Here is a 53712-nt window from a genome sequence, read left to right as displayed (position 1 = left end):
TCCCCGAGACGCCGCTGGTCGCGATGGTCCCGATCGGCCTCAACGCCAAGCAGTCGCACGTCGCGTCGGCCGACGGTGGCAACGCCATCGGCGCCATCATGTGCCGCCTGGGCACCGACCTCGCCGACCCCGCCGACCGGCTGGCCGAGATCAGCCGCTCGATGAGCACCGGCAAGGACGCCCTGTCGAGCATGACCCCGCTGCAGATCGTCGCGATGAGCGCGCTCGGTCAGGCCCCCGCGATCCTGCCGCCGCTGCTGCGGCTGCAGGGGATCGTGCGGTCGCCGTACAACCTGATCATCAGCAACGTGCCCGGCCCGCGCACCACCCATTACTGGAACGGCGCCAAGCTGGTCGGCACCTACCCGTTGTCGATCCCGATCAACGGCATGGCGCTCAACATCACCTGCACGTCGTACGACCAGAAGATGGGCTTCGGGCTGACCGGCTGCCGTCGTACCGTCCCGCACCTGCAGCGGCTGCTCGGCCACCTCGACGCCGAGGTCGCGGCGCTGGAGAAGGCGGTCGGGGTCTAGGGTCCGGCGCTCTGCTCCGGCCGTCGCGAGCGTCGTGTCCGGGAGTGCCTGGCAAGGCGGAGGAGGGAGACATGACGGAGTCATGGCGACCGACGACAACGAAGTCCAGGCGCCCCGGAGTCGACGCGCAGTAGGTCGGAGCTGAGCGCCGGACCCTCAGCAGGCGGTGCCGCGGTCCACGGAGAGCACTGCTCCCGTGACCGAGGCCGCGGCGTCCGAGCCGAGGTAGGCGATCGCGTCGGCGATGTCGCGCGGCGGCATGAAGCCGTAGCGGCCGCCGGCGGTCTCGCTGAGCAGGCCCCAGTCGAGCTGGGAGTCGGCGTGCTCGGCGGCCGCGGTCATCGGCAGGTCGGTCTCGACGCCGCCGGGGCAGATCGTGTTGACCCGGATCCCGTCGGCGGCCAGCTCGAGGGCCAGCGACTTCATCAGCATGATGACGCCGCTCTTGGAGGCGCAGTACGCCGCCTGGTAGGGCTGTGCGCGCAGCCCGGCGATCGACGCGATGGTGACGATGTTCCCCCGGCTGGCGCGCAGATGGGGCAGCGCCGCCTGGCTCATCAGCATCGGCCCGGTCAGGTTGACCCCGAGGTGGCGCTGCCAGACGTCGAGCTCCAGGTCCTCGAAGCGGCGGAACTGGTCGATGCCCGCCACGTTCACGAGTACGTCGAGCCCGCCCAACCGGTCCACCGCGGTGGCCATCGCCGTCGTCACCGAGCCGGCGTCGCTCACGTCGCAGGCGACGACGTCCTCACCGCCGCGGAGGTCGACGCCGACGACCTGCGCACCCTCCTCGGCCAGCAGCTCGACCGTCGCCCGGCCGACGCCACCCGCCGCGCCGGTCACCAGTGCCCGCTTGCCCTCGAAACGTCTCGTCACGGCGGCATCGTGTCAGCGCCCGACGCCACCTGCCGGGGTCGACGCACTCAGCGGGACGTCGTCGTCGACCCACTCCAGGAGGTCGCCGGGCTGGCAGTCGAGCACCCGGCACATCGCCTCCAGCGTGCTGAACCGGACCGCCTTGGCCCGGCCGTTCTTCAGCACGGCGACGTTGGCGGGGGTGAGCCCGACCTGCTCGGCGAAGTCGCCGACCGACAGCTTGCGCCGGGCCAGTTGGACGTCGATGCGCACGACGATCGCCATCAGATCACCGCCTCCAGCTCCAGTCGCAGGTCGGTGGCCTGGTGCAGCAGCGCCCGCATCACCACCAGGACCAGGGTCACCACGCCGCCCACGAGACCGACGCCGATGAGCAGGATGGGGGTGCCGGGGTCGTCGGCCTGCGCGATCGCCCAGGCCGCGCCGGCGGCGTACAGCAGCCAGGCCGCGGCGATCGCGCCGACGATCCCGTCGACCCACGCGAACGCCTCGGCGCTGAAGATCCGGTCGGCGTGGGCGAGGGTCAGCAGCCGCCAGGTGCAGACGACCACGACCTGCAGCGCGAGCACCTCGAGGACGAAGAACGCCGTCAGCGGCCAACGCAGGTGGGCCAGGTCCGGCTCCTCCTGCGCGAGGTGGGCGAACTGGCCCGGGATGCTCACGAGCTGACCGAAGACCAGGCCGACGAGGAGCAGGACCAGCAGCACCCGGAGCGGGAGGACGACGCGATCGAGCAGCTTCATCCATCGAATGTCGCTCGAGAACTATCGAATGTCAATAGATTTCGGATCGTGCGAACCTGAGGACCGACCGACCGCGTAGGAGAGGTGTGACGAGACGCGAGCGACGTGAACGCGAGTTCACCGACTTCTTCACGGCGCACGCCCCGGGCCTGCGGCGTACGGCGTACCTGGTCGTCCGGGACTGGCACCTCGCCGAGGACCTGACCCAGCAGGCGATGGCCAAGCTGTACGGCGCGTGGTCGCGGACCCAGGAGCCGACCCGGCTGGCCTACGCCCGACGGATCGTGGTCAACGAGTGCCTCAGCCACCTGCGGCGCCGCCGCCCCGAGACCGCCGTCGAGACGGTCCCGGACCGGGCGCACGCGGGACCGACCGACCACCCGCTGGACCTGGGCCGGACGCTCGGGCTGCTGCCGCCGCGGCAGCGGGCCATCGTCGCGCTGCGCTTCCTCGACGACCTGTCGGTCGACGAGGTCGCGCGCCTGCTCGACATCGCCGACGGGACGGTCAAGAGCCAGACCGCCCGCGCACTCGACACCCTGCGACGGCACCTGCCCGACCTGGTCGCCACCATCCCCGAGGAGCCCCGATGACCCACGACGACCTCTCCACCCTGCTGCGCGACCACGTCGCCCACGACGAGCCGCCGGCGCCCCTGCCCACCCGCTCGATCAGCGCAGGCCGGCGCCGGATCCGCACCCGCCGGCTGCTCGCCACCGGCGGCACCGTCGCCGCGCTCGCCCTAACCGGCGCGGTCGCCGTACCCCTCGTCAGCGGGGACGACGAGCCCGGCCGCGGGTCGGGGATCGACCCGGCGTCCGCCGCCGCCCTCGCGGCGTACGACGTCGAGCGGATGCCGGAGCTGATGGACGACCACGTCCGCGCCGTCCTGGAGCGCAGCGTGCCCGACCTGGGTGCCTGGACTTTCTCGGCGCTCGACGCCAACAGCACGGACCTGCCGGAGCGCTACTGGGAGAAGGCCAGCGATCTGTCGGTCACCTACGGCGGTCCGGAGCACCAGTGGGACGTCTCGATCAGCCACGCCCGCAGCGAGGCCGAGGGCGACCCGGAGCGCTACTGCCGCGAGGGGCTCGACGACGGCACCTTCCTGGAGTGTGCGGTCGACCGCACCGCCGACGGCGACGTGGTGGTCAGCAACCTGTGGGCGCTGCGTCCGATGCGCGGCGGGGCCTCGAAGGTCGTGAACGCGTCCCGTCTCGACGCCGCCCGCCTCGAGACGCTCTCCTTCGAGCGCCGGGTCAAGGTGATCAAGTCGGAGACCCTGATCACCTACGCGTCCGAGAAGGTGCGGGCCACCGACCGGGACCCGGCGACGGCCGTCTTCGCGACGTCGTACGACGACCTGGCGGAGATCGGGACCGACCCCGAGCTGGTGATGCCGGTCCCGCCGCGGGGCGAGAACGGCTGCCCCACCTGGACGTGGAGCCGCCCGGGCGAGTCGGTCAGCTGCGAGTGACCTCGAGGGTCGCGGGGGTCCGGGCGCCGGTGCGCTCGGCCCCCACGCCCGCGGCCACGACGAAGCCGATCCCGACCACGGCGAGCACGTCGGGCACCTGGTCGAGCAGCGCCAGCCCGACCAGCAGCGCGAACGCCGGCTCCAGGCTCATCAGGGTCCCGAACGCGGTCGTGGTGAGCCGGCGCAGCGCGAGCATCTCGAGCGCGAACGGCACCACCGGCAGCAGCACGGCCAGCCCGAGACCGACGAGGACCAGCTCCGGGGTGAGGTCGGGGATCACCGTGTGACCGACGGCCACGGTCGCCACCAGACCGGCGACCGGCATCGAGATCGCGAGCCCGGTGAGGCCGGGCAGCCGGTCGCCGACGTGCTGGGTGAGCAGGATGTACGCCGCCCAGCACACGGCGGCCCCGAGCGCGCAGGCGACGCCGACCGGGTCCGCACCGCCGGCCCACGGCTGGGTCAGCAGGAGTACGCCGACCGCCGCGAGCACCGGCCAGGTCCGCACCGAGCCCCGGCCCCGCGCCACGGCGACACCGAGCGGCCCCAGGAACTCCAACGCGCTCGCCGTACCGAGGGGCAGCCGGGCCACCGCGGCCATGAAGAGCAGGGTGATCGCGGCCGTCACGACGCCGAGCAGCGCGGCCGGCACCACGGTCTCCCGGGTCAGCACGGAGCGTCGCGGTCGGACCACCAGCAGGACGATGACCCCGGCCCAGGCCAGCCGCAGGAAGGCCGCGCCCTCCGCACCGATGTCGTCGATCAGCCCGACAGAGACCGCCAGGCCCAGCTGCACGCACAGCATCGACGCGGTGGCCATCAGGGCGCCCGTGCGGGCCTGGGTCCTCATGCCGACCAGTGAAGCCGCTCGACACCGTTCGGGTCCACGTGACAATCGTGGACATACCGTTCATGATCCTGCGATGGATGTCCGGCGCCTGCACCTCCTGCTCGAGCTGTCCCGGCTCGGGTCGATGCGCGAGGTCGCCGAGACCCACGGGCTCACCACCTCGACGGTCTCGCAGCAGGTCGCGGCCCTGGCCCGGGAGGCCGGCACCGCCCTGGTCGAGCCCGAGGGCCGCCGGGTCCGGCTGACCCCGGCCGGGCGGCGGCTCGCCGAGCACGCCGTCACGATCCTGGCCGCCGTCGACGCCGCCCGGCTCGACCTCGACCCCGACGCGGAGCCCGCCGGGACCCTGCGGGTCGCCGGGTTCGCCTCCGCCGTACGGCGCTCGCTGCTCCCCGCGATGGCCGACCTCGCGACGTCGTACCCGCGGGTGGAGGTGATGGTCCACGAGTACGAGCCCCTGGAGGCCTTCGCGCTGCTCGCCCGCGACGACCTCGACCTGGCGCTGACCTACGACTACGACCTCGCGCCCGCGTCCCTGCGCGACGACCTCGTCGCCACCGAGCTGTGGACGCTGCGCTGGGGCCTCGGCGTACCGGCCGGCGAGCCGCGCGGCCCGTTCGCGTCGTACGCCGACCGCGACTGGATCGTGAACTCCCGCAACACCGCCGACGAGGAGGTGCTGCGGACCCTGGCCTCGATGGCCGGCTTCGTCCCGCGCGTCGTGCACCGCATCGACAGCCTGGAGCTGGTCGACGACCTCATCGTCTCCGGGCACGGCGTCGGCCTGCTCCCCCACGGCCGCGCGTCGCGACGCGGCGTGCGCGTGCTGCCCCTCACCGACCCGCCCGTGCTGCTCCGCGCGTACGCCGTCACCCGCCGCGGGCGGGACCGCTGGCCGCCGCTACGGGCGCTCCTGGAGCGGCTCTCCACGCCGACCCGTCACTCAAGTACCGGGATCGACGGCGTGTCGGACGGCGATTGACGGGTCAGCGGAGGGGGTGGGCTCAGGGCGCGAGCTCCTGGTAGCCGCCGCCGACCGTGTCCGCGACCGCCTGCAGCCGGGCCCGGGTGATGTCGGCGACCGTGGCGTAGCCGGCGAGCTGGGCGTTGGAGCCGGTCCGGGTCGGCTCGGCCGAGTTCACGCTGGTGCAGCGACGGGTGCCGCCGTCGGCGGCGTTCTGGAGGGCGACCGCGTGACCCGTCGTACCGCTCCCGGCGAAGAAGTCGAGCACCCGGGCGTCGTCGGGCATGGTGCCGAGCAGGCGGCGGATCAGGCCGGTCGGCTTGGGCGACTCGAAGACGTGGCCGACGATCTCCTTCAGCTCGGCGACGGCGGTGTCGGTCGAGCCGACCTCCGCGGCGAGCCAGATCGTGGTGAGCTTCTTGCGTCGCCCGCCGGTCTCGTCGCGGTGCAGCCAGTCGCGCTGGAAGACGTCGACCCGCTCGCCCTCCCGGCCCTTGATCCGGCGGCAGACCAGGTCGTCGGGGCGCTCGTCGATCCGCGGTCGGCTCCAGCGCCACACGGCCGCCGTACCGTCCCCGAACACCGGCGTGATCTCGACCGCGGCGCCGAACGGCGCCGTCCGTACCTCGCCGGTCTCGGGGTCGCCCCAGACGCTGAAGTGGAGCGTGCGGGCCGTGACCGGGTTGAACTTCTTGTTGGTGTTGCGCAGCGGCAGGTGGCGGAACCGGCGGCCGTCAGGCGTCTCCAGCGGGAAGTCGCGCTCGTCGACCGTCTCCGAGCTGCTCGCGTCCAGGACGCAGCGCCGGGCGTCCCGGGCGTAGACGAGAAGGTACTCGTGGCTCGTCGCGAACCCCCTCCCGAGCTGCCGGCCCTTGGCGTTGAGGTTGACGACCACCTGGGCCAGCCGCTGCTCCTCGCCGTACAGCTCGTCCATGAGCAGGCGCAGGTGCGCCGCCTCGTTGTCGTCGATGCTGACCGCGATCGCGCCCGTCGGCGCCAGCAGCTCCCGGGCGGCCTCCAGCCGCGGGCGCATCATCGCGACCCAGGCCTGGTGGCGGTCGGTCGTCCCATCCCCGCGGATGTCGTCGCGGTAGGCGAAGTCGTTGCCCGTGTTGTAGGGCGGGTCGATGTAGACCAGGTCGTACGGCGCCGCGTCGCCCGTGATCGTCGCCAGCCGTGGCAGGACGTCGAGGTTGTCCCCCTCCACGAACGTGTTCCACGGGTCGGCCACGCGCTGAGGTTAGTAGCCGACGAGCGTGGGACTGGCCGTTCTCACCTGGAGAGCGACCGGCGCGCCGGTCATCGTCACCGTGCCGACCACCGGCTCCCAGGGCCCGCCGTTGACCCGGAAGTCCGCGCTGTACGTCGTGTCCACCCTCGGCCCGACCCGCCCGGCGCGCGCGTACTCGTGGGTGACGTCGAGTGCCGGGTACGCCGCCCCCGGCGTCGTCGTGCGCGTCACGGTCCCGTCGCCGAAGGACCAGCCGAACCCGCTGGGGCGGATCCGCAGGTCGACCCGCTGGCCGACCAGGGTCACCGACCGCTCGAACGGCGCGGCCTCGGTGTAGAAGTTGGTCGCGAAGTTGACCAGGGTCTCGCCGCCCGGGGGTTGGACGACCAGCGTCGACGCCGGCAGGGGGATGCGCTTGAAGGCTCTCGCGACCATGGCGTTGGTGATCTGTGCGGGCTCAGCTGGATTGTCAGGGCACACAGAAGCGGAATAGAGCGATTCGCCGGTCACAGTTTGGTACCACTGCTGGGTCATCTGGGTGCCATCCGGACAGAGGCTTGGAACTACGCACAGCGCGTTTCCACCCAGTTCGCAGACTGGAGAACTCTTCCATTCTCCTTCAGGGAGCGCGGATCCCGCGGACCCCGTCGTACCTTGGTGTCCGCCGTACCCCTGACTTCCGGACGTCAGGTATCCGCCGGCGGCGGAGGAAGCATCGCCGTCGGCCAAAGCGCTTTCAACGTTCACCCCCAGGAACAGCACGATGGCGCTGGTGAGTGCCTGTACCGCGATCCAGGATCGACTCACTGATCCACGTCCCAGCGAGAGACCTTCAGGCCACCATCTGCATTAAGTAGGACGAGCCTGACCCTCGAGTTGCCAGCGGGAAAGCTCCCGTTGAGTTCGTCCGCGCCGCTGACTCGCTGAGGCGTGGTAGTTACGTCTGCAACTACCTCGAAGAGCCGTTGCCCGCCGGCGCCCAACGGAGTCACCCGGACAGGACCTACGTCGTACTTCCCGCCTTCAATGAGGCCACCGCGCTGGTAAACGTCAGCGATCCACTTCGCGCCCGATGCGCAAGTCTGGCAACTGCCCAACGCCAGGCCCTCGAGCGCTTGAACATCTCCGGTCGTCTGCGCGTAGTTGACCATCGCCCAGAAATGCCGCACGAACGCCTCAGCCGCCGCCGCGTCCTCCCCCTCCGCCTCAGCCGGCATCGTCGGCTCGACCGGGCCGGAGGGCGTCGGCGAGGGCGTGGGCGTGCTCGCGACCGACGAGCTGTCGGTGGGCGAGATCTTCGGCTCCGGGTCGTCGTCGCCGGAGCAGCCGGCGAGCAGCACGAGGCCCACGGCCAGGGCGGCGGGCAACAGTCGTCCCATGTCGAGTCCTTCCCGAGTGCACAGCGTCCAGACCCGAGACGCCAACCCGGAAACTACCCACATCCACCCGCGCCACGCACCGCCGAAAGTGAAGTCTGTGGAGAGGCGAGCGGGACTCCGGACGTCATGCGGACCGAGTCCTGCAGCGCCCGTTCCGCATGCCGTCCCGCGCGACGTCGTGTGGCGGGAACGGGCGGCGGGCTAGGCACGCCCGTGGAGAATGGGGTGGTGGGCTTCGCGGAACGACGTGCGCAGCGTCGATGGCGGCGCGAGATGGAGCGACGCCTGCGCGAGCTCGACCGGCTCGACGAGCAGTTCGGGCTCGGCGAGCACCAGGTGCACCGGCCGGTCGGCGCGCCGATCCCGCTGCCGCGGGGCCGGCGGGCGCGGAAGGTGCGTCGCGAGCGGAAGGCCCGCGGTCCCGTCGTACCCGGGCTGCTGATCGTCGGCCTCATCATGGCCGGGGTCTTCCTGGTCAACCCGTCCGACTCCGGGCGACGACTGCGCGAGCTGGTCGGGTTCGACGGCCGGCTGGGCGAGCTGGTGGGCGTGCCGGACGGCGACGGGGAGTACGCCTTCGCGACCACGCAGCCGGGCGACCCCGACGAGCCGGTGAGCTGGAACCCCTGCCGCCCGATCCGGTACGTCGTCAACCCCGCTGGTGCCCCGGACAACTGGGAGGACCTCCTCGCCGGGTCGATCACCGCGATCTCCGACGCGACCGGGTTCCAGTTCGAGGACACCGGCACCTCCGACGAGCGCGACTTCGACGACCGCATCGACGGGCTGAACCGGCCCCAGCCGGTGCTGATCGGCTGGGCCGACGAGGAGGAGGTGCCGCGGCTCGCCGGCAACGTGGCCGGCCTCGGCGGGAGCACCTACCTGGAGCGCCAGCGGCACCGCACCTACGTCACCGGCGCGATCACCCTCGACAGCGAGCTGTTCGCGGAGCTCGCCGAGGAGCGGAACGGCGACGCCCTGATGCAGGCGATCATCACCCACGAGCTCGGGCACGTCGTGGGCCTCGACCACGTCGACGACGACAACGAGCTGATGTACGCCGACAACGTCGGCCAGACCGAGCTCGGCCCGGGCGACCTGGAGGGGCTAGCCCGGCTCGGGTCCGTCGACTGCGCCTGACCGACGGGCCCACCCGGAGGCGCCTCCCCGGCCCGCCCCGTGCGTCCCTTAATCTTTCCGGGGTGACCACGCGCCGACTGACCCTGACCGCCGGCCTTCTCGGGTGCGCGCTGGCCGTCTCCGGACCGGCCTTCGCCGACCCGACGGTCTCCGCCGACGGCTACCCGCAGCACTCATCCGACGGCGTCCGCGGCCCGATCGCGCCGGCCGTCCCGACGTACGCCCGCACCGTCGAGCGGCGCAGTGCCGTGACGGGATGGCGGGTGGCGCCGGGCGTCCGCTACCAGACCTGGGCCGAGCGGGACGCCCGCGGCCGGATCCGGGCGCACCTGCTGCGCATCAAGTACCGGACGCCGGGGCTGCGCCTCAACTACGCCACGCCCGGTCGGGTCGCCCGCACCGAGACGGTGCGGGGGATGCTGGCCCGCCAGGCCGTCGCCGGGATCAACGGCGACTTCTTCGACATCAGCGACTCCGGCGCGCCGTTCGGGATCGGCGCCGGGCGGGCGAGCGGCCTGCTGCACGGCCCGAGCGACGCCTGGAGCGCGGGCTTCACCGTCACCAAGGCCGGCGCGCCGTCCGTCGGGCCGATCCAGGTGCGGGCGCGGATCCGCCAGCACCCTGCCTGGACCGTCTCGGGCTTCAACTCCCCCACCGTCGCCGACGGCACCATCGGGGTCTACAGCTCGCGCTGGGGCACCACCCCCGGGTACGGCGTCACCGACGGCGTGAAGAGCCGGATCGTCCAGGTCCGGGTCAAGAACGGGAAGGTCGTCTCGAAGCGGGTCCGGCTCCGGGCCGGCCACCGGATCGACGGCTTCCTGCTCATCGGACGGGGGGCCGGCGCCCAGGCGCTGCGGCAGCTGAAGATCGGCGACCCCATCAGCGTCGCGAAGGGCGTGACCGAGCACCCCGGCGTGGCCATCACCAGCAACAGCTTCCTGGTGCAGGACGGCGCGATCACGGTGACCGACGACGCCCAGATGCACCCCCGCTCCGCGATCGGCATCGACCGCGACACCCACCAGATCCTGATGCTGGTCGTCGACGGACGGTCGAAGTACAGCCGCGGCTACACGATGGTCGAGCTGGCGGACGAGATGGTCCGGCTCGGGGCCGACAGTGCGCTCAACCTCGACGGCGGCGGGTCGTCCACGCTCGTCGCGCGCAAGCCCGGCGGGGCCAAGCCGGTCGTCAACAAGCCGTCCGACGGCCGTCCGCGCAAGGTCGCCAACGGCATCCAGGTGCTCTACTCGAAGCCCTGACCTACTCCTCGACGAGCACCAGCGCCACCGTCGTCACGACGGCGAGGCACTGCACCGACGGGCTCTCCTTCTCCACCCGGGGGCGGACCAGCACGTCGTCTCCGTCCCGGGTCACGACCACCGCGGTCGGGGGCGTGCACTCGAGGGAGACGACGGCGCCGTAGAGCGCCTGCCCCTCGGGTACGTCGACCGCCTGCGCAGCCTCGGACACCTCGGCGGCCAGACCGTCGTCGAGCCCGCCGGTGAACGCGGTCACCGCGGCCTCGTCCGGCAGCGGCGTCGCGGTCTCGGCGACCACGCCCCCGCCGTTGGATCCGGTCAGGAGCGCGACCTGGCTCCACCCCGAGCCGCCGGACCCGTCGGAGGCATCGGAGCCGGGCGCGCTGCTGCTGGGTCCGGGATCGGTCGCCTCGCCGCCCGACCCGTCGTCGGACCCGCAGGCGGACAGGGCGGCGATGAGCACGAGGATCCCGAGAGAGCGGCGCATGATCGTGGGACGGTACCCCGGGCGATCGGGTTCCAGGCCCGTGGCAGGCTGCCCGCGTGCGCCGTACCTTCACCCGGGCCGAGCTGGAGTCCTACCGCGACGCCGAGGTGCCCGACCTGCTGCCCGGCCCCGACGACCCGCCGCTGCGGCTGCTCTTCGTCGGCATCAACCCGGGCCTGTGGACGGCCGCCACCCGGACCCACTTCGCGCACCCCGGCAACCGCTTCTACCCGGCGCTGCTGCGGGCCGGGATCATCATCGAGGCCATCGACCCCGCGAACGGGATGACCGACGACGACCGCGACCGGCTCCGGGCGCGCGGGCTCGGCATCACCAACGTCGTACGCCGGGCGACGGCCAAGGCCAGCGAGCTGACGAACGACGAGCTGCGGGCGGGCGGTGAGGAACTGCTCGCGACGATCGCACGAGCTCGGCCTGCGGTGGTCGCGATCGCCGGCATCACGGCGTACCGCACGGCCTTCGGGCTGCCCAAGGCCGTCCTCGGCCGGCAGCCCGAGCCGCTGGAGGGCGCCGAGCTGTGGGTCGTGCCGAACCCGAGCGGGCTGAACGCGCACGAGACCGTGGCCTCGCTCGCCGAGGCGTACGCCGCGCCCGCGCGGGCCGCGGGTGTCCTGCAGCCGCCGCCCGCTGGCTGAGGCGGGGTCCGGGCCGACGCTCGGCACGACGGGTTTCGAGGCTCCTCCGCTCCTTCGTCGCTCCGGAGCACCTCAACCAGCGGTCGGGAAGGCCTGGTCCTTCCCGAGAACGGTGAGGCCGTCCTCGACGAGGAACCCGTTGGCGCGGTCGGCCTCGGGGTCGACGCCGATCCGGGCGCCGGGCGGGACGATGACGTTCTTGTCGAGGATGGCGTTGCGGACGATCGCGCCGGCGCCGACCCGGACGCCGTTCATCAGCACCGAGCCGTCGACGGTCGCGCCGGCGGCCACGCTCACCGCGGGCGAGAGGACCGAGCGGGTGACGATGCCGCCGCTGACGACGACGCCGGGCGAGAGCACCGCCTCGTCGACGCGGGCGTCGACGCCGTCGGCGCCCTGGACCACCTTGGCCGGCGGCTGCGGGCCGTAGGAGGTGTAGATCGGCCACTCGAAGTTGTAGAGGTTGAAGACCGGCAGCGGCGAGACGACGTCCATGTGGGCGGCGTAGTACGACGCCAGCGTCCCGACGTCGCGCCAGTAGCCGCGGTCGCGGTCGGTCGCACCCGGGACGACGTTGTCCTTGTAGTCGTAGACGCCGGCCTGCGAGCGGCGTACGAACGCGGGGACGATGTCGCCGCCCATGTCGTGCTTGGAGCCGGTCGTGGTCGAGTCGCGGGTGACCGCGTCGACGAGCGCGTCGGCGTCGAAGACGTAGTTGCCCATCGAGGCCAGCACCTCGCCGGGGCTGTCGGGCAGCCCGACCGGGTCGGTCGGCTTCTCCAGGAACTCGCGGATCCGCCGCGGCTCCTCCGGGTGTACGTCGATGACGCCGAACTGGTCAGCCAGCCCGATCGGCTGTCGGATCGCCGCGACCGTGCACGCGGCGCCGCTCTCGACGTGCTGGGCGACCATCTGCGAGAAGTCCATCCGGTAGACGTGGTCGGCGCCCACCACCACGACGATGTCGGGCTTCTCGTCCTTGATCAGGTTGAGCGACTGATAGATCGCGTCGGCGCTGCCGAGGTACCAGTGCTTGCCGACCCGCTGCTGCGCGGGCACCGGCGCGACGTAGTTGCCGAGCATCGTCGACATCCGCCAGGTCTGGGTGACGTGGCGGTCCAGGCTGTGCGACTTGTACTGGGTCAGCACCACGACCTGGAGGTAGCCCGAGTTGACGACGTTCGACAGCGCGAAGTCGATCAGCCGGTAGATCCCCGCGAACGGCACCGCCGGTTTCGCCCGGTCGGCGGTCAGCGGCATCAGCCGCTTCCCCTCCCCACCCGCGAGGACGATGGCCAGGACCTTCTTGCGGGCGGCGCTCATGCAGGAAACCTAGCGCGCCGGGCGGCGGAGGCCGCCGCAAAGGTTTGTCGGCTGGCCGATGAAACTCCCGCCGGGACGATGAACCTTCGTCGTCCCGGGATGAGCTTCATCGGCCAGCCGATGAAACTCCCGCCGCGCCCCGCCCGGCCCGGCGACCCGAGAGCGATAGGTTCGGCGGGTGCGAATCGACGTGCTGAGCAAGGAGTACCCGCCCGAGGTGTACGGCGGCGCGGGGGTGCACGTCGCCGAGCTGGTCCGGGCGCTGCGCGGCCGCGGCGACCTCGACGCCCGCGTGCACGCCTTCGGGGCGCCGCGGACCGAGGCCGGCACGTCGTCGTACCCCGACCTGGCGGAGCTCGCGGGCGCCAACGCGGCGTTGCGGACCCTGGGCGTCGACCTGACGATCGCCGACGCGTGCAGCGGGACCGACCTGGTGCACTCGCACACCTGGTACGCCAACATGGCCGGCCACCTGGCCGCGCTGCTGCACGGCGTCCCGCACGTCGTGAGCGCCCACTCGCTGGAGCCGCTGCGGCCGTGGAAGGCCGAGCAGCTCGGCGGCGGGTACGCCGTGTCGTCCTGGGTCGAGCGGACCGCCTACGAGTCCGCCGCCGCGGTGATCGCGGTCTCGGCGGCGATGGGTCGCGACGTGCTGGCGTCGTACCCCGCGATCGACCCGGCGCGGGTGCACGTGGTCCACAACGGCATCGACACCGAGGACTGGCAGCCGATCGTGGCGCCCGACCGGGTGCGGGAGCTGGGCGTCGACCCGGACCGCCCGTCGGTCGTGTTCGTCGGGCGGATCACTCGCCAGAAGGGGCTCCCGCACTTCCTCCGTGCGTGCGCGCTGCTGCCGCCGGACGTGCAGGTCGTGCTCTGCGCCGGTGCCCCCGACACCCCGGAGATCATGGCCGAGGTGGAGGGACTGGTCGCCGAGCTGCGCGCCACCCGCAGCGGCGTGGTCTGGATCGCCGAGATGCTCCCGCGGCCCGACGTCGTCGCCCTGCTGACCGCGGCGACCGTGTTCGCGTGCCCGTCGATCTATGAGCCGCTCGGCATCGTGAACCTCGAGGCGATGGCCTGCGAGACGGCGGTGGTGGCGACCGCCACCGGCGGCATCCCCGAGGTCGTCGTCGACGGCACCACGGGTCGCCTGGTCCCCCTCGAGCAGGCCACCGACGGCACCGGCACCCCGCTCGACCCGGAGCGGTACGTCGCCGACTTCGCGGCCGCTCTCGTGGAGGTGGTGACCGACCGTGAGCGGGCCACCGCGATGGGTCGGGCCGGGCGGCAGCGCGCGATCGAGTCGTTCAGCTGGGCCGCGATCGCCGAGCGGACCGTGGAGGTCTACGGCTCCGTGCGGTGAGCCCGGCCGGGCGACAGCTCGACCACCGTGGCCGGACCGGGGCGCTGCTCGCCGTCGACTGGGAACAGCTCGTCGTCCAGGCGGACCTCCCGGACCCGGCTGGCCACGACGGCCAGCAGCACCGGAGCCGGTGAGCCGACCAGGACCCGGCCGTCGACCCGGTGGTCGCCGAGGCCGACCGACCCGGCCCGCTCGCGGGCGGCCGCGGAGCGCGGGCTGAGCAGCTCGCGCAGCCAGAACCGCAGCCAGCCGGCCGCGGCGACCAGGCCGGCGTCGGCCGCGAGGTCGAGGCAGCACCCGTCGTCGCAGAGCGTCCACGGCGACCGGCCACGCGGCCGGCCGGGCCACAGGTCGAGCCCGGCGAGCAGGGCGCGCTCGGCACCGTCGAGCGGCGGGCTCACCACGAGCCGTTGCGGCAACGCGAACGGGTCCGGCACGAGGACACCTCCTGCATCCAAGCCTGCATCCGAGCATGCTCCGAGATGCCCCCACCCTCCCCGACGCGGTCGGGTGCCCGCACGCCGGGTCCGCCGTACCTGTGGAGGAGCGGTCGCGCGAGCCGCCGTACGACGGCAGCGTGGCCGCCATGACCTACACCCCCACGATCAGCTGCCAGGCCGACCTCGAAGAGGCCTGGCGCCACCTGATGCAACCGCTCGGCTTCTCCGGACCGAGCCTGTGGTTCATGGCCGTCACCCCCGACGACCGGGCCTTCCCGCACCTCACCCAGATCGAGGACTGCCACCGGGTGCCGGCGCCCGAGGAGGTGCTCTCGCTGGTCGCCGGCGTCGGCGCGATCCTCGACGACGTGGCGCCCGGGGCCCGGATCGCCTTCCTCCGGACCCGCCCCGGGCGCGGCGGGGTCGACGCGGAGGACCGCGCCTGGGCGCGCGCCCTGTACGGCGCCGCCCGCGCGACCGGCGTCGCCCTCGAGGTCGTGCACCTCGCGACCGACCGCGACGTGTGGCCGCTGCCGGCCGACGCGGCCTGAGCGGTCGTCCTGTCAGCGGGACGCGCTCCCCCGCGGCCGGGGATCCGTTCTAGTTTCGCCCGGTGACCAAGCTGATGCTCGCCCTGTGGGGAGCCGACCACGCCGCGCTGCGCGAGGCCGCGCTGCGGACCGACCTGGCCGCGGCCGGCGTACGACGGCTGCAGCTGAACCTCGACGACGCCGACGTGGCGCCGGCGATGCGGATCCCCACCGACGAGCCGATCAGCGCGGTGGTGAGCACCTGGACCGAGGGCGACCCCGCGGCGGTCACCGCGCTGCTGGCCGGCGCGGCCGACCGGGTCGCGGGCTGGTCGGTGGACGAGCGGCGCCGCCTGGACCCGCCCGAGGTCGCCGACGGCGAGCGCGCGGACACGCTGGCCAACGTGGCGGTGCTCCGCAAGCCCGCCGAGCTGGAGACGGCCGAGTGGATGCGGCGCTGGATGGTCGATCACACCCCGATCGCGATCCGCACCCAGGCGACCTTCGGCTACCTGCAGAACGTGGTCGTCGAGCCGGTCACCCCCGACGCGCCGTACGTCAGCGCCTTCGTGGAGGAGCTGTTCCCCAGCGCGGGGATGACCGACATGCACGCGTTCTACGGCAGCGGGGGCGACGACGCCGAGCTCGGCCGCCGGTTGGAGCTGCTGATGGGCAGCGTGGCCCGGATCGGGGCCGACCGCGACCTCGACCTGGTGCCGACCAGCCGCTACACCTACGCGCTGGGCTAGCCGCCCGCGCGGACCGTCCCGTCGAGGGCGGCGACCACCACCGCGGAGTCGCCCTGCGCGTTCAGCACCGAGACCCGGATCGCATCGCCGCCGGGGTCGCGGGGACCGGACACGTCGACGGTCCAGCCGGTGGGCTCCTCGACCTCTGCCTCCGCCCGGTCGACGAGCGAGCGGAGCACGGCGACGTCGAGGTCGGCGAGGTCGAACCGGGCCGCGCCCGTGCTGCCCTCGGAGTCGGGCGTCAGCTCGCCGTCCCACCGCCAGGTCGCGCTGCGCTGCGAGGTCGCGTCGCGCGGCAGGTCGACGAAGGCCTCGTCCGCCCGGACCAGGAGGGCGAAGGCCTCGGTGCCGTCCTGCTCGCCGCGGACGGCGTCGAGGAGGGCGTCGTACCCCGTCGGGGTGAGGACGTCGGCGGGGGCGCTCGCCGACGTCCCCGAGGCCACGGCCGGCTCGTCGTCCCCACGCCCGAGGACGACGCCCACCACGACGGCGGCGACCACGAGGAGCACCGCGAGCGCGGCGAGCAGCGGGACGAGAGGCCGGCGCACGGGTTCACTCACGTGACGTCCCTACCCCGCGCGGACGTCACACGAACAGGGACAGCACCATCACGAACCCGAGGCCGCTGACCGAGAGCACCGTCTCCATCAGCGACCAGGTCTTGATGGTCTGGCCGACGGAGAGCTTGAAGTACTCCTTGACGAGCCAGAACCCGGCGTCGTTGACGTGGGAGAAGAACACCGAGCCGGCGCCGACCGCGAGCACGACCAGCGAGGTCTCCGCGGTGGACATGCCCTCGACCAGACCCAGCATCAGCGACGCCGCGGTGATCGTCGCGACGGTCGCCGAGCCGGTCGCGAGCCGGATCAGCACGGCCACCACCCAGGCCAGGAGGTAGACCGAGATGTTGGCGTCCTTGGCCCAGTCGGCGAGCAGGGTGCCGACGCCGGTGCGGACCAGCACCTCCTTGAACCCGCCGCCGGCGGCGACGATGAGCAGGATCCCGGCGATGCCCGGCAGGGCCGACTCGACGGTGCCGCTGACCTTCTTCAGGTCCATGCCGGAGCCGACGCCGAAGGTGAACATCGCGACCAGGACGGCGATGAGCAGGGCGACGACCGGCTCGCCGATCACGTCCATGACCTGCTGGAACGAGTTCTCCTCGTCGTTGACGACGATCTCGGTCACCGCCCGGCCGAGCATGAGGACGACGGGCAGCATCACCGTCGCCATCGTGACGACGAACGACGGCCGCGGCCCGGACTCGTCCTGCTCGCGCCCCTCGAACGTGTCGGGGGCGGGAACGTCGACCCAGCGCCCGGCGACCGCGCCGAAGAGCGGGCCGGCCACGATGACGGTCGGGACGGCGACCAGCAGGCCCAGCCCCAGGGTGACGCCGAGGTCGGCGCCGAGGGTGTCGACGGCCGCCACCGGCCCGGGGTGCGGCGGCACGAACCCGTGCATCGCCGAGAGGCCGGCGAGCGCCGGGATGCCGACGGTGATCAGCGAGACCTGCGCCCGGCGGGCGACCAGGTAGATGACCGGCATCAGCAGCACCAGGCCGATCTCGAAGAACATCGGCAGGCCGATGATCGCGCCCACGGCCGCCATCGACCAGGGCAGCATCCGCGTGCTCGACCGACCGACGATGGTGTCGACGATCTGGTCGGCGCCGCCGGAGTCGGCGAGCAGCTTGGCGAACATCGCGCCCAGGGCGATCAGGATGCCGACGCCGGCCGTCGTACTGCCGAAGCCCTCGGTGAAGGTCGTCAGCACGTCGCCGACGTTCTGGCCGGCGACGATGCCGACGGTCAGGCCGCCGATGATCAGCGCCAGGAACGGGTGCAGCTTGACGACCGAGATCAGCAGGATCAGCAGGGTGATCGCCCCGAGGGCGGCCACGACGAGCTGCCAGCCCGGCGCCACCGGGTCGTAGATGTCACCGGTGGCCAACGGGAGCACGGCTGTGGTCATGCCCGGACGTACCCCTCCACGATCTCGTCGACACCCTGCGCGACGTCGAGGACGACGCCGCCCTCGTCGGGCTCGAGCGGCTCCAGGGTGGCCAGCTGGGAGGTCAGCAGCGAGGCGGGCATGAAGTGCCCGGGCCGGGCGGCCTGGCGGCGCTCGATCACCTCGCGGCTGCCGGTGAGGAGCACGAACTCGACGCCCGGGGCATGGTGGCGGAGCTGGTCGCGGTACTTCCGCTTCAGCGCGGAGCAGCTCATCACGCCACCCTCGGCGTGCTCGGCCAGCCAGCCGCCGACGGTCTCCAGCCACGGGTAGCGGTCGTGGTCGTCGAGCGGCTCGCCGCGGCTCATCTTGGCGATGTTGGCCTCGGGGTGGAGGTCGTCCGCGTCGGCGAAGGGCACCCGGAGGCGCTGCGCGATGGCGGCCCCCACGGTGGACTTGCCGGAGCCCGAGACGCCCATGACGACGATGGGATGGGTCACCCCGACACCGTAGACGACCGGTGCCGGGGTGATCCGGGGTGATGCGGGTGGGACGTCAGGCGGTGGCGCCCTGCGACTCCCAGTACTCGTTCAGCGCGCCGTTGGTCTTCACGAACCAGATGATCGGGCCGACGATGATGAACATGCCGGGGAAGTACCAGAGGCCGGTGATGCCGCTGACCTTCGGGTCCTGGCCGCGCAGCTTGCGCAGGTTGCCGACCTCGGACGACAGCAGGTAGGGGTTCACGATGCCGACGAAGATCGCGAGGATCAGCGCGATCGCGCCGCCGATGCCCTGGCCGCTGTGCTGCTTCATCTCGTCGTGGGTCTTGAAGTAGTAGAACCAGCCGTAGATGCCGAAGGTGACGATGAAGAGCAGGATGCAGACGCCGGTGCTGCGGATCTTGCCGACGGGACCGGCCGTCGGGACACCGCCGTACGGCGGGGGCGGCGGGGCGGCGTACTGGGGATCGGACATGGTCGCTCCTGGTGCGAAGGGGACGAGAGTTCGCCGAACCCTAGCGGGGTAAGAGCGCGTCCGAGACGAATTCGGCGGCGGCTCGCTCGAAGACCGATCCGTGGCGCAGCATCGCGTGTTTGCCGCCGGGCACCGTGCGCCACTCGACCTCGGTGGTGCGGGCGAGCCGCTCGGCCACCGCGGCCGCCCGCTGCGGGCTGGCGATCCGGTCGGCGTCGCCGTGCACGACCAGCACCCGCCGCCCCCGGAGGTCGGCCCCGTCGGTCGGGTAGACCCACGGGTTCAGCGCCACCACGCCGACGACGTCGGGCTCGGAGCCCGCCAGCAGCGCGGCGCGGCCGCCGAGCGAGTGGCCGACCAGGCAGGTCGGCAGCCGCCGGCCCAGCCGCTCGCGGATCTCCCCGAGCGCCCAGTGGGCGTCCATCACCGGCGTGTGCTCGGCATCCCAGCCGCGGTGGGAGTTGAGCAGCCGATAGACCGCCACCCGGCCGCGGGTGGCCCGGGCGATGCGCCGGGCGACCGGCACCATCCGCAGGACCGACAGCTGGGTGGGCTGGACCATCGGGTTGCCCGGGCGGGAGGCGCCGCCGTGCAGCACGAGGACGACCCCCTCGGGCCGACGTGGCTCGGCGACCGGGACCAGCCGGGGCTCAGCCACGCTGCGCCCTCACGACCGACACCCTCACGACCGACGTCGCAGGGCCTCGGGCTTGTGCACGGCCGTGCTGTCGGACTTCTCGCTCCGCACGAGGTACTGCGGCTCGTCCTCGCTGGCCCGGACCGTGCGGCCGCCGGCCTCGGTGTCGCTGGTGATCTTCTTCTCCACCTTGCCGACGGCCGTGCCGCCGTGGCTGTCCCACTCGACCCGGTCGCCCTGACGGAAGCTCTTCTCGCTCATGACCTGCGGGTACCCCGAGCGCAGTCGACGCACGTCGCGGCCGCGGGTCGGGCCTCCAGCCGCTGCTCGGGGATCGCTCGACCGCACGTCGCGCAAGTCCCGTAGCTGCCGTCAGCCACGCGGGCCAGCGCCGTGTCGACCTCCTCCAGACGGGCCAGGGCCTGCCGGATCAGGGTGTCGAGCTGGGAGCGCTCGAAGGCGATCGTCTGGCCCTCGGGGTCGTGCTCGTCGTCCGCGTTCGAGTCGCGGGACGCCTCGACCATCCCGCCGAAGTCGCCCCGCAGCGCGGCGAGGCGCCGTACGACGACGTCGCGCTCGGCCCGGAGTCGCTCGGCGGGGTCGGTCATCCGCCGGGGCTCGTGGTGGGGGCGGACGGGGAGGGTGAGGTCGAGCCGCTCGGCGCCGGCGTCTCCGACGGGGTCGGCGTGGGGCTCTGCGACGGGGTCTCGCTCGGCGTCTCGGAGGGCTCCGCCTCGGTCGGCTCGCCGCTCGGAGTCGGCGTGGGGTCGTCGGACGGCTCGACCGGCTGATCGTCGTCCTGGTCCCGGTCGCCCCGGTCCGGCCGCTGCTGGTCCCCCCGGTCGTCGTCCTGGGACTGCCCGCCCGAGCCGGTGAGCCGGCTGAAAGAGGTTCCGCCGCTGCCGTCCGTCCCGCCGGTGTACGACGACACCGGCTTGCCGCCGAGCAGCTCGAACGCGCTCAGCGCCAGCACCACCGCGACGAAGGTCCCCGCGGCGAGCAGGCCGATCCGCTTCCAGGGCAGCCCGGTCCGGGGCCGCTCCTTCACCGCGTCGAGGTCCTGCCGGGCCTCGGCCAGCTGCTCGTCGGCGTGCTCGAGGTGAGCCTCGACGGCCGGGGCGTCGTCCTGACGGCGCGCAGCCCGTCGTACCTCCGCCTGGGCGATGCCGACCTTCTGCAGGGCGCTCCCCTGGACCCGCGCCACCTGCTCCCGGCTGGTGGCGAGGCCGCGCGTGTAGAGGGCGGTGCCGACGGTGGCCGCGACGCTGCCCAGGGCCGCGCCGACGAGGGTCCCGGCGGCGCCGAGGGTGGAGAGCAGCACCGCGGTGGTGACCGCGGCGAGGGCGCCCGCGAGGGTCTTCAGCCAGTCGATGTCGAGCTTCGGGTCGGGGTCCGGTGGTGCGTCAGTCATCCCTCTCGACGGTACCGACCTGCACCCCCCGACCCCGACTCCTCAGGACGTCGGTCGCGTCACGTTCACCGGCCCACCCGCTCCAGCAGGGTGACCACCTCGAAGTGCGCGGTCTGGGGGAACATGTCGAGCAGCCGCCCCGTGACCGGGCGGTACGACGGCATCGCGGCCAGGTCCTTCGCCAGCGTGACGGCGTTGCAGCTGGAGTAGAGCACGTGCGGCACGCCCGACGACTCCAGCCAGCCGGCCAGCTCGGGGCCGAGGCCGCGCCGGGGCGGGTTCACGACGACCAGGTCGGGCGCCGCCGGCTGGGCCGGCGCCCAGGCGGTCGCGTCGGCGGCGACGAAGGTGACGCCGGGCAGCTCGGCCGCACTGGTCCGCGCGCTGGTGACCGCCTCCTCGCTGATCTCGACGCCGGTGACGCGGCGCCCGGGAGCCGCGAGGTGGAGGGCGAAGCCGCCGACGCCGCAGAAGAGGTCCCAGACCGTGGTCGGGGCGAGGTCGGCCACCCAGGCCGCGGCCTGCCGGTAGAGCTCGGCCCCGACGTGGCCGTTGGTCTGGAAGAAGCTCTGCGGGCGCAGCTGCAGCAAGACGTCACCGGTGCGCATCGGCAGGGTCGAGCCGACCAGCAGCTCCTCTCGCTCCCCCTCCAGCACCGCCTTGTGGGCGGGCTGCAGATTGACCGACACGACCTCGAGCGGCAGCTGCTCGGCCAGCCACGGAAGGTGCTTGCGGATCCGGGCCACCGACTCCGTCGAGCGCAGCACGAACCGGACCATCAGGCTGCCGTCGGGCGAGACCGTGACGATCAGGTGCTTCAGCTCGCCGCTGCGCTGCGGGACGTCGTACGGCGTGAGCGCGGCGCGGGTGACGAACGCGGCGAGGACCGGCATCGCGGCGGCCAGCCGCGGGTCGTGCAGGCCGCAGCCGCGCAGGTCGACGCCGCCGCCAGCCCGGTCGAGGATGCCCAGCGTGGGCGCCTCGACCGTCCCGGCGACGACCATCTTGGCCTTGTTGCGGAACCCCGACTCCGGGCTGGTGACCGGCGGCAGCCAGACCGTCCCGGGCCAGGGGGCGAGCAGCTCCGCGTTGCGCGCCTGCTTCGCGGCGACCTGCTCGTCGTACGCCTGGCCCATCCAGGTGCACGACCGGCAGGCGCCGGCGTCGAAGTAGTCGCACTGCATGACGGGTCCTACCAGCGGTCGTGGATCGCCTCGCGGAAGTAGGTGTCGTAGAGGCGGGTCACCCCGTCCAGCAGCTCGGGGGCGAGCGCGGGCAGCGAGCCCGCGGCCGCGTTGGCGGGCGCCTGGTCGGTGTTGCGGGCGCCCGGGATCACGGTCGAGACGCCGTCGAGCTGGGCCACCCAGGCGAGCGCGACCTGGGCCGCGGTCGCGTCGGCCGGCCCGTGCTCGGCGACCAGCTGCGTGAACTCGCGGGCCGCGGCCACCCCGGCCGCGTAGTCGACGCCCGAGAAGGTCTCGCCGACGTCGAAGGCGCTGCCGTCGCGGTTGTAGGTGCGGTGGTCGTCGGCGGCGAACGTCGTGCGCTCGTCGTACTTGCCGCTGAGCAGTCCGGAGGCCAGCGGCACCCGGGCGATGATGCCGACACCGGCCTCGCGCGCGGCCGGCAGGACGGCGTCGAGCGGCTTGAGCCGGAACGCGTTCAGGATGATCTGGATGCTCGCGACGTGCGGCCGCGCGATGGCGCTGAGGGCCTGGTCGACGGTCTCGACGCTGACGCCGTACGACGCGATCGCGCCCTCGGCCACCAGCGTGTCGAGGGCGTCGTACGTCGCGTCGTCGTCGATCGTCGCGCTCGGCGGGCAATGCAGCTGGACGAGGTCGAGGGTGTCGACGCCGAGGTTGCGGCGCGAGCGGTCGGTCCAGGCGCGGAAGTTGTCCATCACGTAGTTGGCCGGGACCTGGTCCATCCGGCGGCCCATCTTGGTGGCCACGGTGATGTCGTCGCGACCGGCGATGAAGCGACCGATCACCTGCTCGCTGCGGCCGTCGCCGTAGACGTCGGCGGTGTCGAAGAAGGTCACGCCGGCCTCGACGCTGGCCTCCAGCACCGCCGTCGCGTCGGCCTCGGTCACCTCGCCCCAGTCGGCCCCCAGCTGCCACGTGCCGAGCCCGATCACCGACACGTCCCGGCCGGTGCGGCCGAGCCTCCTGTGCTCCATCTGCGTCCCTTCGAGAGTCCGGCCCCCATTCTGCGGGTCGGCGGAAGGGACGACGCATCCGGGGACGACCACGATGCGTCAATTCTGGCGATGACAGCGCTGTGGCACGGGGCTTCGCTGGACCGAGGGCCGACTCCGACCCGCTCGTCCCCCACCCCCGGAGGTCCTCGTGCGTCACCTGATCGCCGCGGCCAGCGCCGCCACCCTGTCCCTCGTCGCCCTGGCCCCCGCTCCCGCGCCGGCCGGACCGCCCGGCCACGGCGGCCACCATCACGCCTCCTCGCTCCGGCCCGTCACCTCGCTCGACGGCCCGCGCGGCGTCGACGCGCTCGGCCGGGGCCGCACCCTGGTCACCGAGTCCGACGGCTCGTTCAGCCTGGTCGTGGAACGCCACCACAAGCGCGCGCGGGTGATCCCGCTCGGCAGTGTCGCGCCCGGCTTCGCCCCCGCCGTGGCGGCCGGCAGGCGCGGCACCGTCTACGTCCTCACCGGCGCCGCGGGCGAGCCCGGCAGCCCGCCGGTGCCCGGTGCGGCGACGCTCTTCAAGTGGCGCCCCGGGTACGACGCCCCGGTCGCCGTGGCCGACATCGCGGCCTACCAGGCCACCGACCCGGACCCGTACGACCTGGAGGACCTGCCCGGGGACAGCAACCCCTTCGGCCTGGCCGTGCTCCGCGACGGCTCCGTCCTGGTCGCCGACGCCGCCGGGAACGACGTGCTGAAGGTCGCCCAGGACGGCACCATCACCACGGTCGCCCGGATCAAGCCGCGCACGGTCGAGGTACGCGACGGATTGCCGCCGACCGGCCCGGACGGCAGCCCGCTGCCGCCGGCCGGCACGCCGATCCCGTCCGAGGGCGTGGCGACGTCCGTCGCGGTCGGCCGCGACGGCTCCATCTACGTCGGCGAGCTGCGCGGGTTCCCGGCCACGCCGGGCACCTCGCAGGTCTGGCGGATCAGGCCCGGGGCCACGGGGGCCGTCTGCGACCCGGAGGCGCCGTACCGGGGGGCCTGCAAGCGGTTCTCCGACGGGCTGACCTCGATCGTCGACCTCGCGACCGACGACCGCGGCACGGTCTACGCACTCTCGCTCTCGAAGCTCAGCTGGCTGGCCGTCGAGCTGGGCGTGCCCGGCGCCGAGGAGGGCGAGCTGCACGCCCTCCAGCGGTCCCGTCACGGGGTCCGCGCGAAGGAGCTGGCGCCAGGCGCGCTCATCACCCCGGGCGGCGTCGACGTCACCGGCCGTACGGCGTACCTCACCGGGCCGGTCTTCGGTCCCGGATCGCTGAGCAAGCTGGATCTCGGCCACCGCCACGGACGGGGGCACCGGCGCTAGCGACGCCCGTTCAAGGGCGAGCGGGTCAGTCCTCGGCCCGCTCGCCCAGCCTCTCGTGGAGCTGGACGCGGACCTGCTCCGGCGTGACCTGCGCGCGCTGACGCTGTCCGCGCGCGATGATGGCGCCGGTGGCGGCCACCCCTGCCACGCCGGCGATGCCGAGCACCTTCCACAGCTTCACGAGGAGCTCCCTTCCATGATCGAGCGTCGATGAGCGACCTGTCCCTGGACGAGGCCGTCGACCTGACGCGCACGGGCGACCTCTGGCTGTTCCGCGGCCGCTCCGCCGCCGACCACGCTATCCGGGTGCTGACCAACGCGCCGGTCAACCACGTCGGCATGGCGATCGTGGTCGACGACCTGCCGCCGCTGATGTGGCACGCCGAGCTCGGCAGGGGCCTGCTCGACGTGTGGGCCGGCAAGCACCAGCGCGGCGCCCAGCTGCACGACCTGCGCGAGGCGGTGGTCCAGTGGACCGGACGTTACGAGCAGCACGGATGGCTGCGGCAGCTCGACGTACCGCCGACGGGCGAGGTGACCCGGGCGATGGAGGACGCCGCGCTCCGCACGGTCGCGCGCCTGGACGGGACGCCGTTCCCCGCGACGGCCGCGCTGGCCGGGCGCTGGCTGCGCGGCCGGGCCCACCTCGTCGCGCCGGCGGAGACGACCTACTGCGCCGAGGTGGTGGCCGCGGCGTACTCCGCCATGGGGCTGCTCGACGACTGGCCGCCGACGAACTCCTACGACCCGGGCCGGTTCTGGTCCGGCGACGACCTGGACCTGCGGCTCGGAGCCCGGCTCGGCGAGGAGATCCGGATCAGTCCCTCGTCGTGACCCGCAGCAGGCCGTGGTCGGCCCCGTCGGACTCCCAGGTGGAGCCGCCGATCCGGGCGAAGGCGGCCAGGTCGTCGACCATCTCGTCGTCGCCCTCGAACACCGACGGCAGCCAGTCCCGGATCGCGTCCAGGTCGAGGTAGAACGCGGCGTTCGCGTCGTCGGCGTGCTCGACCACCTCGTCGAAGCCGTCGACGTCGCCCAGCCCGTGCTCGGACAGCAGCCGGTCGCGCCAGGCGTCGTTCGGCCCGACCGCGAGCGCGTCGTCGCCCGGGCTGGACGCGAGGAGCTCGCGCCCCCCGGCCGGCACCTTCGGCGTGACCCGGTCGAGCAGGTCGACCAGCGGCGCGGGGTCGCCGGAGACCGTCAGTCCGCCGGCGATGTCGCCGAGGTCGCCGGACTCGAAGGCGGCGACGTCGGTCCCGCCGGACAGCGCGAAGGCGAGCGTGCGTCCGGTGAGCAGCTCGGTGTCCTCGGGGAGCCGGAGGCCGGTGGCCTTCTCCAGCTCCTCGACCAGGTCCTCCGGGCTCAGGAACAGGCCGAACCCCGTGAAGGGCGACATCGCGCCGTCCAGGAGGACGTCGAACCAGCCCTCGCCGAAGCCGGCGGAGTAGGCGACCGCGGTGTCGGCTGGCAGCGCGCGGAGCGCCTCGCCCGCTCCGGGGCCACCGAAGGACTGCGGCCCCAGCACGCTCAGGTCACCCGCGGTCTCGACCTCGACCGCGCCGCCGTCGAAGCGCAGCGTGACCGCCGCGCCCTCGAACGCGCGCAGCCGCTCCTGGAGCGCGAGGACCTCGGGCGACGGCTCCGGCGTGACCGGCTCCTGCTCCTCCTGCTGCTCCTGGTCCTTCTCCTGCTGCTCGTTCAACTCGGCGTAGAGCGGGTCGGCGCACGCCGACCACTCCTCCATGAGGGCTTCGAGCCGCTTCTCGTCGACCTCCTCGTCGGTCATCAGCTCGTCGGGGTAGGGGCACTTCTTCTCCACCTCGGCGTAGGCCGCGCTCATCTCGTCGTCGAACTCGGCATCGAAGTCGGCGTGGAACTCGGTGACCATCGCGCCGACGGTGTCGGCGTACCAGGCGCCGGCCTCGGGGGCGGCGTACAGGTGCACGACGCCGGGGTCGCCGGCCGCCTCGGTCCACCTCTGGAAGTCAGGGTCCTCGGCGAGGGTGCCCTTCTCGCGGTCGGCGACCACCCGGTCCACGGTCTTCTGGTCCTCCGCCACCACGGCCCACTCGCCGTCGATGTCGAAACCGATCTCGTCCTCCGCTCCGCCGCAGGCCGCCAGCTCGGAGAGCCCGTCGCGGGCGGCGTCGGCGTCGGCCAGTTGGGCGACGACCACGACGGTCGGCTCCTCGCCGTTCGGCAGCGCCGCGATCGCACCCCGATCGCCCAGCCAGTCGGTGACGTCGTCGGCCGAGACCTCGCAGCCCTCGGACTTCAGCACGGCGTCGAGCACGGTGTGCGTCACGTCGACGCTCGCGGGGTTGCCGCCGAGGTCGAGCTCCTTCGAGAGCGACGGGACCTTCTTCAGTACGTCGAGCGCCGCCAGCTTCTGCTCCCCCGACGGGTCGAGGTCGATCGCGGCGTACCCCAGGACGCCGGCGGGCAGCGCCTCGGCCGGCTGCGGACCCGTGCTGGAGTACCAGTAGGCGCCGAAGGCGGCCGCCGTGATCGCGCCGACGCCGAGCAGGCCGCCGCCGGTCAGGAGCCAGCGCTTCCGTCGTCCGGGGCGGGGCGCTCGCGGCTCGCGGATGAAGCGGCCACCGCCGCCGGACTCGAGGACCTCGGCAGCGCCGGTGGCGTGGTCGGGAACGGAGGCGTCGGAGCGGGGGGTCTCAGGCACGCGCGGAGCGTGTCACGCGTCGTACGACGGCGCGGGCGAACCCGCGAAGCGGCACCGAAGGTTCATCGACTGGTCCAGGCCAGTGCCGGCCGGCCCTCGGGCCTCAGGCCTCGGGCGTGACCGTCCGCCGGCCCAGGTCGCTGAGCCGCCACACGCCGGGGGCCGCGTCGACCAGACCGTCGTCCATCAGCGCCTTGCGCGCCTTGCGCGCGGCCGCGCGCCACCGCAGCTCGCCCTGCGGGTTGGTCTCGCGGTCGCCGGGTCGCAGCCGCTCGCCGATCCGCTCCTCGAGCTGCTCGAAGACGTCCTCCGCGTCCAGCTCGCCCCCGGCGTCCTGCAGCGTCGCCAGGATGGCGGGCCGCAGCTCCTCGGGCGAGGTCCACTTCCGCGGGGCGGTCGAGCGGGCCGGCGCGGCCGCCGCCCGGGTGCCGGGGACCCTCGGCGGCGCCTTGACCCGGGGGGTCCGCGGCGCGGGGGCCGGAGCCGGCGGCGGGACCGGCTCGGGCCGGCCGTGCACGCACTGGCTCAGCGGGAGGTCACAGAGCTCGCAGTAGTCCGCATCAGCCACGGGGACGACGGTACGACGTCCGGGTGACGGCCGCTGCACCGGGCATCACTTGCCAGACCGGAAAGTGCGACGTACGGTTTCCAACATGGAAAGCGATCAGCTCGACCCGCACGAGGCACGCCGCATCGCCGAGCGCGCGGAGGCCGCGCCGTACGTCGACTACCCGCCCACGCCGTGGTGGTACCCGCCCGCCGCGGGAGCGTGGGCCGCCGCCCTGGTGCTGACCATGGGGCTCGCCCAGGACCACCCGGTGGCCGCCGTCGGGATCGTGGCCCTGATCGCGGTCGAGTCGGCCTTCCTGGGCTGGTACGCCCGCTACCACGGCGCCTTCCCCTCCCTGCGCCGGGCGCCTGCCGAGTTCAGACCCGCGTTCGTCCGGTACGTCGTGGGCGTGGTCTCCGTGTTCGTGCTGGTCGGGGCGACCTGGTGGCTGGTCGGGTACGTGGCCGCCGGCGGCGTCGCCCTCGTCCTGGTCACGACGGGCCTCGCGCTCTACGAGCGAGCCTTCGCCGGCGCGGCCGAGCGGACCCGGGCGCGGCTGGCGTGATCGAGGACCTCGACCCGGTCATCCACGCACCCAAGCGACTCGCCGCGATGGCAGTGCTGTCGACCGCGACCACCGTGACCTTCCCGTTCCTCCGCGAGCACCTCGGCGTCTCCGACTCCGACCTGTCGAAGCAGATGGCCACCCTCGAGAGGGCGGAGTACGTCGAGGTCCGCAAGGCCGGGCGCGGTCGCGGCGCGACCACGACGTACCGCATCACTCGGACGGGGCGGGCGGCCTACGACCGACATCGTCGGGCACTGGCGGCGATCCTGGACGGCTGAGCCGTCCGTTCGGCTCAGCGCTGGCGCAGCCGCCGGGCCTCACGCTCGATCTGGACCTGGTGCCGGAGCCGGACCTCGGCGAGGCGCTCCTGCTTCTCCTCGTCGCTGAGGGCGTGCCACGACAGCCGACGCACCGCGAGCTGCTGCTTCATGATCGAGACCTCCATCCCCTGGTTGACTGCCACAACGGTAGGCATCGGCCGGTCCTTCCCGCATCCGACTTTTGTCTGGACCAGACCGTTCGGGAATCCGTCTTTCGGTGGGGGCGCACCCCCGCCCGACGCTCAGGGGGCGCGCTCGACCAGCTCGAACGGGACGGTCAGGACGCCGATCGGGGTGTGCAGGTGGTAGCGGGTGCGGCCGCGCTTGACGACCGAGCCGACCGTGCCGTGGTAGCGCCCCTGGGCGACCACCCGGGCCCGCTCCCCCGGGCGCAGCACCACGGCCGGGTGCGCCGCCGGGACAGGGCGGGCGCGGAGCCGGCGCAGCTGGGTCTCGTAGGCCGGCGACATCGCCACGGTCTCGCCGTGGTGGGTCCAGGTGAGCAGGTGGGCGAGGTCGAAGGTCGGACCGCAACGGCGGCAGGCCGCCGGCCGGTCGGGACGACGGTGCCGGGTGACGCGGTGACCGGCGGGGCAGGTGCCGACCCAGGCGCCCTCCAGCTCGGGCGCCTCCCGGCTCACGCAGCGCTCGCCGCTGCACCCGATCCGCCGCGCGGTCGCGCGCCACACGGCGTCGTGGCCGTGCCGGACGCCGACCAGCGCGTGGGCGATCTCGTGGAGCACGGTGTCGCGCACGTCGGCCTCGTCGTGCAGCTCGGTGAGCGGGGCGCTCAGCCCGATCTGACGGCGGTCGTAGCGGCAGATCCCGGCGCGCCGCTTGGCCCGGTCGAAGACCAGGGTCCAGCCGCGCAGGCCGTGCTCGGCCATCAGCGCCCGGCCCATCCGGGCCGCCTCGTCGAGGTCCACGGGCAGGACGCTAACCGCCCCGACCGACACCGTCCGGGACCACCCCCGGAGTCGCGATGAGTTCACCTCGTCGCGGCAGTCTGCCCAGCCATGACGAGCATCCTGAACCCCTACCTGCACTTCGACGGTGACGCCCGCGCGGCCCTGACCTTCTACCACTCGCTCTTCGGCGGCGAGCTCCACGTGATGACCTACGGCGACATGGGCACCGAGGGCGACCTCGCGACCCAGGTGATGCACGGCCAGGTCAGCAACCCGGGCGGGATCACCCTGATGGCCTCCGACGGCGCCCCGGGCGAGTCGCTGGTCCGCGGCAACGCCTCCAACCTCAGCCTCAGCGGGGACGACGAGGCCGAGCTGCGCGGCTGGTTCGAGGCCCTCGCCGACGGCGGCGCGGTGCACGTGCCGCTGGAGAAGCAGATGTGGGGCGACGTGTTCGGCCAGGTCCAGGACCGCTTCGGCGTGATCTGGCTGGTCAACATCGCCCAGCCCGCCTGATCCGACCGCGACCGGGTCAGCGACCGGGTCAGCGACCGGGTCAGCGACCGGGTCAGCGACTGAGACGCAGCCGTCGTACGTCGTCCTCGACGGCAGCACGCTGCTGATCGCGCAGCCGCTCGAGACGGGTCCGCCGCTCGTCCTCGGACAGGCTGCGCCACACCCGGCGGGCCACCACCAGCGGGTGCTCCGCGACGTCGCCCCGCTGCCTCACCTCTCCCATTCGTCAAGGCTAGCCTGACGAGAGGGAGAGGTGAGGCAGAACTCCCGGAATCAGTCGGTCGGCGCCGACGACACCTCGGCCGGAGCGCCCGCCGCCTTGCCGACCGCGGTCTTCACGAGCGCCTCGAGGTCCAGACCGGTCGAGGTCTTGAGCATCGACAGGGTCTGCACGATGTTGTCGTTGACCTGCCGCGGCAGCGCCCCCGCGCCGTCCGGGGAGATGACGGTGAGCTGGTCGATGGCGCCGATCGGTGCGGCGACCTCCTTGGCGATCTGGGGCAGCACCTCGATCAGCATCTGCAGGACGGCGGCGTCGTTGTAGTTGGCGAACGCCTCGGCCCGCTTGTCCATCGCCTCGGCCTCGGCCTGTCCGACCGCGAGGGTGGCGGCCGCCTGGGCCTCACCCTCGGCGCGGGTGGCGTCCGCCTCGGCGGTACGACGGGCCTTCTCCGCCTCACCGCGCCGGGCACCCTCGATCGCCTCCGCCTCGGCCAGCGCGGCCCGGCGGGCCTTCTCGGCCTCACCGGAGAGCCGGGCCTGCTGGGCCTCGGCCTCGGCCGCCGCGATGGTGGAGGCCTTGCGGGCGTCGGCGGCCGCGATCTCGGCCGACCGCTTGGCCTCGGCCTCCTGCTCGACCTTGTAGCGCTCGGCGTCCGCGGGCTTGCGCACCTCGGTCTCGAGCTTCCGCTCGGTCAGCGCCGCCTGGCGCACGGCGACCTTCTCCTGTTCCAACAGGATCGCCTGGTCGCGGTCGGCCTGGGCGAGCGGGCCGGCGGCCGCGGCCTGAGCGGACGCGGCGTCGGTCTCGGCCTTGATCTCGGCCTGCTTCAGCGCCAGCGTGCGCTGGGCGATGGCGATCTCCTGCTCGGCCGCGATCTGCGCCTGCTCGGCGGCCTGGCGCGCGTTCGCCTCGGCGATCCGCGCGGTCTGGCTGACCCGGGCCGCCTCCGGCCGACCGAGGTCGGCCAGGTAGCTGCCGTCGTCGGTGACGTCCTGGATCTGGAAGGTGTCGAGGATCAGGCCCTGGCCGGTCAGCGAGTTCTCGGACTCGTCGGCCACCCGCTGCGCGAACGCCGCCCGGTCGCGGATGATCTGCTCGACCGTCAGGCCGCCCACGATCGAGCGCAGCGCACCGGCGAGCACCTCCTGGGTGAACGGCTCGACGTCCTGCTGCTGGCTGAGGAAGCGCTGCGCGGCCAGCCGGATCTGGTCGGCGTTGCCGCCGACCTTGACGATCGCGACGCCCTCGACGTTCAGCTTGATGCCCTGACCGGAGACCGCACCGCGGATCTGGACCGAGATCCGCCGCGAGGAGAGGTCCATCGTGGCCTGCTTCTGCACGAACGGGATGACGAAGACGCCGCCGCCGAGGACGACCTTCTGCCCGGAGAGGTCGGTGCTCAACTGCCCGGTCTCGGGGTTCAGCACCGCCTTGCCCTTGCGCCCGGTGATGATGAACGCCTGGTTCGGCCCGGCGACCTTGTAGCGGCTCGTCACGAGGAGCACGAGCAGGATGAGGAGCAGGACGAGGCCGCCGACGGGGATCAGCAGGTCGGTCATGGGGAGCCTTTCGGATGGGTCGTCAGGGCAGGAACATCACGGGAGAGGACGCCACACCGGGGCGACCTCGACGGCGGTCGGCGAGAGCACCGTGGTCACGTAGACCTCGGTGCCGGCCTCCAGGGGCTGGTCGCAGCGCGCGTTGAGCCGGACCGGGTTGCCGCCGACCAGCACGTCGACGGTCCCGAGGCCGGCGTTCGGGATCGCGCTGACCACCCGGCCGGCCTGGCCGACGGTGTGGTCGACGGACGGGGTCGCGTCGCTGCCGCCGTCGCGGATCAGCCGGGTCAGCCAGGCGGCGAACCAGCCGAAGACCACGCCCGCGACGATGCCGACGGGCAGCGACACCACGGCCGGCGTACCGGCCGCCTCGGCGGTCGCGCCGCCGAAGCCGGTCGCCGCCACGAACGCACCGATGACGGCCGTGGAGAAGACGTCGCCCGGCAAGGCGTCGGCGACGCCGTCGAGCAGGTCACCGAGGACCAGGCTGACGGCCAGCAGCACCAGGCCGATCACCCCGATCACGAGGAAGACGGTCACGCCGGCTCAGCTCCTGTCGTCGACGGGCCCCGATGCTTTCACAGCCGTCGCGCGGTTCGCACCCGGATACCCCACCCCTTATCCGACATACGTCGCTTTTGTCGTACGGTCGGGGGGGTGACCGAGACGTATGCGCAGGTGGTCGGGGTGTCCCAGGTCGAGCTCGGGACGGAGAGCAGCCCGCCGGACCTCGGGCCGGACCAGGTCGAGGTGGGCATCACCTACTGCGGCGTCTGCGCGACCGACACGCACAACTACACCTCCGGCGGCCAGGTCCCGCCGGCCGTCTTCGGCCACGAGTGGACCGGCACCGTGCGCCGGATCGGTGCCGAGGTCACCGCCGTCGCCGTCGGCCAGCGGGTCGTCGCCGCCGTCGGCGCCGCGTGCGGCCGCTGCGCGATGTGCCTGGCCGGTCACGCCGACCACTGCGACACCGCGTTCGCCGAGGCCAACGGCGTCACGCCCGACGCACCGGCGCACGGCGGGTTCGCCACCGCGCTCGTGGTGTCCGAGCGGCGGGTCCTCCCCGTCCTCGACGGGCTCACCGACGTCCAGGCGGCCCTGGTCGAGCCGACCGCCGTGACCTTCCACGCCGTACGACGCACCCGCCAGCCGCTCGGCGCCGTGGTCGTCGTCCAGGGCGCCGGCCCCATCGGCCTGCTCGCGGCGCAGCACGCCCGGCACGCCGGCGCCGGTCGCCTGGTCGTGATCGAGCCCAACCCGGAGCGCCGTACCGCGGCCCTCGACCTCGGGCTGACCGACGTCTTCGAGCCCGGCGACCGGGTCCGCGAGCACCTCGACGCGATCACCGGCGGCCTCGGAGCCGACGTCCTCTACGAGTGCACCGGCGTCGCCGGCCTGCTCCAGTCCTCGGCCGAGCTGGTCCGCCGCGGCGGCACCCTGTCGCTGCTCGGCTTCCCGATGACCGACTCCCGGGTCAGCTACGGCGACTGGCAGCTGCGCGAGCTCACCGTGATCGGGTCCCTCGCCTACACCCGTGCCGACTTCGTCGGGGCGATGCGGGCCATCGCCGACGGCGCGGTGCGCGTGGACGGCCTGCACACCGGCACCGTCGGTCTCGGCGAGCTGGCCGCCCTCATGGATGAGCTCGACTCGGGCCGCACCACCCACGCGAAGGTGCTGGTCGACCCGCGTCTCTAGCGTCCCTCCGGCTCGAGATCTTGGCTGAACAGCACGGCCCCGGTCAGGTCGCGCAGGCTCACCGTCAGCCGCCCGTCGGCCGCGATGTCGGCGTGGCCGAAGAACTGGTTGCCGTGCCGTGGCGACTCGTTCGGGGTCGCCGCGTGCTTGCGGAAGACGACCTCCGGACCGAAGGTGCCGTCGAGCTCGTTGGGCCCGAACGTGCCCGCCGCGATCGGCCCCGCGACGAACTCCCAGAACGGGTCGAAGTCGGTGAAGCCCGCGCGCTCGGGCGAGTAGTGGTGGGCCGCACAGTAGTGCACGTCAGCGGTGATCCACACGACGTTGCGGACCCGGTGCCGCTTGAAGGCCGCCAGGACGGCAGCGATCTCCTGTTCCTTGCCGAGCGGGGCACCCGGGTCGCCGTTGGCCAGGCTCTCCTGCGCCTCCCCGTCGGGTACGACGACGCCGAGCGGGAGGTCGGCCGAGATGACCTTCCACGTCGCGCGGGAGCGCCGTACCTCGCGGACGAGCCAGTCGGCCTGCTCGGGACCGAGGATCCGGGTCCCGTCGGGCTCCAGGCCCGCGGTGTTCGGGTCCTTGTGGGTGCGCATGTCGAGGCAGAAGACGTCGAGGTGCCGGCCGCGCTCGACCTTGCGGTAGATCCGGGCGGGGGCGAACCCGCCGTCGCGGCGGTGCGCCGCCGGGTCGGCGATCGGCTGGTACTCCTGCCAGGCCCGCCGGGCGCGCTGCGCCAGGACGTCGACCCGGCGCTCCTGGGTGTAGCGCGGGTCCTCCAGGACCTCGCCCGGGTACCAGTTGTTCGTGGTCTCGTGGTCGTCCCACTGCGCGACGACCGGGGTGTCGGCGTAGAAGGCCCGGACGTTCTCGTCGAGCAGCGTGTAGCGGTGCCGGCCACGGAACTCCCCCAGCGTCTCCGCCACCTTGCTGACCTCCTCGGTGACCAGGTTGCGCCACACCTGCCCGTCGGGCTCGGTCACCGTGGCCGCGATCGGGCCGTCCGCGTAGATCGTGTCGCCGGCGTGGACGAACAGGTCGGGCCGGGTCTCGTGCATCGCGCGGTAGCCGACCAGCCCGCCGAGGTCGGGGTTGATCCCCCAGCCCTGCCCGCAGGTGTCGCCCGTCCACACGAAGCTGGTCGCGGCCTCGTGCAGCGACGCCGTCCGGAACCTCGCCGTCCGGGTCTCGCCCAGCAGCCCGTGCTCGTCCTCGAAGCCGAGGCGTACGTCGTACTCGCGTCCCGGCGCCAGCCGGTCCAGCGCCAGCTTGGCCGTGTGGTCGGAGGTCGCGGTGGCCCACGGGCCGCGGAGGCGGTGCCGACGCCGGCCGCTGACCACCTCGGCGACCAGCCGACCGCGACCGGAGGAGCGCGCCCACAGCACGGCGCTGCGGGTCGTGACGTCGCCGGACTGCACGCCCGACGGGAGGGTGAGCCGGCGGCGGACCAGCCCGGCGGAGGCGGACGCCGGCGCGGCGGCGAGAAGGCCGGCGGCGGAGCCGGCGAGCAGGGTACGACGGAGGAGGTGCTGCCCGAGATCAGTCATGCCGTCACGCTGCTCCCGCCGGGTGGCGAGGGCGTGAGCAGCCGGTGGCGGGCGGGTGAAGCCGCTCGGCCTACGCCGGCCGGGCGGTCAGCTTGCGCAGCTGAGGCAGCAGGTTGCGCGGGCGGGTCTCGGCGAGCCAGCCGTTGGGCAGGGACAGTCGGACCACCTTGTGCCAGGCGCTGGCGACCTGCCGGACCAGCGGGCGCGAGCAGTAGGCCAGGTCGAACTTGTCGAAGACCTCGCGCACCCGGGGCGCGATCTCGCCGTACCGGTTGCTGGGGAGGTCGGGGAACAGGTGGTGCTCGATCTGGTGGGAGAGGTTGCCGGTCAGCAGGTGCAGGGTCGGCGGGCCGGCGATGTTGGCCGAGCCGAGCATCTGGCGGACGTACCACTCGCCGCGGCTCTCGTCCTCGTCGAGCTCGGGCAGCTCGAACGCCTCGACACCCTCCGGGAAGTGCCCGCACATGATCACCGAGTGGCTCCACACGTTGCGGACCAGGACGGCGGTGGCGTCGGCGGCCAGGGTCGCGCGCCAGCCGGGGCCGGAGAGGGCCGGCCAGACCACGAAGTCCTTGGCGGCCTGGCGCAGCGCCCGGCGCAGGGTCACCAGCGCCTCGGCCCGCTTCTCCGGCGACAGCTTCCGGCCACCGCGGATGTGGTCGCCGAGGTCGAGGTCGTACATCGCGATGCCCCACTCGAAGATGCACGCGGTGACGGCGTTCCAGAGCGGCTGGACCAGGTAGCGCGGCCTCCACTCCTGGGCCTCGTCGACGCGCATGATGCCGTAGCCGAGGTCGTTGTCCATCCCGATGATGTTCGTGTAGGTGTGGTGCACCTGGTTGTGCGCGCGCTGCCACTGCTTCGGCGGCGAGGCGTGGTCCCACTCCCAGGTCGACGAGTGGATCCTGGGGTCGCGCATCCAGTCCCACTGCCCGTGCAGGACGTTGTGGCCGATCTCCATGTTGTCGAGGATCTTGGCCAGGCTCAGCGCCGTCGTCCCGACCACCCAGGCGCCCTTGTTCCGGCCGAGGAGCAGCACCGCACGGCCACCGATCTCGAGTGTGCGCTGCACCCGGATCACCCGCCGGATGTACGCCGCGTCCCGCGCCCCCCGGTCGTCGAGGACGGCCTGGCGGATCGCGTCGAGCTCCTGCCCCAGCAGCTCCACCTCCGCAGGAGTCAGGCCCCCCGGCCGGCGGTCGATCACGCTCGTCATGGCCCTACTGTGCCTGGTCCGACGGGGCCGATGGTGACCGGGATGTGAAGTCTCGGACCCGGTTCGTTCACAGCGATGGCACAGGTCGGACCGAAGTCCCTGCCAGCCCACGGGCGGACAGTCGGGTCCATGAACCAGCACCAGCCGGGCGACCAGCGCCCCCAGGACGAGACCGGTCCGCTCGCCGCCCAGCAGCCCGCCGCGGGCGCCACGGCGGTCGCGGACGCACCACCCCCGCCGCCGCCGTACCCGCCGGCGGCCACCGCCCCGAAGCGCCCGAACCCGCTGCGCCGGGTGCCCCGCACCGCCTGGCTCGCCGCCGCGGCCGTCGTGGTCCTGGTCGGCGTCGGCCTGGGCGGCTTCTTCCTGGGCCGGGCCACCGCGGACGACGACGGCGGCTTCCCCGACCGCGGCCAGCGTCCGGACTTCCCGGGTGGCGGCGGTCCCGGCCGGGACGGACAGATGCCGGGGATGCCGGGTCAGAACGGCCAGGACGGGCAGCTCCCTGGCCAGGGTCAGCAGGGCCAGCCCGGCAGCAGCACCGACGACGGCACCGACAGCGGCACCCAGGAGGACTCGGCCGACACCACCGCCTGGTACGTCGTCCCCTCCGCCGCCTGAGCCGAGTCGGCTCAGCCCGGGCTCAGTCCCCCAGCAGCGCTCGTACGTCGTCGGCGGTGACGGCGGTCGCCATCGCCCCGTCGCCGTCGACGACCTGGGCGAAGAGCGCGGCCTTGCGGGCCTTCAGTTCCATCACCTTCTCCTCGATGGTGTCGGTGGCGACCAGCCGGTAGACCATCACCGGCTGGTGCTGGCCGATCCGGTGGGCCCGGTCGACGGCCTGCGCCTCGGCTGCGGGGTTCCACCAGGGGTCGAGGACGAAGACGTAGCTGGCCTCGGTGAGGGTCAGGCCGACCCCGCCGGCCTTCAGGCTGATCAGGAACGCCGGGGCGTCGCCGTGGCGGAACTCCCCGATCGCCGCGTCGCGGTCGCGGGTGCGACCGTCGAGGTAGGCGTGGCCGATGCCCTCGGCGTCCAGGCGCCGGCGTACGCGGGCCAGGAAGCTGGTGAACTGGCTGAAGACCAGCGCCCGGTGCCCCTCCGCCGCGAGCTCGCGGAGGTGGTCGACCAGCACGTCGATCTTGGCCGACCCGATGCCCTCGTGCTCGTCGTCGACCAGCGCGGCGTCGAGGCTGAGCTGGCGCAGCTTGGTCAGCGAGCGGAAGATCGCCACCCGGTTGCTGTCGAAGTCGCCGATCAGGCCGAGGATGTGCTGGCGCTCGCGCTGCAGGTGGGTGTCGTAGACCCGTCGGTGCTTGGGGCCGAGCGCCACGTCGAGCACCTGCTCCTGCTTGGGCGGCAGGTCGGCGGCCACCAGCTCCTTGGTGCGGCGCAGCAGGAACGGCCGGATCCGGGTGCGGAACCGGGCCAGCGCCCGCTCGTCGCCCTGCTTCTCGACCGGGTTGGCCACCAGCTCGGCGAACTTGCGCGGCCAGGGGTAGAGCCCGGGCGCCACGATGGACAGCAGGGACCACAGCTCCATCAGCCGGTTCTCGAACGGGGTGCCGGTGAGGGCCAGCCGGAACGGCGCGTCGATCCGGCGGACCGCCTGGTAGGTCTTGCCCTGGTGGTTCTTGACCTGCTGGGCCTCGTCGAGCACCAGCCCGCCCCATGGCAGGGCGACGTACTCGTCGGCCTCCAGCCGCAGCAGCGTGTACGACGTCACGACGACGTCGGCGCCGCGCGCCACCTCGGCCAGGCTGCTCCCCCGCCGACTCCGGCCCGCACCGATCGACCGGACCACGAGGCCCGGCGCGTGCTGGGCCGCCTCGCGCACCCAGCCCGGCACCACGCTCGTCGGCGCCACGACGAGGAACGGTCCGGTGCCCTGCGCACGGGCGTGCGTGATCAGCGCCAGCGCCTGCAGGGTCTTGCCGAGCCCCATGTCGTCGGCCAGGATCCCGCCGAGCCCGGCGTCGTGGAGGAAGGCCAGCCATCGGAAGCCGTCGAGCTGGTAGTCGCGCAGCTCGCTGTCGATCCCGACCGGGTCGACCTCCGGCAGCGCGGCGAGCCCGCTGAGCTGCTGGGCGGCGGCGACCCAGCGGGCGGCCTGCTGGTCGACCAGGCCGATCTCGGCGAGCTCGCCCCACAGGCCGAGGTCGTGACGGCCGACCCGCAGGGTGCCGTCGTCGTCCTGCTCGGTCAGCTCGGCCGCGGCCCGGACCGCATCGGCGAGCCGGGCCAGCGCCGGGTGGTCGGCGGGCAGGTAGCGGCCGCTGGGCAGGAACACCTGCTCCTGGTCCTGGGTGAGCGCCTCGAGGACGTAGGCCAGCGGGACCTCCTCGCCGTCGACGTCGACGACCACCCGCAGGTCGAGCCAGTCGACCGGGCCGGCCGCGTCGTCCTCGGCCGTCAGCTCGAACCGGATCTCGGGCTCGGCCACGGCGGGTCGGTAGTCGGGCTGCACCCCGACCTCCTCGACCTCGACCAGCGGGTCCTCGCGCAGCGTCGGCAGCACCTCGCCGACCAGGGTCAGCAGCCGGTCGCCGCGCAGCTCGTGGCGCGGCCGCAGCGCCCCGGACCCGTCGCGCAGCAGCCGGTCGCCGGTCGCGCCGAGCGCCAGCCGCTCCAGGTGGGCCTGCTCCCGCTCGGGCCGTCCTACGTCGCCGCGGGTGCCGCCGAGGTCGACGTCCTGGACGTCGTCGCCGGTGCGGTAGCGCCAGGTCCAGGCCACGTCGGCGACCCCGGGGCCGCGCCAGCCCACGGTCAGCACGAGCGCCGGGGGGAGCTCCTCGGGCAGCGCCACCGCCCCGTCGCTGGAGGCCACCGCGAGGTGGCGGCGCAGCCGGGGCAGGTAGTCGCGCACGAACTGCTCGCCCTGGCCGGCCGGGATCCGGATCGGGTCGGGCGACTCCACGAGCTGCCGCACCGTCTCGGGGACGATCCGGTCGAGCGGCGCGAGCACCAGCGCGGAGCTCACCGGGTCGACCAGGGCGACCCCGTGGCCCTGCCGGCCGACCACGAGCAGGTCGTCGCCGGACCACCAGCGGCCCTCGTGCTCGACCCCCACCTCGACCCGCGCGGTCCCGTCGCCGGTGTCGTCGCCGCGCACCTCGACCCGCAGGGAGAGCGGTCCGTCGAGCAGCCGCACGGAGGGTACGTCGGCCGCGCCGAGCAGCTCGACGCCCGCCTCGCGGGCCCGCGACAGCATCGACCACACGCCCGAGCCGAGGTCGTCGAGCGGCGTCTCGCCGCGGTAGTAGTGGGGCGAGCGTCGGGCCGCGGCGAGCTCGGACATCGCCGCGAGCTGGGCCGGGTCGTGGCTGTGGGAGTACGCCGCCCGCGGCAGGTCGTCCCAGCCGATGCCGCGACGGATCCAGGTCCCGCGGCGGCCGGTCGTGAGCGGGTTGACCCGCACCGTCGGGCGCATCGCCCGCACCTGCCACGACGGCGCCCGTCGACGGTCGCCGGTCGCCTCGGGCCGGTCGAGGCCCACCTCGAGGGCGAGCGGCTTGAGCTCCTCGGCCGGCACTGAGCGGCCCAGCTCGTCGAGGACCGCGTCCAGCCGGCTGCCCCAGTCGGAGTCCTCGCCGCCGGCCGCGCTCTCCGCCTGGCCGGCGATCAGCACCGCGGCGGCGTGCTTGCACGAGCGACCGACGAAGCAGGTGCAGCGCCCGCGCACCAGCACGGTGCGGGCCGAGCGGACCAGGGTGACCGACACGTCGTACGGATCGGGCTCGCCGCCCTGGACCTCGCCGGCCAGCACGACCTGGTCGCGACCGGGGCTGACGACGTCGACCCAGTCGACGCGGCCCTCGGCGACGTAGGCCTGCGCTCGCGCGAGGGTCCCGGCGTCGAACGACAGGCCCAGCATCGCGTCGTCGAGCAGGCGCAGCAGCGGGACGGTGTCGGGCATCCCCCGATCATGCCGTGCCGAGCGGACAGCCCGTGCGTCCGCACGACCTGCCTGGGGAGAACCCCCGGCCGGCGTGTGACTCAGGAGGCGTAGGAGCGCACCCGCCGACTCAGCCGCTCGGTGCCGGGCGCCCAGTCGGCGGCGCTCGCCGGGTCACCGTGTCGGAAGGACCGGGCGGTCACCGCGAAGACCCGCGACGCCCCCAGGCAGTCGGGGTCGAAGCGCACGATCGCGTGCCGCTTGCGCATGGTCAGCGAGAAGCAGCCCTTGGCGCTGATGTCCTTGCCGTGCCGCTTGAACGACCGGGCGCGGAAGACGGCGTACTCGGAGTAGGCCAGACCGGTGAGGTAGACGTCGGGCGCACGGTCCCCGTCGAGGTCGAACCACAGGTCGATCCCGTCGCCCGAGCGGACCCGCCGGTCGTGGCTGACCACGACCTTGGCCTTCGCGCCGGGCTCCGCGGCCGAGACCAGCGTCGTCCTCAGGATGTCGTACGACGCCCCCGCGTCCACCGGGTCGACCACCACCCGCTCGGTCGGCGGCTTGGCGACGGCGGCCGGCGTACCCGCCAGGACGGTGAGGGCGGCGGCGCCGGCGACGGAGGCGGCGAGCAGGCGGGTGCACTTCATCGGGTGGCCTTCCGAGCGAGGTCAGGAGTGGTCCGGTACCCCTATCCTCGCTCCGTGACCGAGCGCAACGTCCTCGGCGGTGAGCTGGAGCCGTGCGGCACCGAGCCGCTGACCGGCTTCTACCGCGACGGGAGCTGCTCCTGCGGGCCCGACGACGTCGGCCTGCACGCGATCTGCGCCATCGTGACCCGCGAGTTCCTCGACCACCAGGCGTCGGTCGGCAACGACCTGACGACGCCCCGGCCGGAGTACGGGTTCGCCGGCCTGCACCCGGGCGACCCGTGGTGCGTGGTCGCGGCGCGCTGGCGGCAGTCCTACGAGGCGGGCGCCGCGACCCCGGTGGTCCTGGCCGCGACGAACCAGCGGGCCCTGGAGATCGTGCCCCTCGACGTGCTCCGCGACCACGCGGTGGACGTGCCACCGGATCTCAGCGGGCTCCCCGGCCTGGACGGCCCGGAAATGTAAGTGACCCCGCTGGCGTCTCGGGTCACCAGCGGGGTCGAGTAGAACTCTAGGCCGCGGAATCGCCCACTGAGAAGCCGAATTGGCGATCTTGCGGAAGCCTTGAGGAAACGTTGAGTTTTCTCCTAGGTATCCCCGGACCGGGCCCGCAGGAAGGCCTCGACCAGCCGCCCCGGCACCCGGCCACGGTCCGAGACCACGTGCCCCTCCCGCTGGGCCCACACCCGCACCTCCGCCGGGCTGGGCGGAGCGGCGAGGAAGCGGTAGGTCCACTCCTCCGCGAGCTGACGGGTCTCGGCGAAGATCACCGGCACGCTCGGCCAGCGGACCTGGCACTCGGCCAGCCCGTCCGCGACGAGCGCCGGCCGCACCCGGTCCAGCTTGAACACCGCGGAGTAGCGGTCCTCCACGACCACCGCCGCTCGCGGCACCGCCGCCAGCTCGGCCAGCTGGAACCCGAGCCGGCCCGAGGTCAGGCTCGCGACCAGGTCGGCCAGGCTCTTGCGCTCGACGGTCGCGAGGAGCCCCTCCTCCCCGAGGACGGCGTAGTCGCCGGCGGCCAGCCGGCTGCGCCGTACGACGACCTGCTGGCGCGCGAAGCGGTAGCCGTACCGCTCCCGGTCGTCGACGTGGATCTCCAGCTCACGACGGCGGACGCGCGGGCGGTTGGCGTCGCGACCGCCGGCCGGGCCTTCTTCGACGTGCGCGCGTTCTGCCAGAAGATCGTCTCCCGCCCGCGGGTGCGGGTCAGCACCAGCTGGCTGCGGTTCTCCCGGCTCCGGTCGAGCACCAGGTCGATGGCGGCTCCGCGCCGCACACAGCTGCGGACCGCGACCCGCTCGACGACCTCGGCGTCCCCCGGCCAGTCCTCGACCCGATGGCAGTAGACCTTGGCCGTCCGCGGCCAGGTCTCCCGGGCCTGGAGGATGACGCCGTCCCCGAGGGGGACGCGCAGCAGGTAGGGAAGCGTCGAGTCGGGGTCCGGGTTGCGGGCGACCACGAAGTCGTCAGGCGCACCCGGAGTGTGGGACCGCGACGGGTTTGCGGACACCGCCCCCGCGGCAAGACCCCTCCTGACGACTCGACGACTCGAAGGAACCGCAGATGGACACTCGGGCGACCTCGGCGTACCGGCGCACCAGACGTGCCGGACGCCTGCTCATCACCGGCGGCGTGGCGGCCGTCCTGCTCGCCGCCCAACTGGCCGCGACTCCGGCCACCAGCGCGGCGGAGGAGCCCGAACCGGACCTCCCCACCCTCACCTGGACCACGCACCCGGCGACGCCGACGCTGGAGCGGACCGCGGCGGGCGTCGTACGCCGCTTCCCGGTCCCCACCAGCACGGCCGGCCTGGGCCGGATCCGGACGGCCCCCAACGGGGACATGTGGTTCACGATGGAGGACGCGAACAAGATCGGGCGCATCACGCCCGCGGGGCGGATCACCGAGTACACCATCGAGGACCGTGACGACATCGGCGGCGGCGTGCCCGACCTCGCCGTGGCGGCGGACGGGACGGTCTGGATCATCTGGGACCACGGCCGGAGGGCCTTCTCCTTCCGGCCGAGCACCAACCAGGTGACCGGCAACTACTCATTGGGCTCCTACCCGTACGGCAAGCAGGTGGCGATCGGCCCCGGCCAGGTCCCCTGGATCACCATGTCCTACGACGACGACGGTCTGGCCCGGATCGTCAACGGCCAGGCGGTCTGGCTGCAGAACGCGCCGCCCTGCGACGGCGCGATCGCCTACGGCCGCGACGGCGCCATGTGGTGCCAGGCCGACGACACCCTGATCCGCAGCAACGCGAACGCGTCCGCCGGGACGACGTACCCGCTGCCCGATGGGCTCGCCGACCCCTACTCCCTGGCCGCCGGACCGAACGGCTCGGTCTGGTTCGCGCGCTACGACACGGCGACCTGGTTCACCTCGGCCGACGAGGGCGACGTCGGGTGGATCGACCACCGCAGCGGCGCCACGCGGATCATCGACACCGGCGACAAGACGGCACCGAAGAGCCTCACCTACGGTCCCGACAGGAAGATGTGGTTCACCAGCGTGGGCCGCGACCACGCGATCGGACACGTGGACGCCCGCGGGCGCGGAGCCCTGGTCAAGGTCGGCAACTACGAGCCGGAGTACCTCACCTTCTCCAGGGCCGGCGACGTGTGGTTCACCGACGAGAAGAGCAACAGCATCGTCCAGATCGCGCGACGCCACCTGCAGCGGACCAACGTCGACCCCGGCCGGGGCTCGGTGTTCAAGATCGCTGCCCCGCTCGGCAAGGTGAAGGCCAGCCGCAAGCCGATCGTCGCCCGCAAGGGTCGGGTGCCGGTGCGCGTGGCCTGCCCGAAGGGCGGCCGGACCTGCCGCGGCACCGCGCTGCTCCAGCACCCGAAGCGCGGCAAGGCGTGGACCAAGAAGGTCCGCTACGCCGTGAAGCCGGGCAAGCAGAAGACGGTGCAGCTGCGGCTGACGAAGGCCGGGCTGAAGGCCGTGCGCGGCAAGCCGAAGAAGGCCCGCGTCACGCTGACCGCCCCCGGCGCGAAGGTCAGCAAGCAGGTCCGCGTCCGGCGCTGACCTCGTCCAGGTACGACGACGCCCGCACCCCGATCGGGGTGCGGGCGTCGTCGTACGACGGGGTGGGCCGACGTCAGCGGACCCGGCCGAAGAAGACCGAGCCGGTCCAGATCGTGGCCTTGGTGACGCTCTGGCCGGAGCCGGGGGCGTGCCAGACCTGGTTCTTCCCGGCGTAGATCGCGACGTGGTAGACCCCGCCACCGTCGTGGAAGAAGACCAGGTCGCCCTTGCGGGCGTCCGCGCGCTTGATCCGCTTGGTCGCGCCGACCTGGGCGCTGCTCGTGCGGGGCAGGTTCTTGCCCAGCGCCTTCTTGTAGACGTACTTGGTCAGGCCGGAGCAGTCGAAGCGGCTCGGCCCGGTGCCACCCCAGGAGTAGGGGTCCCCGGCCTGGTCGCGGGCGACCTTGAGGACCCGCTCACCGCGGGGCGGGAGCGGCTTGGCGTTCATCTGCTCGACCTGACGGCCCTCGTGGCGCTTGCCGACCGCGGCGTCCGCCGTGGCGGTCGGGGCGAGAGGGCTGACGCCCAGAGCGAGGGCGAACGCGAGGGCACCGGTAGCGGTGCCGCGAAGGATGCGGGCGCGCACGAGCGCGCCGTCGGAGGCGTGGTTCAAGGGTGTTTCCTCGGCGATCGCCTGCGAAGGATGACCTGTCGGATTCGGACGCCGTGCCCGGCCGAGCGCTGCTCGGCTTCACCCCCAGCCCTTGCGGGCGTACTGCTTGGGTCCCCCGTGCCCGTCTCTGCTTCCTGATGTCGGTGTCCACCTGGCGACGTGACGGGCCTCGGCGCGGTCCAGGCTGTTTCGTGACCTCGACCGTGGGTGGTCCGTGGTCGAGGTTTTGTCCACCGTCGCACACGACTTCGGAGAAGCCCAAAGCCCGCTCGGGGTGAGCCTGGTCACCCTCCGAGGTCGGCCAGTCGTTCCCCGAGCCAGGTCGCGGGCTCGGTCACGACGTCCGGATTGCTCACCACGACGGCGAACACGGCCAGCAGCGCACCGGCCCTCAGCATGTCCTTGACGACGCTGTCGCCGCCCGATCCGGCCCGTGCGGACCGGCTCCCGCCGGCGCGCGTCCCGACCCGGCTCGGCCGCAGCCCGGCCCGCAGCTCCCGGACCACCGCCCGGGCCCGGCGCCGAGACAGCACCCGCGGCCGCGACTGCAGCAGCTCGCGCACGTTCCACGTCGAGCAGACGAAGACGTCGTCGACCACCCCCACGATCGGCTCGTCACGGGCCACGCAGACGACCGGGTGCACGCAGCCCGCCGTACGACGGTCGAGGAGAGCGGCGACGTGCCCGGCCGCGTCGACCGCACCGCCCACGCCGCGGACCTGGCCGGCCTGGATCAGCATCCCGCCCTTGACCCGTACCGGACCCGACCAGTTCTTGGTGTCGACCACGTAGATCCCGCTGCGGCCCACGACGACGTGGTCCGCGCTCCCCCGGAGCCCCTCGGGCCAGCGCAGGCCCTGCAGCACCGTCCAGCGGGACGCCGGCAGCGACGCCAGCGCGTCGGTCGTGACCCGGACGCCCACGGAGGTGCGCTCCCACCGGGCGAGGCCCTGCCCCAGCCTCTGGGTGCGGGCGCGCTGGGCGCGCGCGTCGTCGTCCGATGGCGTCCGTGCCATGACACTGCTCCATCCGTGGATCCGTGTAGGGGAGGACCATCGGCGGGGCAGAGCCGGACCTGAGGAGCGCGGGCCGGGCGATCGGTTTGCCGAGGGCGTCCCGATGGGAAGGAACCCGCCCGCCAGCCCATTTCTTTACCTTGCGAAGGACACCCATGACTCCGCTCTCCCGCCGGTCCCGCTCTCTCCTCGGCGGCCTCGCCACCGTCGCCGTCCTGTCCCTGTCGGCCTGCTCCGACGGCGACCCCGGCGGCTCGGACGACACGGCGTCGGACACGTCGTCGAGCGCGCCCGCCGAGGAGACCCCGGAGGCTGAGGAGGTCGAGCCGAGCGAGTCGGCCAGCGCGTCGGACGACGCGGCCGCGGCCCCGGCCGCCGGGACGGGCGGCAACCCCGCCTGGGCGCTGCCGCCCGTCGAGAAGGGCGACCTGCTCACCACCATCGAGGTCGGCGAGGTGTCGGTCGCCGTCTACCAGGTCGGCACGGCCAAGGCCGACGACACCGGCTCCTTCGTCGACCCCGACACCAACAAGCCGTTGATCGAGGTCGGCGACGAGCTCGTCTTCGTCAACTACGTGATCACCAACAACGGCGCCCCGATCGACCTCGGCTCCAGCCTGGTCGACATCTCCCCGCGCTACGACGACTGGCCCTACATGCAGGGCATGGACGGCCTGACCGGCGACGACCTCTACGCGGCCCAGGGCATCAACGACTTCGGCCTGGCCCCCGACGGCTACAGCGACGCCGGCGTCTACACCTTCGGCACCGGCGAGACCTTCTCGTACGGCGAGAACTTCGAGCACCAGCCCGGCTCCCCCATCACCTTCGACGTCTCCTACGTCCCGGTGGACGCCGCGGGCGACCTGCTGCACGACGACAAGGTCGAGGCCGAGGGCAAGGCCACCATCGCCTGACGTGTACGTCCTCTGGACGTCCGCCGACCTCGCGGACCTCGACCCGGCCCGGGACCTCCCCGGGCCGTGGGTCGAGGTCCGCGTCGCGTCCGACCACCTGGCCTTCGTCGACAGCGACGACACGCTGTCGCGGGTCTACCACGCCCTGAAGTGGGCCCTGCCCGAGGGCGCCGCGCTCACCGTGGCTCCACTGGCGGGACTGCCGAAGGCGAAGGGCCTGCGTCCTGGCACGACCTCGTGGCTGCGGGACCGGCTGTCAGCCACCGCTCTCGAGCCCTGAGTCCCTCCCACCTTCGGACGTCATGCGAAGCGAGCCTCTGAGCGCTCTCTTCGCATGACGTCCGGAGCCGCCGCCGAGGCGCCCACCAAACGCCGACGGCCCCGGCACCCTCACGGGTGTCGGGGCCGTCGGACGGCTGGCTCAGGTCAGCTGCAGCCGGAGGTGCTGCCGCAGCCCTCGCAGACGTAGCAGGAGCCGGCGGGGCGCATCTTGGTGCCGCAGGTGAAGCAGAGCGGGGAGTCGACGGCCGTGCCGCTGAGCTGCTCGAGCAGCTCGGCGGTGGTGTGCGCCTCCTTGGGAGCCGGCTTGGCCGCCGCCGGGGTCTCGGTCGCGTCGACCGGGGCGTCGGTGATCTCGACCTCGACGACCGGGGTCGTCTTGGCGGCCGGGGCCTCCTCGATCAGCTCCGCGGCGCCGCCGGTCTCCTCGACGAGCTCGTAGGAGCCGGTCTCGAGGTGACGCTGGCGCTCCTCGGCCGAGAAGATGCCGAGGGCCGCACGCTGGTCGAACGGCATGTAGTCGAGGGCCAGACGACGCCAGACGTAGTCCATGAGGGACTGCGACATGCGCACGTCGGGGTCGTCGGTGAGACCGGCGGGCTCGAAGCGCAGGTTGGTGAACTTCGAGACGTAGGTCTCCAGCGGCACGCCGTACTGGAGGCCGATGCTGACCGCGATCGAGAACGCGTCCATCACGCCGGCCAGGGTCGAGCCCTGCTTGCCGAGCTTGAGGAAGACCTCGCCGAGCTGGCCGTCGTCGTGAGCGCCCGAGGTGAGGTAGCCCTCGGCGCCGCCGACCGTGAAGGACGTGGTGCGCGAGACGCGGGACTTCGGGAGCCGCTTGCGGGTGGGGGCGTAGACGACCTTCTCGATCACCTTGGTCTCGACCTCGGCCGGGGCCGCGGCGGCGACGTTCGAGTCGGTGCCCTTGTTCTCGCCCTTGCCGGACGACATCGGCTGGCCGACCTTGCAGTTGTCGCGGTAGATCGCGGTGGCCTTGAGGCCCAGCTTCCACGACTGCAGGTAGACGTCCTCGATCTCCTCGACCGTGGCCGACTCCGGCAGGTTGACCGTCTTGCTGATCGCGCCGGAGAGGAACGGCTGCGCGGCAGCCATCATCCGGACGTGGCCCATCGGCTTCAGCGAGCGGGCACCCATCGCGGTGTCGAAGACCTCGTAGTGCTCCTGACGCAGGCCGGGGGCGTCGATCACGTGGCCGTGCTCGGCGATGTAGGCGACGATCGCCTCGACCTGCTCCTCGACGTAGCCGAGCTTCTTCAGCGCCCGCGGGATCGTCTGGTTGACGATCTGCATCGAGCCGCCGCCGACGAGCTTCTTGAACTTGACCAGCGAGAAGTCGGGCTCGATGCCGGTGGTGTCGCAGTCCATCATGAAGCCGATGGTGCCGGTCGGCGCGAGCACCGAGGCCTGCGCGTTGCGGAAGCCGTTCTTCTGGCCGGTCTTGATCACGGCGGCCCAGGCCTGGGTGGCGAGCTTGTGGACCTGGCTGTCGGCGATCGAGAGCGTGCGGACGGTGTCGTTGGCCGCCTGGTGCTTGCGCATGACCCGCTGGTGGGCCTCGGCGTTGCGGGCGTAGCCGGCGTACGGGCCGACGATCCCGGCGAGCTCGGCCGAGCGCTTGTAGGACGTGCCGGTCATCAGCGAGGTGATGGTCGCGGCCATCGCGCGGCCACCCTCGGAGTCGTAGCCCAGGCCCATGGCCATGAGCAGCGCGCCCAGGTTGGCGTAACCGATGCCGAGCTGGCGGTAGTCGACCGTGGTCTGGCCGATCGCCTCGGTCGGGAAGTCGGCGAAGCAGATGGAGATGTCCATCGCGGTGATGATGAACTCCACGGCCTTCGCGAAGAGCTCGCCGTCGAAGGTGTCGTCGTCCTTGAGGAACTTCAGCAGGTTCAGCGACGCCAGGTTGCACGAGGAGTTGTCGAGCGACATGTACTCCGAGCAGGGGTTGGACGCGGTGATCCGGCCCGTCTCGGGGTTGGTGTGCCAGTCGTTGATCGTGTCGTCGTACTGCAGACCCGGGTCGGCGCACTCCCACGCGGCCTCGGAGATCTTGCGGAACAGGTCACGGGCGTCGACGCGCTCGATGATCTCGCCGGTGGTGCGGGCACGCAGGCCGAAGTCGGTGCCGTCCTCGACGGCGCGCATGAACTCGTCGCTGACCCGGACCGAGTTGTTGGCGTTCTGGTACTGCACGGAGGTGATGTCGGCCCCGCCGAGGTCCATGTCGAACCCGGCGTCGCGCAGCGCGCGGATCTTGTCCTCCTCGCGCGCCTTGGTCTCGACGAACTCCACGATGTCGGGGTGGTCGACGTCGAGGACGACCATCTTGGCCGCGCGACGGGTGGCGCCACCGGACTTGATGGTGCCGGCGGAGGCGTCGGCGCCGCGCATGAAGGAGACCGGGCCGGAGGCGGTGCCGCCGGAGGAGCGGAGCAGCTCCTTGGAGGAGCGGATCCGGGAGATGTTGAGGCCGGCACCGGAGCCGCCCTTGAAGATGAAGCCCTCCTCCTTGTACCAGTTCAGGATGGAGTCCATCGAGTCGTCGACCGCGAGGATGAAGCAGGCGGAGACCTGCTGCGGCGACTCGGTGCCGACGTTGAACCAGACGGGGCTGTTGAACGAGAAGTACTGGTGGACCAGCAGCCAGGTGAGCTCGTGCTCGAAGACCTCGGCGTCGACGTCGGCGGCGAAGTAGCCGTTCTCGATGCCGGCCTTGGTGTAGGTCTTCACGACCCGGTCGACGAGCTGCTTGAGGCTCCACTCGCGGGCGTCGGTGCCGACGGCGCCGCGGAAGTACTTCGTCGTGACGATCGTCGAGGCGTTGACCGACCAGAAGTCGGGGTACTCCACGCCGCGCTGCTCGAAGACGGTCTCGCCGGTCTTCCAGTTGGTCTGGACGACGTCGCGACGCTCCCAGGCGATCTCGTCGTAGGGGTGCACGCCCGGGGTGCTGAACACCCGCTCCAGGGTCAGGCCCTTCCCCTTCGCGGACGCGCCCGTCGCTGCGCCGCTGACCGTCTCCGTCATGCCATCTCCTTGGTCCCGTGAGTACTCGTACGTCGTTGCAGTCGATGGTCGTCGAGGCCACCGACATTTCTGTCTGTCGGTCGTGCGGTCGTGCTGGTGGGGTGCTTCAGAGGTGGTGCGCCCGGCACGCAGCTTCCCCACTACGTGCCGGGCGGATCGTGGTCAGCCCGTGGTGACGGGCTGCGGGGGCTCCGGGACGACCACCGGCGTGCGCTCGGCACGCAGCATGGCGATCTCGTCCTCGAAGTCGTCGGCGGACTCGAAGGCCCGGTAGACGCTCGCGAAACGCAGGTAGGCCACCTCGTCGAGCTCGCGGAGCGGGCCCAGGATGGCGAGGCCCACCTCGTTGGCGGGGATCTCGGCGGCCCCCGAGAGACGCAGCGCGTCCTCGACGGCCTGACCGAGACAGGCGAGCTGGTCCTCGGTGACCGGGCGGCCCTTGCAGGCCTTCCGGACGCCGGAGATCGCCTTGTCGCGGGTGAAGGGCTCCGTGGCGCCCGAGCGCTTGAGGACCGTCAGCTGCATCAGCTCGACGGTCGTGAACCGCTTGGCACATCCCGAGCAGGTGCGCCGACGTCGGATCGATCCGCCGTCGTCGGCGACCCGGGAGTCGAGGACCCGGGTGTCGGTGCCACGGCAGTAGGGGCAGTGCATCAGGGTGTCTCCTTCCGGGCGCGCCAAGCGCACCCCCGGCAGGGGTGCGAGGTTGTGGATATCGGGGGGATCTCTGTGGAGAACAAGCCCCCCACATGTTCAGAACAAGCACCGGACTGTGAGTCTTCCGCATCTGACTGTGCACTAGATGTGGATAACTACAGCGGTGTAAGTACTAGATGTGGTGAACCGTACGCCTGCTCGCGACGAGGCGCAAGCGCGTCGGCGTGTCGCCAGGCGGCCCCGGTAAAAGTCCAGGTCAGCGGCTCGCCGGAGACGCCGAACGGCCCCGCCGCCACCCGGATTCGGGTGGCGGCGGGGCCGTCGTCAGAGGGAGCGGGGCTCAGTCGGTCACGGGATCGGCAGCGGGAGTCCGCCGCCGCCGAGAAGACCACCGAGCACGTCGTCCAAGACGTCCTGCACCTGCTGCAGGATCGGGTTCAGGTCGGCGAGCGGCGTGCCGGCCAGGCCGTCCTGCAGGGCGTCGATCACCAGGTTGAGCAGTCCGGTCGGGTCGCTCGGCAGGTTCCCACCGGCGAGCGCACCCAGCACCTGCGCGAGGGCCGCGGAGACCTGGTCGGCCGGCAGGCCGGCCTCGGCGAGGGCGTCGACGACCGGCTGCAGCAGGGCCGCGAGGTCCTCGGGCGACAGGTCGCCGCCGGCCAGGGCCGCGACGATCTGGTCGACGACGGCCTGCAGCTGGGCCGGGTCGAGGCCGAGGTTGCCGAGCTGCTGCAGCAGCCCCTGGAGCTGCTGGGGGGCGCCCGGCGGGGGCGTGGTGGTCCCACTGTTGTCGTTGTGGCAGCGGACGGCCGCAGCGCGCGCGTTGCTGTTGCGGATCTGCGCAGCGCGCAGCTTCTTGGTCGCGCGACGGTTCACCTTGCGGGCGTGGACGAGCTTCCGCTTCGAGGCCTTGGTGTGTCGCTTGGCGTGGACCCGCTTGGCCTTGCGGACCTTCTTGACCGCCTTCTTCTTGTTGGTGCGGGCGGCCGAGTAGCGCACCTGGGTCTTGCCGTACTGCTGGTCGACCGCCGAGCACGGGGTGGCGGCGGAGGCCGGCGCGGCCGGAAGTGCGGTGGCAACGCCGAGAGCGAGCGCGAGGCCGGCGACGAGCGTCAGCAGCCTCTTCACGATGATGGGCATGGGGAGGTCTCCTAGTCCGGGGGCCGGCCGCCGTGTCCCAACGGCCGGACGATCCTCACGAGGGATGTCGCAAGTTCCGAGTTGCCCCAGCGTGACCCCCGTCATGCCCGTTGTGGAGGCTTTCCTCCTCAAACAGACCGATCGGTCATTTCTGGCCCACCCGATGGGGTCAGCGGACCGCTGCGAGAGACGGAGACGCGCGCCCTCAGTCGGCCACGTCCCGGGTCAGCCCGGCGAGGTCGCGCCACCACGACAGTCGGTTCGGACGACCGTCGTAATCCCGTCGCTGGTTGGCGCCGCTGGTCCCGGGCAGCACGAATACCTGCGCAGGTCCGACGTACCAGTCCTGCACGCCGAGCGAGATCCTCCCTCGCCGACCGAGGGCACGGGCCGCCTCCTGGGCCACCCCCTTGCTGGTGAAGGCCAACCAGTCGGGGCGCCACCTCTCGACCTTCGCGACCAGGTCGTCGATCTCCACCCAGCGCGGGTCCCAGTGGCCCACCAGGTCGGTGAGACCGAGTCCGAGATCGGCCACGACCTCGTCCTCGTCAGGGCGCAACCGTCGCGACGAGAGCCCGCTCAGGTGCAGCGACTCCCAGAAGCTGTTGCCGGGCGACTCGTAGTAGTGGTCACGACTCCTGGCCGACTCGGCTCCCGCCAGGCCGCAGAACACGACCACGGGTTCCCGCGCGACGATGTCAGGGAGCACCTCCATGCCCGGTCGGTACCCCGCGGGGGTCAGCCGGTGGCGCTGCGGTCCAGCTCGACCCAGACGGTCGTGCCGGACTCGTCGTGCTCGGTACCCCACCGGTGCGCGAGCGCGTCGACCAGTTGCAGACCGCGACCGTGGACCCGCAGCGGGTCCGGGTCACCGTCCGGACTCGGGAGGGCCTGCGCCCGGCCCTGGTCGCGCACGAGCAGGGTGAGGGTGGGGCCGTCCAGGGTGACTCGCAGCTCCGAGGGGGTCCCGGTGTGCATCACGGCGTTGGTGACCAGCTCCGAGACACACAGCACGGCGACGTCGGAGAGCTCGTTGCCGACCTCCCAGGCCGCCAGCTCGCGCCGGAGGAACTGACGAGCCGTGCGTGCCGCCCGGGGGTCGCCGTCGACGACGGTGGAGGCAACCAACGCTCCATCGGGCTCCGTGACCGAGGGCGGATCCGAGTCCTGCGGGGTCTGTCGGGGCTCGAGTCGCACCGCCACCTCCTGCGCCGTCGCCGTCAGCACCTCGACCTGCCCGGGGTCGAACGCCGGGGCCTGCGCGAAGTAGACCACGAGGCCGCCGAGGCACCCACTGCCGCCGGGTATCGGCAGGACGGCGACGGCGGCGACTCTGTCCTCGGCCTGACGCCGGGCGAAGTCGGCGTAGCGGGCGTCGAGGTCGCCGACCGCCGCCAGCAGCGGCTCGCCGGTCCGCACCACCGAAGTGAGGGGGACGTCGTCGTAGGCGTCCACCAGGCACCAGTCCGGAACTCCGTCGTCCCCGAGCCGGTCGCTGGAGGTGAACCGTAGCCGGCGCCCGGCACCCTCGACCAACGCCATCGCCACCCGCGCCACGCCCGGGCGGGCCAGCACGCTCCTCAGCACCCAGCGGGCAACCGCGTCGACCTCGACGTCCGGACCCTTCTGGTCGCTCGCCCCCGCGAGATCGTCCACACGACAACTGTAGTGGAGGCAGTTGGGCAGGTCTGCCCCCGCGGTTGGGACGGGTGAGACACAATGACCGCCGTGTCGGGTGAGGGAAAGCGTGCAGGCTCCAGGCGGGCGGCGCGCCCGACCCGGACCTTCCGCCCACGGCTCTTCCTGCTCGCGGTCGCGGTCACCCTCGCGGTGGTCGCCTGGGGCTACCTCGTCTACGCCGCGATCGACTTCGGCTCGACCGCGCGGTCCGGCGACGACCGGGCCTGGCTGTTCCTCGCCCTGGCCTCCGCCGGTGCGGTCGCCTGCCTGTTCATCGGGCTGATGCTCATCGCCCGGCTGCTCCGCGGACTGGGCATCACCGCCCCTCCCCCACCCCGCGACACCGGCGGGTCGGACCTGCCCGCCGCGCCTCGGCCACCGGGTGGACGACGCGCGGCTCGCTGAGTCTCGATACGCCGCTCCTCCGTCACGGCTACTCGACCACCGAAAGCCGGCGACACCGCACCTGCGTCACGGC

The 53712-nt window shown here is 72.8% G+C and carries 62 protein-coding genes (1 of these 62 cut by a window edge); 22 read left to right on the top strand and 40 right to left on the bottom strand.

The genetic code is table 11. The annotated features are described in order from the left end of the window. On the top strand, positions 1–536 hold the final stretch of the coding sequence (locus BLT76_RS21470; protein WP_090860353.1) for a WS/DGAT/MGAT family O-acyltransferase. Its footprint begins 862 nt before the window's first position; 536 of the gene's 1398 nt are visible here — the last part of the coding sequence; the start codon falls outside the window, past its left edge; its stop codon occupies positions 534–536. A 156-nt stretch (positions 537–692) separates the two neighbouring features. Here the strand turns inward: BLT76_RS21470 and BLT76_RS21465 are convergent, their stop codons facing one another. Genes BLT76_RS21465 through BLT76_RS21455 form a run of 3 tightly spaced genes read right to left on the bottom strand, consistent with a single transcriptional unit; the run spans position 693 to position 2155 of the window. Further along, positions 693–1412 (bottom strand): SDR family NAD(P)-dependent oxidoreductase, encoded by a 720-nt coding sequence (locus BLT76_RS21465; RefSeq protein WP_090860352.1) that lies wholly within the window; start codon positions 1410–1412, stop codon positions 693–695. Between the two features lie 12 nt (positions 1413–1424). Continuing rightward, complete coding sequence (locus BLT76_RS21460; RefSeq protein ID WP_090860351.1) at positions 1425–1676, bottom strand: helix-turn-helix domain-containing protein; 252 nt, start codon at positions 1674–1676, stop codon at positions 1425–1427. Then, on the bottom strand, positions 1676–2155 hold the full coding sequence (locus BLT76_RS21455; protein ID WP_090860350.1) for a DUF2975 domain-containing protein: 480 nt from the start codon (positions 2153–2155) through the stop codon (positions 1676–1678). The genes BLT76_RS21460 and BLT76_RS21455 overlap by 1 nt, the downstream gene beginning before the upstream one ends. An 86-nt stretch (positions 2156–2241) precedes the next feature. On the opposite strand from BLT76_RS21455, the gene BLT76_RS21450 reads away from it, so the two are divergent. Both BLT76_RS21450 and BLT76_RS21445 read left to right on the top strand, forming a co-directional pair. After that, entirely contained in the window at positions 2242–2748 is a 507-nt protein-coding gene (locus BLT76_RS21450; protein ID WP_090860349.1) for an RNA polymerase sigma factor, read from the top strand. Further along, positions 2745–3632, top strand: a complete 888-nt coding sequence (locus tag BLT76_RS21445; protein ID WP_090860348.1) for a hypothetical protein — start codon at positions 2745–2747, stop codon at positions 3630–3632. Before BLT76_RS21450 ends, BLT76_RS21445 begins: the two co-directional genes overlap by 4 nt. Here the strand turns inward: BLT76_RS21445 and BLT76_RS21440 are convergent. Then, positions 3619–4482: an EamA family transporter gene (locus BLT76_RS21440; protein ID WP_090860347.1), complete on the bottom strand. Its 864-nt coding sequence runs from the start codon at positions 4480–4482 to the stop codon at positions 3619–3621. The two genes, BLT76_RS21445 and BLT76_RS21440, sit on opposite strands and share 14 nt — an antisense overlap. Positions 4483–4555: 73 nt before the next feature. Here BLT76_RS21440 and BLT76_RS21435 point away from each other — a divergent pair, with 73 nt between their 5' ends. Next, a complete protein-coding gene (locus BLT76_RS21435) occupies positions 4556–5464 on the top strand; it encodes a LysR family transcriptional regulator (protein ID WP_090860346.1) in 909 nt (302 codons plus the stop codon). Between the two features lie 22 nt (positions 5465–5486). On the opposite strand, the gene BLT76_RS21430 is transcribed toward BLT76_RS21435, so the two are convergent. The 3 genes from BLT76_RS21430 to BLT76_RS21420 form a co-directional block, all read right to left on the bottom strand. Further along, complete coding sequence (locus BLT76_RS21430) at positions 5487–6677, bottom strand: site-specific DNA-methyltransferase (protein WP_090860345.1); 1191 nt, start codon at positions 6675–6677, stop codon at positions 5487–5489. Between the two features lie 9 nt (positions 6678–6686). Next, complete coding sequence (locus tag BLT76_RS21425) at positions 6687–7112, bottom strand: hypothetical protein (protein WP_090860344.1); 426 nt, start codon at positions 7110–7112, stop codon at positions 6687–6689. A 368-nt stretch (positions 7113–7480) separates the two neighbouring features. Continuing rightward, the gene (locus tag BLT76_RS21420; protein WP_090860343.1) at positions 7481–8056 is read right to left on the bottom strand and encodes a DUF6318 family protein; all 576 of its coding nucleotides are present in this window, start codon (positions 8054–8056) and stop codon (positions 7481–7483) included. A 273-nt stretch (positions 8057–8329) separates the two neighbouring features. On the opposite strand from BLT76_RS21420, the gene BLT76_RS25475 reads away from it, so the two are divergent. Together BLT76_RS25475 and BLT76_RS25470 are read left to right on the top strand one after the other, a co-directional pair. Continuing rightward, positions 8330–9196, top strand: a complete 867-nt coding sequence (locus BLT76_RS25475; protein ID WP_139175766.1) for a matrixin family metalloprotease — start codon at positions 8330–8332, stop codon at positions 9194–9196. A gap of 62 nt (positions 9197–9258) precedes the next feature. Beyond that, positions 9259–10461 carry a phosphodiester glycosidase family protein gene (locus BLT76_RS25470; protein ID WP_139175764.1) on the top strand — a complete coding sequence of 401 codons (1203 nt, stop codon included), beginning with the start codon at positions 9259–9261 and terminating at the stop codon, positions 10459–10461. Position 10462: 1 nt separating this feature from the next. On the opposite strand, the gene BLT76_RS21410 is transcribed toward BLT76_RS25470, so the two are convergent. Beyond that, entirely contained in the window at positions 10463–10948 is a 486-nt protein-coding gene (locus BLT76_RS21410; protein ID WP_090860342.1) for a hypothetical protein, read from the bottom strand. A gap of 56 nt (positions 10949–11004) precedes the next feature. Between BLT76_RS21410 and BLT76_RS21405 the strand changes: the two genes are divergently transcribed. Then, the gene (locus tag BLT76_RS21405) at positions 11005–11604 is read left to right on the top strand and encodes a mismatch-specific DNA-glycosylase (protein ID WP_090860341.1); all 600 of its coding nucleotides are present in this window, start codon (positions 11005–11007) and stop codon (positions 11602–11604) included. Between the two features lie 72 nt (positions 11605–11676). Here the strand turns inward: BLT76_RS21405 and glgC are convergent, their stop codons facing one another. Beyond that, positions 11677–12927 (bottom strand): glucose-1-phosphate adenylyltransferase, encoded by a 1251-nt coding sequence (gene glgC / locus BLT76_RS21400; RefSeq protein ID WP_090860340.1) that lies wholly within the window; start codon positions 12925–12927, stop codon positions 11677–11679. 178 nt (positions 12928–13105) lie between these two features. On the opposite strand from glgC, the gene glgA reads away from it, so the two are divergent. After that, entirely contained in the window at positions 13106–14293 is a 1188-nt protein-coding gene (gene glgA, locus BLT76_RS21395; RefSeq protein WP_090860339.1) for a glycogen synthase, read from the top strand. Here glgA and BLT76_RS21390 read toward each other — a convergent pair. Continuing rightward, a complete protein-coding gene (locus BLT76_RS21390) occupies positions 14275–14730 on the bottom strand; it encodes a hypothetical protein (RefSeq protein ID WP_090860338.1) in 456 nt (151 codons plus the stop codon). The two genes, glgA and BLT76_RS21390, sit on opposite strands and share 19 nt — an antisense overlap. Positions 14731–14765: 35 nt before the next feature. On the opposite strand from BLT76_RS21390, the gene BLT76_RS21385 reads away from it, so the two are divergent. Both BLT76_RS21385 and BLT76_RS21380 read left to right on the top strand, forming a co-directional pair. Continuing rightward, positions 14766–15284: a hypothetical protein gene (locus BLT76_RS21385; protein ID WP_139175762.1), complete on the top strand. Its 519-nt coding sequence runs from the start codon at positions 14766–14768 to the stop codon at positions 15282–15284. Positions 15285–15346: 62 nt separating this feature from the next. After that, on the top strand, positions 15347–16012 hold the full coding sequence (locus tag BLT76_RS21380) for a hypothetical protein (RefSeq protein WP_090860336.1): 666 nt from the start codon (positions 15347–15349) through the stop codon (positions 16010–16012). On the opposite strand, the gene BLT76_RS21375 is transcribed toward BLT76_RS21380, so the two are convergent. From BLT76_RS21375 to BLT76_RS21330, 10 genes are all read right to left on the bottom strand, one after another. Beyond that, complete coding sequence (locus BLT76_RS21375) at positions 16009–16572, bottom strand: hypothetical protein (protein WP_139175760.1); 564 nt, start codon at positions 16570–16572, stop codon at positions 16009–16011. The genes BLT76_RS21380 and BLT76_RS21375 overlap by 4 nt on opposite strands. 25 nt (positions 16573–16597) lie before the next feature. Next, complete coding sequence (locus tag BLT76_RS21370; protein WP_090860334.1) at positions 16598–17986, bottom strand: GntP family permease; 1389 nt, start codon at positions 17984–17986, stop codon at positions 16598–16600. Further along, the gene (locus tag BLT76_RS21365; RefSeq protein WP_211753138.1) at positions 17983–18444 is read right to left on the bottom strand and encodes a gluconokinase; all 462 of its coding nucleotides are present in this window, start codon (positions 18442–18444) and stop codon (positions 17983–17985) included. Before BLT76_RS21365 ends, BLT76_RS21370 begins: the two co-directional genes overlap by 4 nt. A 76-nt stretch (positions 18445–18520) precedes the next feature. Then, on the bottom strand, positions 18521–18943 hold the full coding sequence (locus BLT76_RS21360) for a DUF4234 domain-containing protein (protein WP_211753124.1): 423 nt from the start codon (positions 18941–18943) through the stop codon (positions 18521–18523). A 40-nt stretch (positions 18944–18983) separates the two neighbouring features. Next, a complete protein-coding gene (locus tag BLT76_RS21355) occupies positions 18984–19601 on the bottom strand; it encodes an alpha/beta hydrolase (protein WP_090860332.1) in 618 nt (205 codons plus the stop codon). Positions 19602–19625: 24 nt separating this feature from the next. Beyond that, a complete protein-coding gene (locus tag BLT76_RS21350; RefSeq protein ID WP_090860331.1) occupies positions 19626–19841 on the bottom strand; it encodes a hypervirulence associated TUDOR domain-containing protein in 216 nt (71 codons plus the stop codon). After that, positions 19838–20188: a TraR/DksA family transcriptional regulator gene (locus tag BLT76_RS21345; RefSeq protein WP_090860330.1), complete on the bottom strand. Its 351-nt coding sequence runs from the start codon at positions 20186–20188 to the stop codon at positions 19838–19840. The genes BLT76_RS21350 and BLT76_RS21345 overlap by 4 nt, the downstream gene beginning before the upstream one ends. Next, positions 20185–20991 carry a hypothetical protein gene (locus tag BLT76_RS21340; RefSeq protein ID WP_090860329.1) on the bottom strand — a complete coding sequence of 269 codons (807 nt, stop codon included), beginning with the start codon at positions 20989–20991 and terminating at the stop codon, positions 20185–20187. Before BLT76_RS21340 ends, BLT76_RS21345 begins: the two co-directional genes overlap by 4 nt. Positions 20992–21056: 65 nt before the next feature. Next, complete coding sequence (gene rlmC, locus BLT76_RS21335; protein WP_090860328.1) at positions 21057–22175, bottom strand: 23S rRNA (uracil(747)-C(5))-methyltransferase RlmC; 1119 nt, start codon at positions 22173–22175, stop codon at positions 21057–21059. Between the two features lie 8 nt (positions 22176–22183). Beyond that, positions 22184–23173, bottom strand: a complete 990-nt coding sequence (locus tag BLT76_RS21330; RefSeq protein ID WP_090860327.1) for an aldo/keto reductase — start codon at positions 23171–23173, stop codon at positions 22184–22186. Between the two features lie 169 nt (positions 23174–23342). On the opposite strand from BLT76_RS21330, the gene BLT76_RS21325 reads away from it, so the two are divergent. After that, positions 23343–24509: a ScyD/ScyE family protein gene (locus tag BLT76_RS21325; protein WP_090860326.1), complete on the top strand. Its 1167-nt coding sequence runs from the start codon at positions 23343–23345 to the stop codon at positions 24507–24509. 25 nt (positions 24510–24534) lie between these two features. Here BLT76_RS21325 and BLT76_RS25935 read toward each other — a convergent pair whose 3' ends face one another. After that, positions 24535–24690, bottom strand: a complete 156-nt coding sequence (locus tag BLT76_RS25935) for a hypothetical protein (RefSeq protein WP_170867189.1) — start codon at positions 24688–24690, stop codon at positions 24535–24537. A 29-nt stretch (positions 24691–24719) separates the two neighbouring features. Here BLT76_RS25935 and BLT76_RS21320 point away from each other — a divergent pair, with 29 nt between their 5' ends. Further along, a complete protein-coding gene (locus BLT76_RS21320) occupies positions 24720–25343 on the top strand; it encodes a hypothetical protein (RefSeq protein WP_090860325.1) in 624 nt (207 codons plus the stop codon). On the opposite strand, the gene BLT76_RS21315 is transcribed toward BLT76_RS21320, so the two are convergent. Together BLT76_RS21315 and BLT76_RS21310 are read right to left on the bottom strand one after the other, a co-directional pair. After that, entirely contained in the window at positions 25327–27189 is a 1863-nt protein-coding gene (locus BLT76_RS21315; RefSeq protein ID WP_090860324.1) for a hypothetical protein, read from the bottom strand. The genes BLT76_RS21320 and BLT76_RS21315 overlap by 17 nt on opposite strands. A gap of 103 nt (positions 27190–27292) precedes the next feature. Continuing rightward, positions 27293–27757: a hypothetical protein gene (locus BLT76_RS21310; RefSeq protein WP_090860323.1), complete on the bottom strand. Its 465-nt coding sequence runs from the start codon at positions 27755–27757 to the stop codon at positions 27293–27295. Between the two features lie 85 nt (positions 27758–27842). Between BLT76_RS21310 and BLT76_RS21305 the strand changes: the two genes are divergently transcribed. Together BLT76_RS21305 and BLT76_RS21300 are read left to right on the top strand one after the other, a co-directional pair. Beyond that, positions 27843–28304 carry a hypothetical protein gene (locus tag BLT76_RS21305; protein ID WP_090860322.1) on the top strand — a complete coding sequence of 154 codons (462 nt, stop codon included), beginning with the start codon at positions 27843–27845 and terminating at the stop codon, positions 28302–28304. After that, on the top strand, positions 28301–28585 hold the full coding sequence (locus BLT76_RS21300; RefSeq protein WP_211753122.1) for a transcriptional regulator: 285 nt from the start codon (positions 28301–28303) through the stop codon (positions 28583–28585). The genes BLT76_RS21305 and BLT76_RS21300 overlap by 4 nt, the downstream gene beginning before the upstream one ends. Before the next feature lie 14 nt (positions 28586–28599). On the opposite strand, the gene BLT76_RS25465 is transcribed toward BLT76_RS21300, so the two are convergent. Further along, positions 28600–28782: a hypothetical protein gene (locus tag BLT76_RS25465; protein ID WP_139175758.1), complete on the bottom strand. Its 183-nt coding sequence runs from the start codon at positions 28780–28782 to the stop codon at positions 28600–28602. Between the two features lie 87 nt (positions 28783–28869). Beyond that, a complete protein-coding gene (locus tag BLT76_RS21295; RefSeq protein ID WP_090860321.1) occupies positions 28870–29553 on the bottom strand; it encodes a SprT-like domain-containing protein in 684 nt (227 codons plus the stop codon). Positions 29554–29643: 90 nt separating this feature from the next. On the opposite strand from BLT76_RS21295, the gene BLT76_RS21290 reads away from it, so the two are divergent. Next, positions 29644–30051: a VOC family protein gene (locus tag BLT76_RS21290; protein WP_090860320.1), complete on the top strand. Its 408-nt coding sequence runs from the start codon at positions 29644–29646 to the stop codon at positions 30049–30051. 52 nt (positions 30052–30103) lie between these two features. On the opposite strand, the gene BLT76_RS25930 is transcribed toward BLT76_RS21290, so the two are convergent. The 3 genes from BLT76_RS25930 to BLT76_RS21280 are packed head-to-tail and all read right to left on the bottom strand — an operon-like array spanning position 30104 to position 32373. Then, a complete protein-coding gene (locus BLT76_RS25930) occupies positions 30104–30274 on the bottom strand; it encodes a hypothetical protein (protein WP_170867188.1) in 171 nt (56 codons plus the stop codon). A 50-nt stretch (positions 30275–30324) separates the two neighbouring features. Beyond that, the gene (locus tag BLT76_RS21285) at positions 30325–31833 is read right to left on the bottom strand and encodes a flotillin family protein (RefSeq protein ID WP_090860319.1); all 1509 of its coding nucleotides are present in this window, start codon (positions 31831–31833) and stop codon (positions 30325–30327) included. A gap of 36 nt (positions 31834–31869) precedes the next feature. Further along, entirely contained in the window at positions 31870–32373 is a 504-nt protein-coding gene (locus BLT76_RS21280) for an NfeD family protein (protein WP_090860318.1), read from the bottom strand. A gap of 117 nt (positions 32374–32490) precedes the next feature. On the opposite strand from BLT76_RS21280, the gene BLT76_RS21275 reads away from it, so the two are divergent. Next, positions 32491–33534, top strand: coding sequence for a zinc-dependent alcohol dehydrogenase (locus BLT76_RS21275; RefSeq protein ID WP_090860317.1), 1044 nt, complete (start codon positions 32491–32493; stop codon positions 33532–33534). On the opposite strand, the gene BLT76_RS21270 is transcribed toward BLT76_RS21275, so the two are convergent. Continuing rightward, positions 33531–35078: an alkaline phosphatase D family protein gene (locus tag BLT76_RS21270; RefSeq protein ID WP_090860316.1), complete on the bottom strand. Its 1548-nt coding sequence runs from the start codon at positions 35076–35078 to the stop codon at positions 33531–33533. The genes BLT76_RS21275 and BLT76_RS21270 overlap by 4 nt on opposite strands. Positions 35079–35148: 70 nt before the next feature. Then, positions 35149–36294: a fatty acid desaturase family protein gene (locus BLT76_RS21265; RefSeq protein ID WP_090860315.1), complete on the bottom strand. Its 1146-nt coding sequence runs from the start codon at positions 36292–36294 to the stop codon at positions 35149–35151. A gap of 129 nt (positions 36295–36423) precedes the next feature. Here BLT76_RS21265 and BLT76_RS21260 point away from each other — a divergent pair, with 129 nt between their 5' ends. Continuing rightward, positions 36424–36915 (top strand): hypothetical protein, encoded by a 492-nt coding sequence (locus BLT76_RS21260; protein WP_090860314.1) that lies wholly within the window; start codon positions 36424–36426, stop codon positions 36913–36915. 22 nt (positions 36916–36937) lie between these two features. On the opposite strand, the gene BLT76_RS21255 is transcribed toward BLT76_RS21260, so the two are convergent. Next, positions 36938–40210: a DEAD/DEAH box helicase gene (locus BLT76_RS21255; RefSeq protein WP_090860313.1), complete on the bottom strand. Its 3273-nt coding sequence runs from the start codon at positions 40208–40210 to the stop codon at positions 36938–36940. Between the two features lie 80 nt (positions 40211–40290). Then, positions 40291–40839 (bottom strand): hypothetical protein, encoded by a 549-nt coding sequence (locus tag BLT76_RS21250; RefSeq protein WP_090860312.1) that lies wholly within the window; start codon positions 40837–40839, stop codon positions 40291–40293. Between the two features lie 54 nt (positions 40840–40893). Between BLT76_RS21250 and BLT76_RS21245 the strand changes: the two genes are divergently transcribed. Then, entirely contained in the window at positions 40894–41304 is a 411-nt protein-coding gene (locus tag BLT76_RS21245; RefSeq protein WP_090860311.1) for a DUF2237 family protein, read from the top strand. A 122-nt stretch (positions 41305–41426) separates the two neighbouring features. Here the strand turns inward: BLT76_RS21245 and BLT76_RS21240 are convergent, their stop codons facing one another. Continuing rightward, the gene (locus tag BLT76_RS21240; protein ID WP_244509513.1) at positions 41427–41936 is read right to left on the bottom strand and encodes an ERCC4 domain-containing protein; all 510 of its coding nucleotides are present in this window, start codon (positions 41934–41936) and stop codon (positions 41427–41429) included. Positions 41937–42405: 469 nt separating this feature from the next. Between BLT76_RS21240 and BLT76_RS21235 the strand changes: the two genes are divergently transcribed. Then, a complete protein-coding gene (locus BLT76_RS21235; protein WP_090860310.1) occupies positions 42406–43881 on the top strand; it encodes a Vgb family protein in 1476 nt (491 codons plus the stop codon). Positions 43882–43954: 73 nt separating this feature from the next. Here the strand turns inward: BLT76_RS21235 and BLT76_RS21230 are convergent, their stop codons facing one another. Together BLT76_RS21230 and BLT76_RS21225 are read right to left on the bottom strand one after the other, a co-directional pair. Next, positions 43955–44494, bottom strand: coding sequence for a C40 family peptidase (locus BLT76_RS21230; RefSeq protein ID WP_090860309.1), 540 nt, complete (start codon positions 44492–44494; stop codon positions 43955–43957). Between the two features lie 284 nt (positions 44495–44778). Further along, complete coding sequence (locus BLT76_RS21225; RefSeq protein WP_090860308.1) at positions 44779–45510, bottom strand: nuclease-related domain-containing protein; 732 nt, start codon at positions 45508–45510, stop codon at positions 44779–44781. A gap of 155 nt (positions 45511–45665) precedes the next feature. Here BLT76_RS21225 and BLT76_RS21220 point away from each other — a divergent pair, with 155 nt between their 5' ends. Then, positions 45666–46427 carry a hypothetical protein gene (locus BLT76_RS21220; RefSeq protein WP_090860307.1) on the top strand — a complete coding sequence of 254 codons (762 nt, stop codon included), beginning with the start codon at positions 45666–45668 and terminating at the stop codon, positions 46425–46427. Position 46428: 1 nt separating this feature from the next. Continuing rightward, on the top strand, positions 46429–46707 hold the full coding sequence (locus BLT76_RS25925) for a hypothetical protein (RefSeq protein WP_090860306.1): 279 nt from the start codon (positions 46429–46431) through the stop codon (positions 46705–46707). Positions 46708–46853: 146 nt separating this feature from the next. Here BLT76_RS25925 and BLT76_RS21210 read toward each other — a convergent pair whose 3' ends face one another. From BLT76_RS21210 to BLT76_RS21190, 5 genes are all read right to left on the bottom strand, one after another. Then, positions 46854–49757, bottom strand: coding sequence for a vitamin B12-dependent ribonucleotide reductase (locus BLT76_RS21210; protein ID WP_090860305.1), 2904 nt, complete (start codon positions 49755–49757; stop codon positions 46854–46856). Positions 49758–49919: 162 nt separating this feature from the next. Continuing rightward, the gene (gene nrdR / locus BLT76_RS21205) at positions 49920–50411 is read right to left on the bottom strand and encodes a transcriptional regulator NrdR (protein ID WP_090860304.1); all 492 of its coding nucleotides are present in this window, start codon (positions 50409–50411) and stop codon (positions 49920–49922) included. Positions 50412–50762: 351 nt separating this feature from the next. Continuing rightward, positions 50763–51554, bottom strand: a complete 792-nt coding sequence (locus BLT76_RS21200) for a hypothetical protein (protein WP_090860303.1) — start codon at positions 51552–51554, stop codon at positions 50763–50765. Between the two features lie 205 nt (positions 51555–51759). Then, positions 51760–52269 (bottom strand): mismatch-specific DNA-glycosylase, encoded by a 510-nt coding sequence (locus tag BLT76_RS21195; protein ID WP_090860302.1) that lies wholly within the window; start codon positions 52267–52269, stop codon positions 51760–51762. Positions 52270–52292: 23 nt separating this feature from the next. Further along, positions 52293–53210, bottom strand: coding sequence for an ATP-binding protein (locus BLT76_RS21190; protein ID WP_090860301.1), 918 nt, complete (start codon positions 53208–53210; stop codon positions 52293–52295). Between the two features lie 72 nt (positions 53211–53282). Between BLT76_RS21190 and BLT76_RS21185 the strand changes: the two genes are divergently transcribed. After that, positions 53283–53639: a hypothetical protein gene (locus tag BLT76_RS21185; RefSeq protein WP_139175754.1), complete on the top strand. Its 357-nt coding sequence runs from the start codon at positions 53283–53285 to the stop codon at positions 53637–53639. Positions 53640–53712: the final 73 nt, after the last annotated feature.

The organism is Nocardioides lianchengensis (genome assembly GCF_900101465.1).
Lineage (GTDB): Bacteria > Actinomycetota > Actinomycetes > Propionibacteriales > Nocardioidaceae > Nocardioides > Nocardioides lianchengensis.
Note: the sequence above shows the minus strand (reverse complement) of the source record. Positions and strands in the feature narration are given on the sequence as shown.

Coding starts and splice junctions, on each gene's coding strand:
- BLT76_RS21460 (WP_090860351.1), bottom strand. CDS start 1,676: ATGGCGATCGTCGTGCGCATCGACGTCCAACTGGCCCGGCGCAAGCTG.
- BLT76_RS21455 (WP_090860350.1), bottom strand. CDS start 2,155: ATGAAGCTGCTCGATCGCGTCGTCCTCCCGCTCCGGGTGCTGCTGGTC.
- BLT76_RS21445 (WP_090860348.1), top strand. CDS start 2,745: ATGACCCACGACGACCTCTCCACCCTGCTGCGCGACCACGTCGCCCAC.
- BLT76_RS21440 (WP_090860347.1), bottom strand. CDS start 4,482: ATGAGGACCCAGGCCCGCACGGGCGCCCTGATGGCCACCGCGTCGATG.
- BLT76_RS21435 (WP_090860346.1), top strand. CDS start 4,556: ATGGATGTCCGGCGCCTGCACCTCCTGCTCGAGCTGTCCCGGCTCGGG.
- BLT76_RS21425 (WP_090860344.1), bottom strand. CDS start 7,112: ATGGTCGCGAGAGCCTTCAAGCGCATCCCCCTGCCGGCGTCGACGCTG.
- BLT76_RS21420 (WP_090860343.1), bottom strand. CDS start 8,056: ATGGGACGACTGTTGCCCGCCGCCCTGGCCGTGGGCCTCGTGCTGCTC.
- BLT76_RS25475 (WP_139175766.1), top strand. CDS start 8,330: ATGGAGCGACGCCTGCGCGAGCTCGACCGGCTCGACGAGCAGTTCGGG.
- BLT76_RS21410 (WP_090860342.1), bottom strand. CDS start 10,948: ATGCGCCGCTCTCTCGGGATCCTCGTGCTCATCGCCGCCCTGTCCGCC.
- glgC (WP_090860340.1), bottom strand. CDS start 12,927: ATGAGCGCCGCCCGCAAGAAGGTCCTGGCCATCGTCCTCGCGGGTGGG.
- BLT76_RS21385 (WP_139175762.1), top strand. CDS start 14,766: ATGCTCCGAGATGCCCCCACCCTCCCCGACGCGGTCGGGTGCCCGCAC.
- BLT76_RS21370 (WP_090860334.1), bottom strand. CDS start 17,986: ATGACCACAGCCGTGCTCCCGTTGGCCACCGGTGACATCTACGACCCG.
- BLT76_RS21365 (WP_211753138.1), bottom strand. CDS start 18,444: ATGGGCGTCTCGGGCTCCGGCAAGTCCACCGTGGGGGCCGCCATCGCG.
- BLT76_RS21360 (WP_211753124.1), bottom strand. CDS start 18,943: ATGTCCGATCCCCAGTACGCCGCCCCGCCGCCCCCGCCGTACGGCGGT.
- BLT76_RS21350 (WP_090860331.1), bottom strand. CDS start 19,841: ATGAGCGAGAAGAGCTTCCGTCAGGGCGACCGGGTCGAGTGGGACAGC.
- BLT76_RS21345 (WP_090860330.1), bottom strand. CDS start 20,188: ATGACCGACCCCGCCGAGCGACTCCGGGCCGAGCGCGACGTCGTCGTA.
- BLT76_RS21340 (WP_090860329.1), bottom strand. CDS start 20,991: ATGACTGACGCACCACCGGACCCCGACCCGAAGCTCGACATCGACTGG.
- rlmC (WP_090860328.1), bottom strand. CDS start 22,175: ATGCAGTGCGACTACTTCGACGCCGGCGCCTGCCGGTCGTGCACCTGG.
- BLT76_RS21330 (WP_090860327.1), bottom strand. CDS start 23,173: ATGGAGCACAGGAGGCTCGGCCGCACCGGCCGGGACGTGTCGGTGATC.
- BLT76_RS21320 (WP_090860325.1), top strand. CDS start 24,720: ATGAGCGACCTGTCCCTGGACGAGGCCGTCGACCTGACGCGCACGGGC.
- BLT76_RS21305 (WP_090860322.1), top strand. CDS start 27,843: ATGGAAAGCGATCAGCTCGACCCGCACGAGGCACGCCGCATCGCCGAG.
- BLT76_RS25465 (WP_139175758.1), bottom strand. CDS start 28,782: ATGCCTACCGTTGTGGCAGTCAACCAGGGGATGGAGGTCTCGATCATG.
- BLT76_RS21290 (WP_090860320.1), top strand. CDS start 29,644: ATGACGAGCATCCTGAACCCCTACCTGCACTTCGACGGTGACGCCCGC.
- BLT76_RS25930 (WP_170867188.1), bottom strand. CDS start 30,274: ATGGGAGAGGTGAGGCAGCGGGGCGACGTCGCGGAGCACCCGCTGGTG.
- BLT76_RS21285 (WP_090860319.1), bottom strand. CDS start 31,833: ATGACCGACCTGCTGATCCCCGTCGGCGGCCTCGTCCTGCTCCTCATC.
- BLT76_RS21270 (WP_090860316.1), bottom strand. CDS start 35,078: ATGACTGATCTCGGGCAGCACCTCCTCCGTCGTACCCTGCTCGCCGGC.
- BLT76_RS21265 (WP_090860315.1), bottom strand. CDS start 36,294: ATGACGAGCGTGATCGACCGCCGGCCGGGGGGCCTGACTCCTGCGGAG.
- BLT76_RS21260 (WP_090860314.1), top strand. CDS start 36,424: ATGAACCAGCACCAGCCGGGCGACCAGCGCCCCCAGGACGAGACCGGT.
- BLT76_RS21255 (WP_090860313.1), bottom strand. CDS start 40,210: ATGCCCGACACCGTCCCGCTGCTGCGCCTGCTCGACGACGCGATGCTG.
- BLT76_RS21250 (WP_090860312.1), bottom strand. CDS start 40,839: ATGAAGTGCACCCGCCTGCTCGCCGCCTCCGTCGCCGGCGCCGCCGCC.
- BLT76_RS21235 (WP_090860310.1), top strand. CDS start 42,406: ATGGACACTCGGGCGACCTCGGCGTACCGGCGCACCAGACGTGCCGGA.
- BLT76_RS21225 (WP_090860308.1), bottom strand. CDS start 45,510: ATGGCACGGACGCCATCGGACGACGACGCGCGCGCCCAGCGCGCCCGC.
- BLT76_RS21220 (WP_090860307.1), top strand. CDS start 45,666: ATGACTCCGCTCTCCCGCCGGTCCCGCTCTCTCCTCGGCGGCCTCGCC.
- BLT76_RS21210 (WP_090860305.1), bottom strand. CDS start 49,757: ATGACGGAGACGGTCAGCGGCGCAGCGACGGGCGCGTCCGCGAAGGGG.
- nrdR (WP_090860304.1), bottom strand. CDS start 50,411: ATGCACTGCCCCTACTGCCGTGGCACCGACACCCGGGTCCTCGACTCC.
- BLT76_RS21200 (WP_090860303.1), bottom strand. CDS start 51,554: ATGCCCATCATCGTGAAGAGGCTGCTGACGCTCGTCGCCGGCCTCGCG.
- BLT76_RS21195 (WP_090860302.1), bottom strand. CDS start 52,269: ATGGAGGTGCTCCCTGACATCGTCGCGCGGGAACCCGTGGTCGTGTTC.